Annotated in this window: 56 protein-coding genes (1 of these 56 only partly in view); 28 read left to right on the top strand and 28 right to left on the bottom strand. The window is 69.7% G+C overall.

Annotated features, from left to right (window positions below; genetic code table 11):
* The 3 genes from glcF to MKL20_RS27900 form a co-directional block, all read left to right on the top strand.
* Positions 1 to 519 carry the final stretch of a glycolate oxidase subunit GlcF gene (gene glcF / locus MKL20_RS27910; protein WP_244039401.1) on the top strand. The gene continues 810 nt to the left of window position 1, outside the view, so 519 of the gene's 1,329 nt are visible here — the last part of the coding sequence; the start codon falls outside the window, past its left edge; its stop codon occupies positions 517 to 519.
* An 863-nt stretch (positions 520 to 1,382) separates the two neighbouring features.
* Complete coding sequence (locus tag MKL20_RS27905) at positions 1,383 to 4,499, top strand: ribonuclease E/G (protein ID WP_244039400.1); 3,117 nt, start codon at positions 1,383 to 1,385, stop codon at positions 4,497 to 4,499.
* A gap of 155 nt (positions 4,500 to 4,654) precedes the next feature.
* Complete coding sequence (locus MKL20_RS27900; protein ID WP_244039399.1) at positions 4,655 to 5,893, top strand: methyl-accepting chemotaxis protein; 1,239 nt, start codon at positions 4,655 to 4,657, stop codon at positions 5,891 to 5,893.
* A gap of 3 nt (positions 5,894 to 5,896) precedes the next feature.
* On the opposite strand, the gene uraD is transcribed toward MKL20_RS27900, so the two are convergent.
* From uraD to MKL20_RS27865, 7 genes are all read right to left on the bottom strand, one after another.
* On the bottom strand, positions 5,897 to 6,406 hold the full coding sequence (gene uraD / locus MKL20_RS27895; RefSeq protein ID WP_244039398.1) for a 2-oxo-4-hydroxy-4-carboxy-5-ureidoimidazoline decarboxylase: 510 nt from the start codon (positions 6,404 to 6,406) through the stop codon (positions 5,897 to 5,899).
* A 4-nt stretch (positions 6,407 to 6,410) separates the two neighbouring features.
* Complete coding sequence (gene uraH / locus MKL20_RS27890; protein ID WP_244039397.1) at positions 6,411 to 6,764, bottom strand: hydroxyisourate hydrolase; 354 nt, start codon at positions 6,762 to 6,764, stop codon at positions 6,411 to 6,413.
* Between the two features lie 27 nt (positions 6,765 to 6,791).
* Complete coding sequence (gene uraH / locus MKL20_RS27885; protein WP_244039396.1) at positions 6,792 to 7,307, bottom strand: hydroxyisourate hydrolase; 516 nt, start codon at positions 7,305 to 7,307, stop codon at positions 6,792 to 6,794.
* A 198-nt stretch (positions 7,308 to 7,505) separates the two neighbouring features.
* Positions 7,506 to 7,763: a DUF2934 domain-containing protein gene (locus MKL20_RS27880; protein WP_244039395.1), complete on the bottom strand. Its 258-nt coding sequence runs from the start codon at positions 7,761 to 7,763 to the stop codon at positions 7,506 to 7,508.
* Positions 7,763 to 7,933, bottom strand: coding sequence for a DUF3606 domain-containing protein (locus tag MKL20_RS27875; RefSeq protein ID WP_147857855.1), 171 nt, complete (start codon positions 7,931 to 7,933; stop codon positions 7,763 to 7,765). Before MKL20_RS27875 ends, MKL20_RS27880 begins: the two co-directional genes overlap by 1 nt.
* Before the next feature lie 212 nt (positions 7,934 to 8,145).
* The gene (gene yidD, locus MKL20_RS27870) at positions 8,146 to 8,517 is read right to left on the bottom strand and encodes a membrane protein insertion efficiency factor YidD (RefSeq protein WP_244039394.1); all 372 of its coding nucleotides are present in this window, start codon (positions 8,515 to 8,517) and stop codon (positions 8,146 to 8,148) included.
* Positions 8,518 to 8,523: 6 nt separating this feature from the next.
* Positions 8,524 to 8,985: an iron-sulfur cluster assembly scaffold protein gene (locus tag MKL20_RS27865; protein ID WP_244039446.1), complete on the bottom strand. Its 462-nt coding sequence runs from the start codon at positions 8,983 to 8,985 to the stop codon at positions 8,524 to 8,526.
* A 251-nt stretch (positions 8,986 to 9,236) separates the two neighbouring features.
* On the opposite strand from MKL20_RS27865, the gene folE reads away from it, so the two are divergent.
* From folE to MKL20_RS27845, 4 genes are all read left to right on the top strand, one after another.
* The gene (folE, locus tag MKL20_RS27860; protein ID WP_409568208.1) at positions 9,237 to 10,073 is read left to right on the top strand and encodes a GTP cyclohydrolase I FolE; all 837 of its coding nucleotides are present in this window, start codon (positions 9,237 to 9,239) and stop codon (positions 10,071 to 10,073) included.
* A gap of 106 nt (positions 10,074 to 10,179) precedes the next feature.
* Positions 10,180 to 10,602: a phosphoribosyl-AMP cyclohydrolase gene (hisI, locus tag MKL20_RS27855; protein WP_243972205.1), complete on the top strand. Its 423-nt coding sequence runs from the start codon at positions 10,180 to 10,182 to the stop codon at positions 10,600 to 10,602.
* Positions 10,599 to 11,582: a patatin-like phospholipase family protein gene (locus tag MKL20_RS27850; protein WP_243972207.1), complete on the top strand. Its 984-nt coding sequence runs from the start codon at positions 10,599 to 10,601 to the stop codon at positions 11,580 to 11,582. Before hisI ends, MKL20_RS27850 begins: the two co-directional genes overlap by 4 nt.
* Before the next feature lie 89 nt (positions 11,583 to 11,671).
* Positions 11,672 to 13,243 (top strand): alkaline phosphatase D family protein, encoded by a 1,572-nt coding sequence (locus MKL20_RS27845; protein WP_244039392.1) that lies wholly within the window; start codon positions 11,672 to 11,674, stop codon positions 13,241 to 13,243.
* A gap of 40 nt (positions 13,244 to 13,283) precedes the next feature.
* Here the strand turns inward: MKL20_RS27845 and MKL20_RS27840 are convergent, their stop codons facing one another.
* Positions 13,284 to 13,715: a CBS domain-containing protein gene (locus MKL20_RS27840; RefSeq protein ID WP_244019220.1), complete on the bottom strand. Its 432-nt coding sequence runs from the start codon at positions 13,713 to 13,715 to the stop codon at positions 13,284 to 13,286.
* 229 nt (positions 13,716 to 13,944) lie between these two features.
* A complete protein-coding gene (locus MKL20_RS27835; RefSeq protein WP_244039391.1) occupies positions 13,945 to 14,766 on the bottom strand; it encodes a rhomboid family intramembrane serine protease in 822 nt (273 codons plus the stop codon).
* 294 nt (positions 14,767 to 15,060) lie between these two features.
* Here MKL20_RS27835 and MKL20_RS27830 point away from each other — a divergent pair, with 294 nt between their 5' ends.
* Positions 15,061 to 15,660: a PAS domain-containing protein gene (locus MKL20_RS27830; RefSeq protein WP_244039390.1), complete on the top strand. Its 600-nt coding sequence runs from the start codon at positions 15,061 to 15,063 to the stop codon at positions 15,658 to 15,660.
* Between the two features lie 229 nt (positions 15,661 to 15,889).
* Positions 15,890 to 16,528: a PilZ domain-containing protein gene (locus MKL20_RS27825; protein ID WP_244039389.1), complete on the top strand. Its 639-nt coding sequence runs from the start codon at positions 15,890 to 15,892 to the stop codon at positions 16,526 to 16,528.
* A gap of 18 nt (positions 16,529 to 16,546) precedes the next feature.
* On the opposite strand, the gene MKL20_RS27820 is transcribed toward MKL20_RS27825, so the two are convergent.
* From MKL20_RS27820 to MKL20_RS27810, 3 genes are all read right to left on the bottom strand, one after another.
* Positions 16,547 to 17,128: an SCO family protein gene (locus tag MKL20_RS27820; protein WP_244039388.1), complete on the bottom strand. Its 582-nt coding sequence runs from the start codon at positions 17,126 to 17,128 to the stop codon at positions 16,547 to 16,549.
* 85 nt (positions 17,129 to 17,213) lie between these two features.
* A complete protein-coding gene (locus MKL20_RS27815; RefSeq protein ID WP_244039387.1) occupies positions 17,214 to 17,717 on the bottom strand; it encodes a PRC-barrel domain-containing protein in 504 nt (167 codons plus the stop codon).
* Positions 17,718 to 17,800: 83 nt separating this feature from the next.
* A complete protein-coding gene (locus MKL20_RS27810) occupies positions 17,801 to 18,778 on the bottom strand; it encodes a LysR family transcriptional regulator (RefSeq protein ID WP_244039386.1) in 978 nt (325 codons plus the stop codon).
* A gap of 183 nt (positions 18,779 to 18,961) precedes the next feature.
* Here MKL20_RS27810 and MKL20_RS27805 point away from each other — a divergent pair, with 183 nt between their 5' ends.
* Positions 18,962 to 19,588 carry a LysE family translocator gene (locus tag MKL20_RS27805; RefSeq protein WP_244039385.1) on the top strand — a complete coding sequence of 209 codons (627 nt, stop codon included), beginning with the start codon at positions 18,962 to 18,964 and terminating at the stop codon, positions 19,586 to 19,588.
* Positions 19,589 to 19,648: 60 nt separating this feature from the next.
* On the top strand, positions 19,649 to 20,128 hold the full coding sequence (locus MKL20_RS27800) for a tRNA (cytidine(34)-2'-O)-methyltransferase (protein ID WP_244039384.1): 480 nt from the start codon (positions 19,649 to 19,651) through the stop codon (positions 20,126 to 20,128).
* Between the two features lie 45 nt (positions 20,129 to 20,173).
* On the opposite strand, the gene MKL20_RS27795 is transcribed toward MKL20_RS27800, so the two are convergent.
* Complete coding sequence (locus MKL20_RS27795) at positions 20,174 to 20,443, bottom strand: hypothetical protein (protein ID WP_244039383.1); 270 nt, start codon at positions 20,441 to 20,443, stop codon at positions 20,174 to 20,176.
* A gap of 153 nt (positions 20,444 to 20,596) precedes the next feature.
* On the opposite strand from MKL20_RS27795, the gene MKL20_RS27790 reads away from it, so the two are divergent.
* The 4 genes from MKL20_RS27790 to MKL20_RS27775 all read left to right on the top strand — a co-directional run bounded on the left by MKL20_RS27790 (position 20,597) and on the right by MKL20_RS27775 (position 21,929).
* A complete protein-coding gene (locus MKL20_RS27790) occupies positions 20,597 to 20,824 on the top strand; it encodes a hypothetical protein (RefSeq protein WP_244039445.1) in 228 nt (75 codons plus the stop codon).
* Between the two features lie 5 nt (positions 20,825 to 20,829).
* On the top strand, positions 20,830 to 21,186 hold the full coding sequence (locus MKL20_RS27785; protein ID WP_244039382.1) for a hypothetical protein: 357 nt from the start codon (positions 20,830 to 20,832) through the stop codon (positions 21,184 to 21,186).
* A 111-nt stretch (positions 21,187 to 21,297) separates the two neighbouring features.
* Positions 21,298 to 21,579 carry a BrnT family toxin gene (locus MKL20_RS27780; RefSeq protein ID WP_244039381.1) on the top strand — a complete coding sequence of 94 codons (282 nt, stop codon included), beginning with the start codon at positions 21,298 to 21,300 and terminating at the stop codon, positions 21,577 to 21,579.
* Positions 21,580 to 21,587: 8 nt separating this feature from the next.
* The gene (locus tag MKL20_RS27775) at positions 21,588 to 21,929 is read left to right on the top strand and encodes a helix-turn-helix domain-containing protein (RefSeq protein WP_244039380.1); all 342 of its coding nucleotides are present in this window, start codon (positions 21,588 to 21,590) and stop codon (positions 21,927 to 21,929) included.
* Between the two features lie 362 nt (positions 21,930 to 22,291).
* Here MKL20_RS27775 and MKL20_RS27770 read toward each other — a convergent pair whose 3' ends face one another.
* From MKL20_RS27770 to MKL20_RS27755, 4 genes are all read right to left on the bottom strand, one after another.
* Positions 22,292 to 23,446, bottom strand: a complete 1,155-nt coding sequence (locus tag MKL20_RS27770) for a GNAT family N-acetyltransferase (RefSeq protein WP_244039379.1) — start codon at positions 23,444 to 23,446, stop codon at positions 22,292 to 22,294.
* Between the two features lie 10 nt (positions 23,447 to 23,456).
* Positions 23,457 to 24,872 carry a lipopolysaccharide biosynthesis protein gene (locus MKL20_RS27765; protein ID WP_244039378.1) on the bottom strand — a complete coding sequence of 472 codons (1,416 nt, stop codon included), beginning with the start codon at positions 24,870 to 24,872 and terminating at the stop codon, positions 23,457 to 23,459.
* Positions 24,873 to 25,044: 172 nt separating this feature from the next.
* Positions 25,045 to 26,544, bottom strand: a complete 1,500-nt coding sequence (gene gpmI, locus MKL20_RS27760; RefSeq protein WP_244039444.1) for a 2,3-bisphosphoglycerate-independent phosphoglycerate mutase — start codon at positions 26,542 to 26,544, stop codon at positions 25,045 to 25,047.
* A 214-nt stretch (positions 26,545 to 26,758) separates the two neighbouring features.
* Positions 26,759 to 27,838, bottom strand: a complete 1,080-nt coding sequence (locus MKL20_RS27755; RefSeq protein WP_244039377.1) for a glycosyltransferase family 2 protein — start codon at positions 27,836 to 27,838, stop codon at positions 26,759 to 26,761.
* A gap of 356 nt (positions 27,839 to 28,194) precedes the next feature.
* Here MKL20_RS27755 and MKL20_RS27750 point away from each other — a divergent pair, with 356 nt between their 5' ends.
* Genes MKL20_RS27750 through MKL20_RS27740 form a run of 3 tightly spaced genes read left to right on the top strand, consistent with a single transcriptional unit; the run spans position 28,195 to position 31,323 of the window.
* Entirely contained in the window at positions 28,195 to 29,091 is an 897-nt protein-coding gene (locus MKL20_RS27750; RefSeq protein WP_243968392.1) for an ABC transporter permease, read from the top strand.
* Positions 29,091 to 30,329, top strand: a complete 1,239-nt coding sequence (locus MKL20_RS27745; RefSeq protein ID WP_244039376.1) for an ABC transporter ATP-binding protein — start codon at positions 29,091 to 29,093, stop codon at positions 30,327 to 30,329. The genes MKL20_RS27750 and MKL20_RS27745 overlap by 1 nt, the downstream gene beginning before the upstream one ends.
* Positions 30,330 to 30,339: 10 nt before the next feature.
* A complete protein-coding gene (locus tag MKL20_RS27740) occupies positions 30,340 to 31,323 on the top strand; it encodes a glycosyltransferase family 2 protein (RefSeq protein ID WP_244039375.1) in 984 nt (327 codons plus the stop codon).
* Between the two features lie 25 nt (positions 31,324 to 31,348).
* Here the strand turns inward: MKL20_RS27740 and MKL20_RS27735 are convergent, their stop codons facing one another.
* From MKL20_RS27735 to MKL20_RS27705, 7 genes are read right to left on the bottom strand one after another with little or no spacing between them, the layout of a single operon-like run.
* A complete protein-coding gene (locus tag MKL20_RS27735) occupies positions 31,349 to 32,431 on the bottom strand; it encodes a glycosyltransferase family 2 protein (protein ID WP_244039374.1) in 1,083 nt (360 codons plus the stop codon).
* Between the two features lie 55 nt (positions 32,432 to 32,486).
* Positions 32,487 to 33,323: a polysaccharide deacetylase family protein gene (locus tag MKL20_RS27730; protein ID WP_244039373.1), complete on the bottom strand. Its 837-nt coding sequence runs from the start codon at positions 33,321 to 33,323 to the stop codon at positions 32,487 to 32,489.
* Between the two features lie 11 nt (positions 33,324 to 33,334).
* Positions 33,335 to 34,471, bottom strand: a complete 1,137-nt coding sequence (locus MKL20_RS27725) for a DegT/DnrJ/EryC1/StrS family aminotransferase (RefSeq protein ID WP_244039372.1) — start codon at positions 34,469 to 34,471, stop codon at positions 33,335 to 33,337.
* The gene (locus MKL20_RS27720) at positions 34,468 to 35,499 is read right to left on the bottom strand and encodes an SDR family NAD(P)-dependent oxidoreductase (RefSeq protein ID WP_244039371.1); all 1,032 of its coding nucleotides are present in this window, start codon (positions 35,497 to 35,499) and stop codon (positions 34,468 to 34,470) included. The genes MKL20_RS27725 and MKL20_RS27720 overlap by 4 nt, the downstream gene beginning before the upstream one ends.
* Positions 35,483 to 36,598: a DegT/DnrJ/EryC1/StrS family aminotransferase gene (locus MKL20_RS27715; protein ID WP_244039370.1), complete on the bottom strand. Its 1,116-nt coding sequence runs from the start codon at positions 36,596 to 36,598 to the stop codon at positions 35,483 to 35,485. The genes MKL20_RS27720 and MKL20_RS27715 overlap by 17 nt, the downstream gene beginning before the upstream one ends.
* Positions 36,595 to 37,623 (bottom strand): Gfo/Idh/MocA family protein, encoded by a 1,029-nt coding sequence (locus MKL20_RS27710; RefSeq protein ID WP_244039369.1) that lies wholly within the window; start codon positions 37,621 to 37,623, stop codon positions 36,595 to 36,597. Before MKL20_RS27710 ends, MKL20_RS27715 begins: the two co-directional genes overlap by 4 nt.
* 14 nt (positions 37,624 to 37,637) lie before the next feature.
* A complete protein-coding gene (locus MKL20_RS27705) occupies positions 37,638 to 38,159 on the bottom strand; it encodes an acyltransferase (RefSeq protein ID WP_244039368.1) in 522 nt (173 codons plus the stop codon).
* A gap of 264 nt (positions 38,160 to 38,423) precedes the next feature.
* On the opposite strand from MKL20_RS27705, the gene MKL20_RS27700 reads away from it, so the two are divergent.
* The 4 genes from MKL20_RS27700 to MKL20_RS27685 all read left to right on the top strand — a co-directional run bounded on the left by MKL20_RS27700 (position 38,424) and on the right by MKL20_RS27685 (position 45,345).
* Entirely contained in the window at positions 38,424 to 39,770 is a 1,347-nt protein-coding gene (locus MKL20_RS27700; RefSeq protein ID WP_244039367.1) for a polysaccharide biosynthesis/export family protein, read from the top strand.
* A gap of 40 nt (positions 39,771 to 39,810) precedes the next feature.
* Positions 39,811 to 42,207, top strand: coding sequence for a GumC family protein (locus MKL20_RS27695; protein WP_244039366.1), 2,397 nt, complete (start codon positions 39,811 to 39,813; stop codon positions 42,205 to 42,207).
* 460 nt (positions 42,208 to 42,667) lie between these two features.
* Positions 42,668 to 43,831, top strand: coding sequence for a glucosyl transferase (locus MKL20_RS27690; RefSeq protein WP_244039365.1), 1,164 nt, complete (start codon positions 42,668 to 42,670; stop codon positions 43,829 to 43,831).
* Between the two features lie 686 nt (positions 43,832 to 44,517).
* Positions 44,518 to 45,345 carry a LuxR C-terminal-related transcriptional regulator gene (locus tag MKL20_RS27685; protein WP_244039364.1) on the top strand — a complete coding sequence of 276 codons (828 nt, stop codon included), beginning with the start codon at positions 44,518 to 44,520 and terminating at the stop codon, positions 45,343 to 45,345.
* Between the two features lie 143 nt (positions 45,346 to 45,488).
* On the opposite strand, the gene MKL20_RS27680 is transcribed toward MKL20_RS27685, so the two are convergent.
* Positions 45,489 to 46,871 carry a UDP-glucose dehydrogenase family protein gene (locus MKL20_RS27680; RefSeq protein ID WP_244039363.1) on the bottom strand — a complete coding sequence of 461 codons (1,383 nt, stop codon included), beginning with the start codon at positions 46,869 to 46,871 and terminating at the stop codon, positions 45,489 to 45,491.
* Between the two features lie 344 nt (positions 46,872 to 47,215).
* Between MKL20_RS27680 and MKL20_RS27675 the strand changes: the two genes are divergently transcribed.
* Both MKL20_RS27675 and MKL20_RS27670 read left to right on the top strand, forming a co-directional pair.
* Positions 47,216 to 47,437: a DUF6894 family protein gene (locus MKL20_RS27675; protein ID WP_243968426.1), complete on the top strand. Its 222-nt coding sequence runs from the start codon at positions 47,216 to 47,218 to the stop codon at positions 47,435 to 47,437.
* Between the two features lie 70 nt (positions 47,438 to 47,507).
* Entirely contained in the window at positions 47,508 to 47,735 is a 228-nt protein-coding gene (locus tag MKL20_RS27670; protein WP_244039362.1) for a hypothetical protein, read from the top strand.
* A gap of 59 nt (positions 47,736 to 47,794) precedes the next feature.
* Here MKL20_RS27670 and MKL20_RS27665 read toward each other — a convergent pair whose 3' ends face one another.
* Positions 47,795 to 49,492 carry a methyl-accepting chemotaxis protein gene (locus MKL20_RS27665; RefSeq protein WP_244039361.1) on the bottom strand — a complete coding sequence of 566 codons (1,698 nt, stop codon included), beginning with the start codon at positions 49,490 to 49,492 and terminating at the stop codon, positions 47,795 to 47,797.
* 450 nt (positions 49,493 to 49,942) lie between these two features.
* On the opposite strand from MKL20_RS27665, the gene MKL20_RS27660 reads away from it, so the two are divergent.
* Entirely contained in the window at positions 49,943 to 50,248 is a 306-nt protein-coding gene (locus tag MKL20_RS27660) for a hypothetical protein (RefSeq protein ID WP_244039360.1), read from the top strand.
* 241 nt (positions 50,249 to 50,489) lie between these two features.
* Positions 50,490 to 50,798, top strand: a complete 309-nt coding sequence (locus MKL20_RS27655; RefSeq protein ID WP_244039359.1) for a hypothetical protein — start codon at positions 50,490 to 50,492, stop codon at positions 50,796 to 50,798.
* A gap of 21 nt (positions 50,799 to 50,819) precedes the next feature.
* Here the strand turns inward: MKL20_RS27655 and MKL20_RS27650 are convergent, their stop codons facing one another.
* Entirely contained in the window at positions 50,820 to 51,845 is a 1,026-nt protein-coding gene (locus MKL20_RS27650; protein WP_244039358.1) for a glycosyltransferase family 2 protein, read from the bottom strand.
* Positions 51,846 to 52,045: 200 nt separating this feature from the next.
* Here MKL20_RS27650 and MKL20_RS27645 point away from each other — a divergent pair, with 200 nt between their 5' ends.
* Complete coding sequence (locus MKL20_RS27645; RefSeq protein WP_244039357.1) at positions 52,046 to 52,891, top strand: glycoside hydrolase family 16 protein; 846 nt, start codon at positions 52,046 to 52,048, stop codon at positions 52,889 to 52,891.
* Positions 52,892 to 53,493: 602 nt separating this feature from the next.
* Here the strand turns inward: MKL20_RS27645 and MKL20_RS27640 are convergent.
* Positions 53,494 to 54,231, bottom strand: coding sequence for a sugar transferase (locus MKL20_RS27640; protein ID WP_244039356.1), 738 nt, complete (start codon positions 54,229 to 54,231; stop codon positions 53,494 to 53,496).
* 202 nt (positions 54,232 to 54,433) lie between these two features.
* Between MKL20_RS27640 and MKL20_RS27635 the strand changes: the two genes are divergently transcribed.
* A complete protein-coding gene (locus MKL20_RS27635; RefSeq protein ID WP_244039355.1) occupies positions 54,434 to 54,586 on the top strand; it encodes a hypothetical protein in 153 nt (50 codons plus the stop codon).
* Positions 54,587 to 54,630 lie beyond the last annotated feature (44 nt).

Below are 54,630 nucleotides of genomic sequence, written 5' to 3'. Positions count from 1 at the left end.
TGCGGCACGACCATCAAGGATTACGGCTTTATGTTCCGCGACGACCCGGCCTATGCCGAGAAGGCGCAGCGGGTCTCGAGCCTCGCCAAGGACGTGACCGAGTACGTGGCCCAGCTCGACCTGGCGGCGACCGTGGAAAGCGACCTCGTGGTGGCCTATCACTCCGCCTGCTCGATGCAGCACGGCCAGGGCATCCGGACCGAGCCGAAGACGCTGCTCAAGCGCGCCGGCTTCACTGTCAAGGACGTGCCGGAGGGCCATATCTGCTGCGGCTCGGCCGGGACCTACAACATCCTGCAGCCCGAGCTCGCCGCGAAGCTGCGCGCCCGCAAGGTCGCCAACATCGAGCGCATCCGCCCCGACGTGATCGCCACCGGCAATATCGGCTGCGCCACGCAGATCGGGAAGGGCACCGGCATCCCGATCGTGCACACGGTGGAGCTGCTCGACTGGGCCACCGGCGGCCCGAAGCCGGCGGCGCTCCATGGCGTCGCGCCGCGGTTGGAGGCTGCGGAGTAGGGCTGAGGGCGGATACCGGCGCCCGCCCTCCCCTGCTGCGGGGTACGGGGCTCATACGCTTCCGGATGAAGCGCGGGTCCCCTCTCCCGTGCGGGAGAGGGACAGGGTGAGGGATGCGACCTCTCCGGAAAGACCTGATCCCTCACCCCAACCCTCTCCCGCACGGGAGAGGGGGCCTGTCGCGGCCTGCACAAGCCGAGGGGTGAATACCTTCGCTGTGCGGGAGAGGCGCAGCGCTTCGAGCGTCCGCTGCCGGACCCAACGAAAAATCGCCCCGACAGGACCACGGCACCGCGCCCGCCCGCCATGACGATACCGTGACATCGTCCCGCGCTTGACCCTTGCCAAATCCCCGTGGCCGTCTGTAATGATACTGACCCTTCTCCGGTCCCGCCGGCCGTCGTAACGGCTTGCGGACGCGGCCGAATTCCTTCGAGAAAACGGACGCGGCGTCGCGGCGGGCTTTTTCGGCTCGCTTGGCGGCGACGGGTGTTTTCCCGATCGGGCAGGTGTCGCACGACGCGGTGGAGCCGTTCCGCCGCATCCAGATTTCACGGCCGGTCTCACCCGGTCGAGATTGTTTCGCGAGGTCGGAACCAGGATGGACGGATGCACGGCCCAGCATGGCGCTGCGCGTGCCCCGGAGGCGCAGACCCTGCGTCGCACCGGCCCGTTCCCCCTACCGGCCAAGTTCAACCCCAGGCGCCCAGGGCGCCGAACGGCGGTTGACGGCAATTTCCCCTCGAACCCAGCCGCCTCGGCGGCGAGGCCGGCACCCTGTCAGACCATATTGAGGTCGGGCGAGGCGCCGCCGGGACCACGGGCACGGAGAACGACGTCGGCCGCCATGCCGAGAGTCCGACATGGCCAACAAAATGCTGATCGACGCGATGCACCCGGAGGAGACCCGGGTCGTCACGGTCCACGGGTCTAGGGTCGAGGAGTTCGACTTCGAAGCCGCTAACCGGCGCCAGCTGCGCGGCAACATCTACCTCGCCAAGGTCACCCGGGTGGAGCCGTCGCTCCAGGCGGCCTTCGTCGAGTACGGCGGCAACCGCCACGGCTTCCTCGCCTTCAACGAGATCCACCCCGACTATTACCAGATCCCGCTCGCCGACCGGCAGGCGCTGCTCGAGGACGAGGCCCGCGACGCCGAGGAGCATCGCGAGCGCGAGGAGCGCCGCCGCCGGTCGCCCCGCCGCTCCCGCGGCCGCCGCGCCGAGGCCCGCTCCCGCACCGACGAGACGGTGAGCGCCGAGGACGCGTCCGAAGCCCCGCGGGATCTGGAGACCCAGCACGATTCGGAATTCGCATCGGGTTCGGAGTTGCCGCAGGCCGTCGAGTCTTCGGACGTCGAGACCGTGCCGGCCGAGGATCGCGCGGAGGGGCATGAGTCCCAGGCTGCCCAGACCGGGCTGCCCGACACCCTCGCCGAGAACCCGGACGCCGTGCAGGAGGCCATCGCCTCCGAAACCGCCGCCGGGGATATTCCTGCGCAGGCCGCCGAGGCCGTGCCGGCGACCGAGCCCAACGCTGAGACCGAGGCGCAGCCCGAGCAGCCGGCAGCCGATCGGCACGAGGCGGTCGAGCCCGAGACCGTGGTCGCCGTGGCCGAGGCCCTGACCGTCGCCGACGCGCCGGCCGAGACGATCGCCGAGGATGCCGCCGAGGCCTCCTCCGTCCGGAGTTCGTCCGCGATCGGCGAGGCCGACGACGAGGCCGATCTGGAAGACGAGGAGTCCGACGAGGACGAGGACGAAGACGATTCGGACGAGGATGACGAGGACGAGTCCGACGAGGAGTCGGACGAGGATTCCGACGATCCCGATGCCGAGCCCCGGATCGCCCAGGTCGGCGGCAACGGCGACGCGCTGGCCGAGATTCCCGAGCGGCCGCGCCACTATCGCCGCCACTACAAGATCCAGGAGGTGATCAAGCGCCGCCAGATCATCCTGGTGCAGGTGGTCAAGGAGGAGCGCGGCACCAAGGGCGCGGCGCTCACCACCTACCTGTCGCTCGCCGGCCGCTACTCGGTGCTGATGCCCAATACCGGCCGCGGCGGCGGCATCTCCCGGAAGATCACCTCGGCGGCCGACCGCAAGCGCCTCAAGGAGGTCGTGGCCGACCTGGAGGTGCCGGACGGGATGGGCGTGATCCTGCGCACCGCCGGCGCCTCGCGCTCCAAGCCCGAGATCGCCCGGGACTTCGAGTACCTGATGCGGCTGTGGGAATCGGTCCGCGAGCTGACCCTGACCTCGATGGCGCCGGCGCTCGTCTACGAGGAGGGCTCGCTGATCAAGCGGGCGATCCGCGACCTGTACAACAAGGACCTGGACGAGGTGCTGGTCTCCGGCGAGGAGGCCTATGCCGAGGCCAAGGACTTCATGCGGATGCTGATGCCCGGCCAGTCCAAGGTCGTGAAGCCCTATCGCGACCCGACGCCGATCTTCGCCCGCTACGGCGTCGAGCAGCAGCTCGACGCGATGTTCTCGACCCACGTCTCGCTGAAATCCGGCGGCTACCTCGTCATCAACCCGACCGAGGCGCTGGTCTCGATCGACGTGAACTCGGGCCGCTCGACCCGCGAGCACGACATCGAGGACACCGCGCTGCGGACGAACCTCGAGGCGGCCGAGGAGGTCGCCCGCCAGCTGCGCCTGCGCGACCTCGCGGGCCTGATCGTCATCGACTTCATCGACATGGAGGAGAAGCGCAACAACCGCGCGGTCGAGAAGAAGCTCAACGACTGCCTGAAGAACGACCGCGCCCGCATCCAGGTCGGCCGGATCTCGCCCTTCGGCCTGATGGAGATGAGCCGCCAGCGCATCCGCACCGGCGTGCTCGAATCGTCCTCGATCCCGTGCGTGCATTGCGGCGGCTCGGGCTACGTGCGGGCCACCGCCTCGGTGGCTCTGCACATCCTGCGCTCGATCGAGGAGGCGCTGCTCAAGTCGGCCTCCCACAACCTGATCCTGCGCACCCGGACCGAGGTGGCGCTGTACATCCTCAACCAGAAGCGTGGGCACCTGCGCGAGCTGGAAGTCCGCTTCGGCGTCACGATCACGATCGCGGCCGACGAGCGGCTGGCGGTGACCACGGCGTTCCAGCTCGACCGCGGCGAGCCGGCCCAGCGGGCCGAGGGCCCGGTGACGGGGGTGCGCGCGCAGGCGATCTCGCCCGCCATGGAGTTCGACGACGAGGACGAGGTCGACGAGGGCGACGACACCGAGGCGGACGCCGAGGGCGAGGCCGAGGAGGGTCGGGCCGAGGCCCGCGAGGACGGATCGCGCGAAGATGGGACACGCGACGAGGGCACGCGCGAAGACGGGACGCGCGATGAGGGCGACGGCCGTCGCCGCCGCCGTCGGCGTCGCCGGCGGGGCGGTCGCCAGGACGGCCGGTCGGAAGAGGGCCAGGCCGAGGGCGAGCGTCAGGACGAGGACGACCAGGACGAGGAGCGCGGCACCGAGGAGACGCCCGACTTCGCCGAGGCCGCAATCGCGGCCGTGGCGCCCGAGGGTGGCGAAGCCGACGAGGCCGTCGCCGGCTCGGACGAGGGTGCCCGGACCGAGGAGGATGGCACGCGCCGCCGCCGTCGCGGCCGCCGGGGCGGTCGCGGCCGCGCCGAGGGCCGCACCCGCGAGGGCGGCGAGTCCGACGGGTCCGGCGAGACGGATTCCGATGCGTTCGCCCTGTCGGCCGAGGAGCCGGTGAGCGCGGAGGCCGTGGCCGAGGCGGTCGAGGCCGCACCGTCCCCCGTCCATGACGAGGTCGCCATCGACCTGCCGGTCGCGGCCGCTCCGGAGCCCGCGGAGCGGGCCGAGACGCCGACCGCGGAGCCTCAGCCCGAGGCCGCGCCGGCCGAGGTCGCGCCGCCCCGCGAGCCGGTGGCGGTGGTGCTGACCCAGCCCACCGATCCGGACCGGCCCAAGCGCGCCGGCTGGTGGTCCCGCACCAAGGCCGCGCTGACCGGCGAGTGAGCGACGACGGCGCCCCTCGGACGGTTTCGTCCGGGGGCGCCGGCCGGGAAACGGACGCCTTCGTCCAATTCCAATAAGAGACGGTTATCCTTCATCTTCGGTTGAAGGTTCCGTGCGAATATGGCCCTCGAATCGACCTTCGCAGGAGCCTCCGCATGTTGAGTTTGCGCCGCAAGCGCCCGGCTCAGGACCCGGCCGAGACCGCGGCAGCGGCCGACGCCCGGACCGTCTCGCCCGTCGCGCACCCCGCGGACGTGGTCCTGCCGGCGGCCGCCGCTCCCGATCGCGAATTGATGGCGCTCCTGGCGCGCCTGTCGGCCGCGGCCTCCGATGCCGGGACCTCGATCGGCTGGATGACGCACGACGCCTCCGGCACCGCCGAGCAGGCCCGGCTGATCGCCGCCGCCAGCGAGGAACTCGCCGCCAGCACCAGCGAGATCGCGGCCCGCTCCTCCTCGGCCGCCGAGACCGCCGAGACCGCCCGCGCCGGCATCGCCACCTGCGTCGACGACCTCCAGCGCGCCAGCGACGGCATGCGCGGGATCGAGCAGGGCACCGACGAGATCGGCAGCCGGCTCGACAGTTTCTCGGCCGCCGCCCTGCGGATCGAGGAGATGGCCGGAACCATCGCGGCGATCTCGGCCCAGACCAACCTGCTGGCGCTCAACGCCACGATCGAGGCCGCCCGGGCCGGCGAAGCGGGCCGCGGCTTCGCGGTCGTCGCGGCGGAAGTGAAGATGCTCTCCGCACAGACTGCGAAGGCGACGGACGAAATCCGCGCCCGTCTCGGCGGATTACGCGAAGAGATGGCGGCGATGCAGGCGGCGGTCACGCGCAGCCGCAGCGCCGTCGAGACCGGTGCCGCCGCCATGGTGCGGGCCAATGTCCGGGTCGAGGCGGAGAGCGGCGCCGTCGCCACCGTGGCGGCGCAGATGCGCGAGGCCTCCGAGATCATGGGCCAGCAGATCCAGGCCACCGGCGAGATCGCCCGGAGCGTCGGCCGGATCGCCGAGGGCACCGACAAGGGCCGCCGGGAGATCGGCGACGCGCTCGGCCAGCTCGACCGGATCGAAGATCTCGGCCGCACCCTGCTCGACCGGCAGGCTGGGAGCGACGCGGCGATGCGGCTCGCCCGCATCCCGGCCGATTGCGCCGCCTGGCGCCGCGCCATGGCGGCGACCCTGGTGGGGATGCGCGCGGCGGACACGCCGCCGGTGGGCATCCCGGCCGATCCGAGCCGTCCGGCCGCGGTGGAATCGGCCCTGACGCGGGCCCGGGAGCTTGCCGCTGCCTTGGCCCGTCATGTCCGCGCCCAGGCCTGGGCCGAGGCGACCACGGCGTTCACCAGCTTCGAGGCAGCCTTGGTCGAGGCCAAGGCGGCGGCCGGAGCCTGAGGCTCAGTCCGCGACCAGCCCGTCCAGGCGCAGGCGGGTGATCTGGGCGACCTCCTCTAGGGCGGTCGCCTCCTCGACGGCCGGGTCCCGGGCGAGCCGCGCCGCGATGGCGGCCAGGATCTCGGCCCGGCCGCGCCGGCGCACCGCGATGATGAACGGGAAGCCGAACCGCGCCCGATAGGCCGCGTTTAGGCGGTCGAAGGCCGCGGCCTCGTCCGCCGTGATGCGGTCGAGGCCGGCGCTGCCCTGCTCGCTCGCCGAATCCGCCGTCAGGCTGCGCGCCCGCGCCTCCGGGCCGGCGAGTTCCGGGTGGTTGTTGAGGAAGGTGCGGCGGCGTTCCGCCGGGGCGGCGCGCACGGTCTGCATCATCGCGTCGTGCAGGGCCTCGAGGTTGGCGAAGGGCCGGTGCGGCCAGGTGGCCTCCGCCACCCAGGGCGCGTGCTCGAACACGCCGCCCAGCAGCGCCACGAAGGCTTTTTCGTCCAACTGGTTGATCGTCGCCAGATCGAGCATGGCCTCAGCTGCCGCGATAGGTGGTGAAGCTCGCGGGTGTGCATAGCATCGGCACGTGGTAGTGCTGCTTGGCGTCGAAGATCGCGAAGCGGACGACCGGGTCGTCGATGAAGATGTCGGCCTCGGCGGTGTCAGGCCGCTGCCGGAAATAGTCGCCGACGTGGAACACCAGCTCGTACTGGCCGGTCCTGGCCTCGTCGGCCGGCAGGATCGGCGCATCGGTGCGCCCGTCCGCGTTGGTGACCACGCTCTTCACCAGCTGCCACCTCTCGCCATCCAGGAACGAGACGTCGATCCGCACCCCGGCGGCAGGGCGGCCGCGATCGGTGTCGAGGACATGGGTCGAGATGCCGGCCATGGATGAGTCGTCCTGGAAGGGTCGGGCTCAGCTGCCGCGATAGTAGGAATAGCCCCAGGGCGTGAACAGCACCGGCAGATGATAGCGCTGGCGCGCATCGCGGATCTGGAAGCGGATCGGCACGAGGCCCAAAAAGTTCGGGCTCGGAAGCGTCACGTTGAGCGCCGCAAAATACGCCTCGACATGCAGCAGCAGCTCGTAGCGGCCGGGCTTCAGCGCATCGTCGACCAGGAGCGGTTCGTCCGGGCGGCCATTGGCCTGGGTGGTGACCGTCTTGATCGGCCGGTAGACGTCGCCGGCGCGGATCGACAGGTCGCAGACCAGACCGGCGCCCGGAGTGCCGTGGGCATTGTCGATCGCGTGCAGGGTCAGACGAGGCCCGAGCCCGGCGTGCGAGGTCGGAGTGACGGCGAGGGCTCCGGGCTGAGCGCCGGCGCCGCTCGGCCCCGCCTGAGCCAACATGCCGCTCGCGCTCGCTGCGGCAGCCGCGCCGCCGAGGCCGAGCCCGGCGAGGCTCCGGCGGGTCAGAGCAAGAGGATCCACGCTGGGCTCCCGTTCATTCGGGAGCCTGGAGCGCGCTTCGGCCCCGTAGGACGGTGAAGCCGGTGTGAAACGAATCTGGGCCTCATTCCGCCCTGCTCTCGCCTGTCGACACCCGTGTGCCGCAGGGTCTTGCAAAGGCCGAGCCAGCCGTTGAGGGCCTTGATGCGCCTCGGGATCGGCGGCCGGGGGAAGCTGGGCCTAATCAGCCTTCCTGCGGTTGCGCTCCTTGCGCAGTTCCCGCTCGGCCAGCAGCCAGAACTCGATCTCGAACCCTTCGGGCCGGTGATTGCGCTCCCACAATTCGTAGGCGCGCTCCCGGATCTCCTCGAACGGGATCGCATCCGGCGCGGTCCTGTCCTCGGACCGGTTCGAGGGCGGACGTGGACCGCTCCCCGGAGCGGCGGGCTCCGGGGAGGATCGTAGGTCGGGTTCGGATTCCGACGCCGTCGTCTTCATCAGGAGGCCGGCTTGTCGAGATAGGCGGCGACGCTGGTGATCCGGCTCCCCACCATGGTCACGGCCTTGCGAAGCCGCTCTTCGCTGACGCCGAAGCGTTGGGCCCATTCCTCGCGCATGACCCGGTCGAAGATGTCGATATGCGTCTTGCCTCTGAACTCGGTGGACATGGTTCGCACACTCTGAATTGGCGCTCAGCCGCAGTCGGGCCGGGCTGTCTGGAGGGACAACCGGAATGGGCGTGATCGGTTGCCAGGGCTCGTCCGATCGGGGGAAGCTGTGCAGCCCCGAATGACACGGTGATTGACGGGGCCGCCGCCTGCATCGCGGACGTTATGAGAAAGACTTTGGGAAGGCGTCGTAGTTTTTGGAAAATCTTTCTTCAATCTTGTAACCCGGCCCTGTCCTGAAACCGGCGGCGCTCGGCCGGCGCCTCTCCCGCCTCCACCGCCTCGCAGGCAAACGGCGACGGCGGGGCCTCGACGCCGCGCCAGCGGGCATAGGCCCAGGGGCGGTACCAGGCGGCGGCCGGCGGCAGCCGGTCCGGCACCAGATCGATGCCGTGGGTGCCGAACGGGCCGCAGCGGCAGATCCGCGAGAAGCCCATCCAGGCCCCCGGCCAGAGCCCGTGCCGGGCGATGGCCTGGTCGGTGTATTCGGAACAGCTCGGCCAGTGGCGGCACTGGCGGCCGATCAGGCCCGACAGGGTGAGCTGGTAGGCGCGAATCGCCCAATGCGCCGCGCGCCGGACCATCGGGCTCTACGCAGCCGCAGTCTTCGCGGGGACTTGGCGCTTGGCGGCGATCTGGTCGAGGGCGTCGACCACCGCATCGAAGGTCAGCAGGGTCGAGGCGTGGCGCGCCTTGAAATCCCGCACCGGCTCCAGAACGGCGAGGTCCGCCCAGGAGCCATCAGGGGCCGGGCCGTTCTCTTTCAGCATCGCCCGCATGGTCTCGCGGACGCCGCGCAGCTCGTCCTCGGTGGCGCCGACCACGTGGCGGCCCATCAGCGACGAGGAAGCCTGGCCGAGGGCGCAGGCCCGGACCTCCTGGGCGAAATCGGCCACCCTCCCGTCCTCGCCGAGCACGAGGTCGACGGTCACGGTGGAGCCGCACAGGCGGGAATGCGCGGTGGCGCTGGCGTCAGGCCGTTCCAGGCGCCCCAGCCGCGGGATGTCGGCGGCCAGTTCGAGGATACGGCGGTTGTAGATGTCGTCGAGCATCGGGGCCTCGGCCGGGTGCGTCATCCGATCGGGCTTTTGCCCATCGGGAGTCTGCCGCGCGACGCGTGCATTGCGTGTTGCCGCGCGAACAATGATATAGGCCGCATACGGTCGCTTCGCGAGGAGGCGGCCCGTCGACCAGGGTCGCGCCCACGGCCAGGGTAGTTCCCAACGGCTCTAGTCCAACCGGGACGCCGGCTCGAACCTGTTTCGAGCCCGGGATCTCCCTCACAGCCCGACGCGATCCGACGATGTATGCCAAGCCTGACAGCACCACGATGAAGTCCCGTGTGGCGCGGGCCGGAGATGCCATGGATGCCGCGCTTAAATCATTGTCCTACCGGGGCGAGGGAAACGGCCTGGACCGTGGCGGCGTCGATGGGCAGGATCCGGGACAGAGTCTGACGGGTATGCGCAACGACAACCGACCGGTCGATGACGGCCGCCCCGCTGCGGTCGAGGTCGCGCCGGAGCCCGCCTCCGCCACCCGCGTGCCCGAGGGCATCGAGACCGGCCGCCCGAGCCGCGCCGAGGCCGAAGCCGCCGTGCGTACGCTCCTGCGCTGGGCCGGCGACGACCCGAACCGCGAGGGCCTACGCGATACCCCGGCTCGGGTCACCAAGGCGTTCGGGCAGCTGTTCGGCGGCTACGAGATGGATGCCGAGGCCCTGCTGGCGCGCGTCTTCGAGGAGGTCGAGGGCTACTCCGACATCGTGCTGGTGCGCGACATCCCGTTCTACTCCCATTGCGAGCACCACATGGTGCCGTTCATGGGCCTCGCCCACATCGCCTATTATCCGACCCGCGGCGTCGTCGGGCTCTCGAAGCTCGCCCGCGTGGTCGATACCTTCGCGCGCCGCCTGCAGACGCAGGAGACCATGACCGCCCAGGTTGCCGACGTGATCGAGAGCATCCTCAAGCCCCGCGGCGTCGCTGTGATGGTGGAGGCCGAGCATCTCTGCATGGCGATGCGCGGCGTGCAGAAGGCCGGCGTCTCGACCATCACCAGCCAGTTCCGCGGCGTGTTCAAGGACGACGCCAGCGAGCAGGTGCGCTTCCTCACCCTGGTGCGCGGCGGGACCAAGTAACCGCAGGCGGGATGGCCCGACCAGGCCACACCGTCACGCGGCTTTCATCGATCAGCCTGCACCCAATAGCCTCGGCTCAAGCTTCACCGGACCAGCGTCTGCCGCCATGACCGCAAGCGATAGCGCTTTCGCTCCCCCCGGCACCCGGGCCGAGGTCGAGGAGGGTAAGGCCTTCACCCCGCGCTTCGACCGGGACGGCCTGGTCGCCTGCATCGCGGTCGACGCCCATGACGGGCGCGTGCTGATGCTCGCCCACATGAACGCCGAATCGCTGGCCCGGACCATCGCCACCGGGGAGGCCTGGTACTGGTCGCGGTCCCGGCAGGAACTCTGGCACAAGGGCGCGACCAGCGGGCAGATCCAGCGCGTCGTCGAGATGCGGGTCGATTGCGACCAGGACGCGCTGCTGATCCGCGTCGAGGTCGGCGGCGATGGCGGCTGCTGCCACACCGGCCGCCGGGCCTGCTTCTACCGCCGCGTCGTCCGCGGGGCCGATGGCGCCATCACCCTGGAGGCCGCCGGGGCATGAGCGCGTCCCTTGCCTTGCAATGGCAAGCGTGTCCGGCCGTCCCGTATTTCCTCCCCGGCACCGTCGAGCCGATCCGGCCCCTGCCCAGTGCCGGCCCCCGGATCGGGCTGGCGCTGGGCGGCGGCTCGGCCCGGGGCTGGGCCCATATCGGGGTGATCCGCGCCCTCGAGGAAGGCGGCATCCATCCCACCGTGGTGGCGGGCTGCTCGATCGGAGCCGTGGTCGGCGCCTGCTACGCCGCGGGGCGCCTCGACCGCCTGGAGACCTTCGCGCGGGAACTCACCCGGCGCCGGGTGGTCCGGCTGATCGATCCGCGCTTTCCGGGCTCCGGGCTGATCGCCGGCAACCGCCTACGTCGGCGGCTGTTCGCCGATCTCGGCACGCGCCGGATCGAGAGCTTGCCGATCCGCTTCGGCTGCGTCGCCACCGAGTTCGGCAGCGGCCTGGAGGTGAGCCTGACCGAGGGCCCGACCGTGGAGGCCGTGCGCGCCTCCTACGCGATCCCCGGCCTGTTCCCGCCGGTGACCCACGAGGGCCGCGTGCTGATGGACGGGACCCTGGTCAACCCGGTGCCGGTGGCGCTGGCCCGTTCGCTCGGGGCCGATCTGGTGATCTGCGTGAACTTGAACGGCGATACCGGCGGCCCGGTGGTGCACGAGGTGCCGACCCCGGCCCCGCGCCGTAGCTTCCTCCAGGTGATCCGCGAGCGCCTGCCGGGCTTCGAGCCCCAGGAGCCCGAGATCCCGGTTCCCGGCATCGCCCGGGTGGTGCTCGGCGCCTTCAACATCACCCAGGACCGGATCTCCCGGGCGCGGCTGGAGCGCGACCCGCCGGACATCGCCATCGGCCCGGATGTCGCCGGCTTCGGCCTGTTCGACTTCCACAAGGCTGCCGAGGGGATCGATATCGGCTACCGGGCAGCCCGGGCGGCCCTGCCCCGGATCCGAGCCGTCGTGAACGGGGCGGCCGCGCGGGCTTAGAAATCCTCTCGGGCGGCTTCGCGCCAAAAATCGTCATCCGGTTGTCGCGGCCGGTTGCGATGGGCCCTCACCGACCTAGAGGGCTTCCAATGTATACGAGCCGCCGCCAGATCCTCCTGTCCGGAGGCGCCAGCCTCGTCGGGATGGCAACCGGCTTGGCCCGTCCCGGCCTGAGCCGGGCCGCCGACCGGCCGCTCCTCAGCCACGGCCTCCAGTCCGGCGATGTCGGCACCGATTCGGCGGTGGTCTGGGCCCGCTCCGACCGGCCGGCCCGGGCGATCATCGAGTGGGCGACCACCGAGAGCTTCTCCGAGATCCGCGGCGGCGTCTTCGCGGACGCGCTGCCCGAGAGCGACGGCACCGTGAAGGTGGCGCTGACCGGCCTGCCGCCGGGGCAGGACGTGTTCTACCGGGTCCGGCTCCAAGATGTCGCCGCGCCGACCATCGTCGGCCCCGCGCAGGTCGGGCGGTTCCGCACCGCGCCGGCGGACAAGCGCTCGGTCTCGTTCTGCTGGTCGGGCGACACGGTCGGCCAGGGCTGGGGCATCGACGAGGCCCGCGGCGGCATGACGATCTACTCCGCGATCCTCAAGAACCGGCCGGACTTCTTCATCCATTCCGGCGACACGATCTATGCCGACGGGCCGATCCAGGCCGAGGTGAAGCTCCCGGACGGCAGCCTCTGGCGCAACCGCGTCACCGAGGAGGTGTCGAAGCCCGCCGAATCGCTCGCCGAGTTCCGCGGCCGCCACAAGTACAACCTGACCGACCGGAACGTGCTGGCGATGAACGCCTCGGTGCCGATCCTGGCGCAATGGGACGACCACGAGGTCACCAACAACTGGTGGCCGGGCGAGCCGCTCACCCGGGCCGAGCACCTGAAGAAGAAATACGCCGACCCGAACGTGCTCTCGATGCAGCTGCGCGCGGCCCGCGCCTTCCACGAATACATGCCGATGCGCTTCGAGCCGGCCGAGCCCGGCCGGGTCTACCGCAAGATCGCCTACGGCCCCCTGGTCGACGTGTTCATGCTCGACATGCGCTCCTACCGGGGCCCGAACGGCGAGAACCGGCAGAAAGACTACGGCCCCGACGCGTATTTCCTCGGGCCGCAGCAGATCGCCTGGCTGAAGCGGGCGCTCACCGAATCGCGCGCGACCTGGAAGGTGATCGCCGCCGACATGCCGCTCGGCCTCGTGGTGACCTACGACGTCGACCGCGATTTCGGCTCGGAGGCGGTGGCGCAGGGCGACGGGCCGCCGCTCGGGCGCGAGCTGGAGATCGCCGACCTGCTGCGCTTCATCAAGCAGGCCAAGATCCGCAACACGGTCTGGCTGACGGCGGACGTGCACTACACGGCCGCGCATTACTACGCCCCCAACAAGGCGCAGTTCCAGGATTTCGACCCGTTCTGGGAGTTCGTCTCCGGGCCGCTGCACGCCGGCACCTACGGCCCCAACGCGCTCGACAACACGTTCGGGCCGCAGCTGCGCTACGTGAAGGCGCCCGACAAGGGCCAGGTGAACCTGTCCCCGGCCGCCGGCTACCAGTTCTTCGGCCATGTCGCGGTGGACGGCGCCACCGAGCAGATGACCGTGACCCTCAAGGACGCGGCCGATACCGACCTCTGGCACGTCACCCTCGACCCCGCGAAGGCGTGAGGGTGACGCGCGCCGGCCGGGCTCCCGGCCGGCCCTTGGCCTACGCCATGGTGATGTAGTCGCGCAGGGCCTGGTGCTCGGCCACCACGGTGGCGATGCGGCGCGCCACCACGTCGCCGATCGAGATCAGGCCGATGAGGCGGCCGTCCTCGCAGACCGGGACGTGGCGGAAGCGCCCTTCGGTCATCAGGCCCATCACCTCCTCGATGGTGCTGCTGCGGCCGCAGGTCGTGACCTGGGTGGTCATGTGGTCCGAGACCGGGGCGTCGAAGGTCGCGCCCCCGTGGCGGGCCAGCGCCCGCATGATGTCGCGCTCGGAAATGATCCCGGCCACCGACCCGTCGGGATGGGCGACCACGAGCGCACCGATCCGCTTCTCGGCCAGGATCTGGATCACCTCTTCGAGGGTCTTGTCGGGGCTCACGGTGACGACGGAGCTCCCCTTCTCGGCGAGGATGCGGGCGACGGTCATGACTCTCTCCCTGTGACGCGGTGCGTGCGCCGTCAGCCGCGGCGCCTTCGTTACGCTGTCGTCCGGGTAGGCCCCGGCTCGTTCACATTATGGCGAGTGTGTGACCGAACCGCCGCGTTGGCAAGGTGCACGCGCATCGTGCCGGGTATCAGAACCGACGCGATGCACGTGCTTCCTGGTTCGCATCGTCTGCGTCCGAAAACCGGCAGCCAGCTTTCGGGACGATGCGTCAGCTCCGCACCGTCTCGCGCCGATCCAGGAGCGGGAACAACAGGAAGCCCGCGATGAAACCGCCGAGATGCGCATCCCAGGCGATGGCGGCGTTCTCACCCACCAGCGGCACGCTCACGAGGCCGAACAGCAGGTTGGTGGCGAGCCAGATCGCCAGGAAGGCCACCGCCGTGCGGTTGCGCAGGAGCTCGGGGATCGTCTCGGCCGGCCGGTGCGGCGGCACTTGCCAGGGCGCTCCGGAATACCCGGAGGCGGGCGGCTGGAACACGAAGCGGGCGGCCGCCGCCATCAGGGCCGAGATCCCCGCCGAGGCGCCGACCAGCGGCCCCGCGCTCAAGGGGTCGATCAGCACGTGCAGCGCGCCGCCGGCCACCGTTCCGGCCAGCCCGATCAGGACGTAGCGCCCAGCGCCGCAGCGCCGGGCCACCGGTGACCCGAAGGCGGCCAGCCAGACGCTGTTGAAGATCACGTGCATCCAGGAGCCGTGCAGCAGGGCGTAGGTCGCCAGCGTCCAGGGCTGCAGCGCGTGCTCGGAGGTGATGTAGCGGGCAAACGCCTCGCGGGCGGCCTCCATGTCCGGGTCGCCGATTCCGGCCGCCGCCTGGATCACCTCGGCGGCCTTCCCCGGATCGAACCACACCGTCCAGCGGGCGGGCACCAGGGCGAGGTCGAGGACGACCCGGATGTCGAGGGTGTCCGGCAGCAGGAACTCGCGCACCGCCTGGATCGCCATCAGCAATCCGATCGAGAGCGTCACCACCCCCGGCATGTTGAACACGGGCACGCGGCTCTGGCGCGGAAATTCGGGGGAGGCATCCATCCCGGCACCATGTCGGGGCTAAGGGGGATCGGGCAAGTCCCGGCGACGTATTGAAGCCTTTTCGGGTGGTGTTCCGGTGCAGCGGCGCTGTCGAGAGCGTCCGAACATCGCTCCGGTCCCCGCACCGCCACGCATCCGAAATCGCGCCAGTCTCAATCCCAAAAAAATCCCGGGTTGGGCGGCACGGCGCATGCGCCCTGAATCCGAGATCGCCCCGGATCGCCGGCCCCTCCCCCGCGGATGTGCCAGATTGACCCGGGGACGGACAACAGGCGTATCGATCCGGGACGACCGATGAAACATCCCACGAGCCGCATGCTCCATGCCTATTGGGAGCGCCTGCGCGGTGAGCGCGCCGCGCCCGAGCGCGCCGAGATCGAGCCGGGCGAGATACGGCATCTGCTGGCCGACAGCCTGATCCTGGAACTCGACATGGCCGAGCGCTCGGCCACCGTCCGGCTCGCCGGCACCCGGGTCTGCGCCCTCTACGGCCGGGAGCTGAAGGGCGCGACCTTCGCCAGCCTGTGGGGCTCGGAGGCGCCCGATCCCTGGCGCATCGTCGACATCGTCGCCAGCGACACCCTGGGCGTGGTGGCGGGCCTGCGCGGCCAGAACACGGCCGGCGAGGCGGTGGATCTCGAATTGCTGCTCCTGCCGCTGCGCCATCGCGGGCGCATGCAGGTCCGGGCGCTCGGGACCCTGAGCCTCGAGACCACGCCGCATTGGATCGGCCTGCGCCCGCTCGTGGAGGCGGAAACCACCTCCCTGCGCATCCTGCCCGGCCGCCGGGTGGAGGCTGCCCCGCCGGCACGAGCGGCGATCCGGGGCCCGGCCGGCTTCCCCGGCCCGGTGCGCCGGGGGCACCTGCTGGTCCATGCCGGCGGGCGGGCCTGATACCGTGAGACAAATTCTGAATTCGATATATTAAACAGCAATTTTTCGGCGAGATATCGAATGCGCTCGGCACAAATAGGAGCCTGTACAGGCCAAGCCGAATCGCACGACCGCGCAGGACAGAAAAATCCACCCTGCGGCGGATATTGCTGAATCGGAGAAAAGACTTTCGTAACAGTCCGCGTCTAGCCTGCGATAACGATTGTCGCGGCGGGGAGCCCATCTCGGTATGATCGCGGTCGACGCCACCGCCGGAACGGATGCGGGCCGCGCGGCCAGCCGCGGGCGCGACGCCGCCGACCAGCGCCGCCACCAGCGCGTGCGGGTCTCCGTGCTCGGCCGCTACATGCTGGCCGACCGGCGGGAATATCCCTGCCAAACCGTGGACATGTCGCCGGGCGGCGTCCGGTTGACTTGCGCGGTGGTGGGCGAGATCGGCGAGCGCGTGGTGCTCTACCTCGAGCATATCGGGCGGATCGAGGGCGTCATCGCGCGCTACAGCGAGGGCGGCTTCGCCGTCCAGCTCAACGCCACGCCGCGCAAGCGCGACAAGATCGCGTCCCAGCTGACTTGGCTCGCCAACCGGGAGATCCTGGGCCTGCCCGAGGGGCGCTCCCACGAGCGTCTGGTGCCGACCCAGACGGCGGTGACCCTGCGGGTCGAGAGCGGGCGGGAGATCCAGGCCCGGCTGATCGATATCTCGATGTCGGGCGTGGCGATCGCCAGCTCGGCGACGCTGCATCTTGGGGCGTCCGTGACGGTGGGCAGCACCCCTGGACGGCTGGTCCGCTACTTCGAGGGCGGCTTTGGCGTGCAGTTCCTGCTGCCGCTCTCCCCCGACCGCTTCCATGCCGGGATGACGCTGTAGGGGCTTTTCCGGGGCGTCTCAGATCTTCTTCGCCAGCTGCGCCGCGGTCTCCTCGGCCGGGCGCGAGATGTCCAGGGCGCCGAGGAAGCGGTTCTGCGCGTCCATCACGTAGACGATGGCTGTGTGCTCCATCGTGTAGTCCCCGTCCTTGCCGGGCACCTTGCGGGCATAGGCGCGATACGCCTTCTCGGTGGCGACGATCTGCTCGGGGCTGCCGGTGAGGCCGGTGATACGCGGATCGAAGCTCGACAGGTAGGTCTTCAGGCTCGCCGGGTCGTCGCGCTCGGGATCGACGGTGACGAAGGCGACGCGCATGCGCGCGGCCTTGGGCCCCAGGGCGGCGAGCACGTCCGAGACCTGCTGCAGCGTCGTCGGGCACACGTCCGGGCAATGGGTGAAGCCGAAGAACACCAGGTGCGGCGCGCCGGCGAAATCGCGCTCGGTGACGGTGCGCCCGTCCTGGTCGATCAGCGTGAACGGGCCGCCGACACCGGGCACGCCTACGGGCGCCCGGTCCGGCATGAACGCGAACACCGCCGCCCCGGTCAGGCCGACGAGGCCGAGGCAGAAAGCCAGGAGCGGGATCAGGGCGCGGCGCATCTTTTTTCGACTCCGACCTCCGTGCAGCGGCTGGCACAGCACGGAACGGCGCGCGAAGGCAAGCCGGCTCGCCTGGGACCCGATGTCAGGGCTTGGCGGCGGGCTCCCCGGCGGGCGGGGCGGCGGCTGCGCCCTTCGGCGGCTCCTTGCCGAGGTAGATATATTCCGGCGCGGCCTTCAGCTGATCCTTGGTCGTGTCGATTCGGGCCTGGAGCGTCTTGTCGTCGCTCCGGTCGAGCTTCATCACGGACGGGTCGACCGCCACGTACTTCGAGCCGATACCGAGGAAGCCGCCGACGCCGATGATCCAGGCCTTCACGCTGCCCTTCTGGTCGAGGACGAAATCCGCGATCTGACCGATCGTGTCGTTGGCCGCGTTGGTGACGTTGGCGCCGATCAGCTTGCTGGCGACCATGTCGTCGGGGGTCTGAGCCACGAAGGTCGGGCGCAGGTTATCGGCCATGGTGGCCGGCTGACCGGGGGCCGGCGCCGCGGGCGCGCCGGCATTCGGGGTCGGGCTGGCAGTCTGCGCCGCGGCGGTTGCGAGGCCGGCCAGCAGGAGGGCCGAGGCGAGGAGCGGAGTGCGCATCGGGTCAGGACTTTCGGACGGAGGGCCGCGAACGAGGGTGGCGCCGCCTTAAGGCTTTGGCGCAGCGTAAGTTCCGCCGATTCTCACCGCGTACCGTGGATTGCCCGCCCCTTTGCCGGCTGAGCGACCGCGGCCCGGGACTCGCCGAGTGACGGCATCGCCGCCGCGAGGGTCGCGTTCATGCGCGCGGAGAGCCAGTCCACGAAGCGGCTCGCCCGCGCGTCATCCTCGATCGGATGTGCCGAGAGGGCGACGTACTGGGTCCCGTCCGGCCAGAAGCCGTGCAGACTGCACAGGCGCCGGGCCGCCACGTCCCGCTCGACCATGTGGATCGACGCGAGGGCGACCCCCTGCCCGGCCAGGGCGGCCTCGATGGCGAGGTAGAAGTGCTCGTAGGTCCGGTCCGAGGTGCAGGCGATCGCCGGACGGTTCAGGCGCTTCCAGGTCGCCCAGCCATCGGGCCGGCTGCGGGTGTGGAGCGCCGGAAGCGGGAACCGACCCGTCTCCGCCTCGAACCCGGCGAGTGCCTCCGGCGCGCAGACCGGCCCCATCGCCTCGTCGCAGATCACCCGGGCATGGAGCGCGCCGTCGATCGGAAAGTCGTTCCGGCGAATCGCGAGATCGACATGATCGCGCCGGAAATCGATGCGTCCGCCGGCCGCCAGCACCCGCACCTCGATCCCGGTGGCCTGCTGGAACGCGCCGAGGCTCGGGATCAGGAATTTCAGGCACAGGGTCGGCTCGCAGGACACGACGAGGGGCTGCTCCGAGCCCCTGGTGCGGAAGTCGGAGAGCGCGTCTTCCAGATCGCCAAATATGCTCCGGAGCCGGGCGGCCAGAGCACGCCCGCGCTCCGTCAGGAACACCCCCCGGTTCCTGCGCACGAACAGCGCCTCGCCGAGATCCGCCTCGAGGTTCTTGATCTGCTTGCTGACGGCGCCGTGGGTGACGTGCAGTTCCTCCGCGGCCCGGGTCAGGCTTCCATGCCGGGCGGCCGATTCGAACACCCGCAGCGCGCCGAGTTGCGGCAGGCGTTCGCGCATGGGGTCCGGGGCGTTCATCCGGTGAGTTTTCCTCACGCATCCCGGTGAGAGCAACTCGATTTTTTCGGTCCGGGGCCTGTGCTTCCATGCGCTGGACCGCGGCGCCCCGAAGCCGCGGCCCTACCCCGACACCAGCGACACCGCGCACCGGCGCGTCGGCGACGACGCGCGGCCGGATTCGCGAGCCTTGAGGAATCCGCGATGGAGCAGGCCGCCCTGATCGTTCCCGTCGTCTGGCTGGCCGTGCTGAGCCCCGGCGCCGATTTCGCCATGGTGTCGCGCAACAGCTGCCTCTACGGCCGGCAGGCGGGTTTTGCCGTCAGCACCGGGATCGCACTCGCGTGCTGGTTCCACGTCGCCTACGCGATCGTCGGGATCGCGCTCATCGAGCGCACGATCCCCCACGCCTTCGGCCTCATCCGGATCCTGGGTGCCGCATACCTCATCGTCATGGGCGTCTCGATGGTGCTGCGCCGCCCGGCGGCCGAGCCGGAGGCGGCCGGACCGGCCGCCGCCTTCAGCGCGCGCGGCGTCGTCACCGGACTCCTCACGAACGGGCTCAATCCCAAGACCTCGATCTTCGTGATCAGCATCTACAGCCAGGCGCTGGGTCCGGACGCCGCGTTGCAGCAGCAGGTTGCCTGGGGCCTGTTCATATCGCTGTCCCACCTGGCGTGGTTCGCCCTGGTCTCGTCGTATCTCTCGAAGCCGGGCGTGCGTGACTTTGTCCTGCGCCGCCAGAGCCTGTTCAACCGCGTGATCGGCCTCATCCTGATGCTGTTCGGAACGATGCTCCTGGCCGTCAACCAGCCGGGCGGCCTGCCGTAGCCCGGATCGCGAGCGCGGTGCTTTGACGACGGGGCGCCGGCCCATCACAAGCCTCACCCCATGCTCCGCCTCGTCCTCTACCAACCCGACATCCCCCAGAACACCGGCACGATGCTACGGATGGCCGCCTGCCTCGGGCTGGCGGTCGAGATCGTGGAGCCGGCGGGCTTCGACGTCTCGGACCGGCACCTGCGCCGCTCGGGCCTCGATTACCTCGACCACGTGGCGATCACCCGGCACCGCTCGTTTTCGGCCTTCGAGGCGTGGCGGGCCGGGGCCGGCCTGCGGCTGGTGCTCGCCACCACGGCGGGCGCCCTGCCCCACACGGCGTTCGGGTTCCGCCCGGACGATTGCATCATGGTCGGGCGCGAATCGGCCGGCGTGCCCGACGCCGTCCACGCGGTATCCGATGCCAGGGTGGTGGTGCCGATCCGCCCCGGCCTGCGCTCGCTCAACGTCGCGATGGCGGCAGCCATGATCACCGGCGAGGCCCTGCGGCAGACCGGCGGCTTTGAAGCGGATCCCGGCAAGCCGGCTTGATAAGGGCGGGTTGGCGCTATCGCCGGCTACGCGGCTCGACCATCCCTATTTCGCGGGCGCGCCCTGCACGATGCCGATCGCGGAGGCCGACGGTGGGTCGCCGTTCGCCCCCAAGCTCGCCGGGGTGGCACAGATGGCTGAGGCCTGCGGCACGGCGTCCAAGGCGGCCTGAGCCTCCTCTTCCGCCAGCCGCCGGCGCTCTTCCGCGTAGCCGCCGGCAATCGCCATATCGACGAGGCGCCGGGTCAGCCGGAAGGCCAGCCAGAACAGGACGAGGCAGACGGCAGTCGCGGCGGCAGCCTTCAGCGGGTCCACGGGACTCCTCGAACAATCTCCCCTATGTCGGGAGCGCCCCTCTTAGAGCCGCCCGCGATCGCGTTGCAATTGGACTTGGCTCCGAGGTCGCCATCCAACCCGGGCTCAGCCCCCATCCGCGCCGGACCGGCGTTCTTGATCAGGCAGGTGCCGTTGCGCGAGACCTTCCATATCGAAGTCCTCGGCCACGAGGCGGACGAGGTTCAGACGCGGATCTCGGTGCGCGTCGGCAGCCTGGAGACCGCCCAGGAGCGGGCCCTGCGCCTGTTCGCCCGCGCCCGGGTCCCCCAGCGCTCCGGCGAGCCGGCCCAGGCCGTGCGGGTGATCGACGGTGCCGGCCGCGAGGTGTTCTTTCGAAGCCGCTTCGATGAGGGCGATTGAGCCCGATGCGCGCCGCCCTGATCCTGCCCGGGCTCGTCCTGCTGACCTGCGGGCTATTCCTGCGCAGCTATACCCTGGCGCCGGCCCCGGACCGGCGCGGCGGCACGACCCTCCAGTTGACCTGGCCGAACCGTCCGCTGTTCGGCAGCCCGCGGGCCGACTGCCTCGGCACGCACGCGGACGAACCGGTCGTCGCCTGCCTGATCGCCTCGGTCGGCCGGGCACGGAGCGAGGGCGTTGCGGTGATCCAGCTGCCTTTCTGCGCGACCTGCTACGCCCTGTCCGAGCTGATCGCGCGCATCGGCCGTGACGAGGCGGCGACGCAGGCGCGTCTCACGCAGATCGCCCGCCTCGGCTGGTGAGGCGTGCCCTGTTCGTCCTTGCCGTGGAGGCGACAGCGGGCGCGGTTTTATCCTGGTCCGACCGCGGCGTGATCGCGTTGCGGGTCCTGCGCCCCGGGCGTACATTCCGGCATGGACTTCGACTGGTCGGATGCGAAGGAAGCGGAGGTCCGCGCCGAGCGCGGCCACGGCTTCCGCGTTCCGAGCCGGATCTTCGCAGGCCGAACCGTTGAGTGGGAGGATGACCGCGACGATTATGGAGAAATCCGCATGATTGCGGTCGGCCGCGTCGAACGCCGTTACTGGACGGTCGTCTACACGGACCGCGAGGACGCGACGGGACCTTACCGCTGGATCATCACTGCTTGCCCGTCCGAAAAATGGGAACAGCACAGATGGCGCGCAGGAGCCTAGAGGACATCATGGCCGGCGAGGCGGATCTCGATGTCGAGAAGCTCGCGGCCACCACCGACGATGCTATCCGCGGCTACAAGGCCCAGGATGGATTCGCCGATCTGCCCGCCGGGCCGGCGCGTCTCGTGCTCGCACCGGCCGAAGTGCGCACGCGGCTGGGCATGACGCAGGAGGCGTTCGCGCGCGCCCTGCAGATCCCGGTGGCGACCCTGCGGAACTGGGAGCAGAACAGGAAATTGCCCGACCCCGCGGCCCGCTCGCTGCTGAACGCGGTGGCCCGGGAACCGGAAGCTGTTCTGCGCGCCCTCGGCTCACCGGTCGCGGCACCTGCCAAGAGGCTGTCCCGATAAGATTACGCCAGCAAGGCGCAGTCCTCAGAAAGAAAGCCGCTTCTCAGAGCCTGTTTAACTGTGTGATCGCAGTCGCGTGACGGTTCCAACCGACGTGTATCCCTATCGTCCCCTCATCCTGAGGTGCTGCGCAGCAGCCTCGAAGGAGCCCTCCAGGGATCGCCCAGCCCGATGGAGGGCTCCTTCGAGGTCTCCGCTCCGCTACGCCACCTCAGGATGAGGTCGAGAAGGGGAAAGACCGGTCAAACAGGCTCTCAGCGATCTTCGTCGCCCCGCCGATTTTTGCGCCATTCGTGATGATGCTTGCAGTTGGCCACCCGCGCACCTCTTCCTCACACGATGACCCGCTGCTGCGGAACGACTCACGCAGATCGCCCGGCTCTGTTGGTGAGGCGTGCCCGCGCCACACGCTCGCGGGCGCGCTCCAGGGTTCGGGCCAGCGGGAACAGCGGGTCGCGCCCGGCCTCGACCAAGAGGTGAGCGATCGGCCGTCGTTCCGTCCAGAAGGTGGAGCCGAGGGCGAAATCCGGCGGGGCGCAGGAGTCGATCCGGTCGATCCCCTCCCCGGCCAGCACCGCCTCGGTCAGGCGGTGGACGAGCTGTACCCCGGGGGCGGCCTCCGAATCCGCCTCGTCGTGGGCGATCTTGAGCACCCAGGCCTCGGGGCCGGTGAGCGGCAGGATTGCGGAGGCCAGGATTCGGTCGTCCCTGCGCAACCGGGCAACGCGCACGCGCCCCTCGGCTCCGAGATCGGCCAGCACGGCGCGCAGGAACGCGACCTCGTCGGGCCGCTGCCCCAGGCCGGTGCCGGCCCGGCCCTTCCAGCCCGCCGCCTCCAGGGCGACGTGGTCGTCCAGGGCGCCATCGAGCGCCGCCGGCGCGTCCAGGATCTCGAGTGCGACCGGTCCCGCGGCCTCCAGGCGCTGGCGGGCGAGGCGCAGCTTGCGCCGCCGCTTGCCGGAGAGATGGTCGAGATAGGTCTTTCGCGCCTGCACCGACCGGTCGGTCACGTCGAGCAGGCCGCGCGCGTGCGGCCAGTAGGCCGCCTGCCGCACCCCGTGCGCGGCCAATAGGTCGGCAAAAGCACCGTCCGCGGGCGCGTTCGGTAGGAGCAGCCGCGGCGGCAGGCCGAGCGCCCGCGGCGCGGCGAGCAGGGCGGCGAGCGCGGCCTCCGGGTCGGCGCCGCCGAGGAGCGGCGCCCCGAACGGGCAGTAGCCATGGGTCCAGCCCATCAGCAAAGGCAGCGGCAGGCCCCAGCGGCGCCAGGACAGCCGGAACGGCCAGGCGGCCAGGAGCCGCGCGCCCGGCGCCTCGGGGGGCCGGTCGGCGATGATCAGCAGCCGCACGCCCGCGCCAAAAGCCTTTGTGGCCGCGAGTGCGTAGCCGGCTTCGTAGAACGGGTTGCGGCTATGGGCGTCCGCGCCGAGCGCCCGCCAGGCCGGGATCCAGGATGCATCCGGGTCGAGGGGCCGAACCGCCGCCGTCGATCCGTTAGGGAGGGTAACGGCATCTCGCATGGCGCGACCGTCAGGCCGCCAGCCGGTGGCGGATCGCCCCGGCGAAGCCGAGCACGTCGTAGTGCCATGCGGTCGCCCCCGCCCCGGCCACCAGCAGGACCAGCCGCAAGACCTGACCGGGGGGCATCAGCCCCCCCGGCACCAAGCCGATCCCGGCGGTCACCGCGCCGCAGACCAGGGCGGCGCCGGCGATCCCGACCATGTCGGCGAGCGGCACCGGCATCGTGGTGCCGGCCCGGTAGGCGCCGAGCACCAGCACCAGGCAGGCCGCCGCCTGCCCGCCCGCGAAGGCGAGCGCCGCCCCGGAGGCGCCGAGCCTCGGGATCAGCAGCAGGGACAGCGCCGCCACCGCCGCCAGGGTGGCGAAGGCCGCCGCCGCTTCCAGCCCGCTGGAGCGGGTGAAGTAGATCACCTGCCCGAAATAATAGGCCCGGAACATCATCAGGATGCTGGCCAGGATCAGCACCGGGGCGAGCGCCCGCGCCTCCGCCCGGTAATCCGGCCCGAGCAGCACCGCGACCACGAGGTCGTCGAAGCACAGGAAGAACACGGCTCCGAAGGCGGCGATCAGGGTCATGGCCCGGGCGGCGTCGCTCAGCACCCCGGAGGCGGCCGCGATGCCGCCGACCCGCGCCTCGCGCTTGGCGATGGAGATCAGCGACAGGGCGATCGCCTCCCCGAACACGATGAAGCTCTGCTTCAGGAAGTCGGCGAGCGCCCCGTAGGCGCCGAGCCCCGCGGGCCCCACCGTCTTGGCGATGATCAGCCGGTCGAGACTCTGGGCGAGCGCCGCCGTCCCGAAGGAGAGCACCAGCGGCCAGCCATAGGCGAACAGCCGCAGCGCCTCGGCCCGGCTGCCGCGGCCGGGCATCATCGGGGCGATGGTGATCGCGGCCGGCAGCGCCGCCAGGGCGTTGGCGGCGGCCACGGCAAAAGCGAGGTGCAGCGGATCGGCCGACAGGTGCAGCGCCAGGCTGCCCAGGCCGAGGATCAGCACGGCCCGGCTCATCACCGAGGCCGCCACCGCCCCGGCCTTGAGGCGCGTGCGGGCGATCTCGGTGGAGCCCTCGAACAGGGTCGTGCCGAAGGCCAACGCCAGGATCGCCGCCGCCATAGGGCCCGAGACCAGCCCGAGCCCGGCCGCCAGCGCGCTGCCGAGGCCGGCGAGCAGCAGCGTGCCGGCGAGGATCCGCACCACGGTGCCGACCTGCGCCGGCTCGCGCGCCTCGTCGTAGAGGGCGAAGAACGCGAATTTCGGCCACTGGCAGGTGGCCCCGTAGAGCACCAGCGCCCAGGACAGGACGTACAGGTATAGGCCGTAGCTCTCCACCGGCGCGAGCCGGGTGAACACCGCCACGGAGGCCATGTTCAGGGCGGCGGCAAAGCCGCGCGAGCCGACATAGATCAGGCTGTGCCGGGCAATCATGTCCTACGCATCATGCGCCATAACGGTCGCCGCTTCGGCGATAACCCTTATGCGGGCGCAAGCGTTAGAGCATCGTCTCTTTCCGAATGCCCGAAGCCACCTTTCGGGACGATGCTTTCAGACGACGTTGCTTCGATCCCGCATCCGGACAGGCGCTGTGTCGTGGCCCCCCTCAGCGCCTGATCAGCGACTTGCCGGTCATCTCGGCCGGCTGGTCGAGGCCCATCAAGTCGAGGAGGGTCGGCGCGACGTCGGCCAGCCGGCCGTCGGCGAGCGTCACGCCGTCGACGCCGACCAGCGTCACCGGAACCGGGTTGAGCGTGTGGGCGGTGTGCGGCTCGCCGGTCTCCGGGTCGCGCATCATCTCGCAATTGCCGTGGTCGGCGGTGACGAGGAGCGCCCCACCGCTCGCCGTGATCGCGTCGACCACCCAGCCGAGGCAGGCATCGACCGTCTCCACCGCCTTCACGGCGGCGGCAAGGCTGCCGGTATGGCCGACCATGTCGGGGTTGGCAAAGTTCAGGAGGATCATATCGTAGCGTCCGGAGCCGATCGCCTCGACGGCGCGGTCGGTCAGCTCGGCGGCCGACATCTCCGGCTGCAGGTCATAGGTTGCCACCTTCGGCGAGGGCACCAGGATCGCGTCCTGGCCCTCGAACGGCGCCTCGCGGCCGCCGTTCATGAAGTAGGTGACGTGGGGATATTTCTCAGTCTCGGCCATGCGCAGCTGGGTGCGGCCGGCCCGGGCCACGGTCTCGCCGAGGCCGTTCGGCAGGTCGAGGGGGCCGAACAGGGTGTCGGCGAAGGCATCGATCTCGACGCTGTACTGGACGATCCCGAGGGCGGCGGCGAACCGGACCGTCCGCGCGCGGGGAAAGCCCGCGAAGTCCGGATCGAGCAGGGCTTCGAGGATCTGCCGGGTCCGGTCGGCGCGGAAGTTGAAGCTCAGCACGCCGTCGCCGTCCTTCATGCCGGCATAGTCGCCGATGATGGCCGGCCGCAGGAACTCGTCCGACAGGTCGACCACATAGGAGGCGGCGATCGCCTCCAGGGCGCTCGGGAACGGGGCGCCGCGCGCCGCAATCATCGCGTCGTAGGCGATCGAGACCCGCTCCCAGCGCCGGTCGCGGTCCATCGCGTAGTAGCGGCCGCACACGGTGGCGATGCGGGCGCCTTCGGGGAGCGCGGCCTCGACGGTCTCCAAGCAGCCGGCTGCGGAGCGCGGCGGCATATCGCGCCCGTCCGTGAAGGCGTGGAGGCGAACCGGCACGCCAGCCTCGACCAGCACCCGCGCCAGCGCCACCGCGTGGTCCTGGTGCGCGTGGACGCCACCGGGCGACAGCAGGCCGACAAGGTGGCAGGTCCCGCCGCTCGCCCGCAATGCATCGATGAACCGGACGAGCGCCGGGTTGGTGGCGAGCGAGCCGTCCGCGACCGCGGTATCGATGCGCGGCAGGTCCTGCATGACCACCCGGCCGGCACCGATATTCAGATGGCCGACCTCGGAATTGCCCATCTGCCCCTCGGGCAGGCCGACATCGGCCCCGAAGGTCATCAGGCGCGCCCGGGGACGCTCCGCCATCAGCGCGTCGAAGACGGGGGTCCGCGCCTGGAGGACGGCGTTGTCGGCGACCGTGTCCCGGAGTCCCCAGCCGTCGAGGATCACGAGCATCACGGGGCGCGGGGTCCTGTCGGGCACGGTCACAACACTCCAAAGCCGTCACGGCACGATGCGGGGTCCGGGCCCCACGGAGCCCGGAAACATGCGCGTGTCGATAATCGGCTTGGCCGCGCGAGACTACAGCCCTGGATAGGAATCGGCGACGGATGCGGAACGGCGCCCGGGTTCTGACACCGGATCCACAGGTCCGATCACGGACGTCCCGTCAATTGACGCTCGCCGGGTCCGATCCGGACGGGACGCCCAGCAGGGGCGGTTTCCGGCGCAGGGCGGTCCGCAGCAGCGTCCGGCGATAGCCCCGATGCGACAGGAAGCCGACCGCCCAGGACAGGTGCATGGCGATCGCCGCCGGGCCGCTCATGACCAGCACCGGTTCCCGCGCCTTCACCGCCAGAGCGAGGCCGCTCAGGCCGCAGCCGCCCGCGTAGAGTGCCAGCAGGAGCAGCAGCATCGGCGCGACCGTCACGAGCGCCAGCGCGGCGATGCCGTAGAGCAGGACCAGGGGCGGCAGCATCTGGCGCATCCGCGGCAGGCAGGCGTGCTTCTCCAGGGTCCGGGCGCAGCCGCGGCCATAGAGGAAGTATTGCCGCGTCAGGCTGAACAGGGTCGCGCGGGGAAAGTAGGTCACGGCGAGATCGGCCGCGAGATAGATCTTGCCGCCGGCCGCGCAGAACCGGCGGTCGAGCTCGGCGTCCTCGTTGTGCGAAAAGCTCTCGTCGTAGCCGCCGACCCGCAGGAACTCGCGCCGGTCGAAGATGGCGTGGTGGCCGTGGGAGACGTAGCCCGAGATCCCGCCCAGGCGGTGCGCCGACCCGCCATTGCCGAGCCGGCTGTTCTGGGCGGCCGCGATGGCCCGCTGCAGCGGCGTCACCCCGACGGTCCGCAGGGGCACGACCACGGAGACCGCCTCCCGCAACCGGATCGCCTGAACCAGGTCCCGCACCCAGTGCTCGGGATAGGCGGCGTGGCAATCGGCGCGCACGAGATAGGCGGAGCCCGGATGCGCGAGCCGCGCCGCGAGGTTGAGGCCCGAGGCCTGGATGCGCCGGGCGTTGTGGATCAGCTGGATCCGCGGGTCCTCGGCACTCAGCGCCCGGACGATCGCGCAGGTGGCGTCGCTGCTGCCGCCGTCCATCACCAGCAATTCGCAGGCGAGCGACCCTGAGGCCGGCATCACCGAGCGGATCGCCTCGGCGATGTGGTGGGCCTCGTTCAAGGCCGGCATGGCGATCGTCACGAGCGGGATGCTCGCGCCGTCCGAGCCATCGACCGAAGCGTCCTTCATGGCGGTTCTCCTGAGACCCGAGCCCGATCTTTCGCCGGACCAGCGGTGGCCCCGTTCCGGAGGACTCTCAGCGCCTCGGTGAGGACGGCTCGTACGCCCGGCACGCGTGTCCGGGCCGGCCGAGCCGGTCTCGACAGAGACGATGTCCCGCGCCCGGGGTCTCTTCTGTGCTCATAAGCAATCAATACCGTGCTTAACGACAACCACCTCTTCAGTCGGGAGGCGCGGTACGACGAAAGATGTAATTCGTGCCGGCCGACCGCGGTGATAGCCCAGCTCGGTGGGGTCCCCGATCCGGCAGCCTGATGCCGCGAGCGGATCCCGCAAGCACCGATCGTCGTGCGGGATCGCCTCGAATGATGGACTCTTTGGACGCGTTTGCGCTCGATGCGCCGAAACACGGGCTCACCGGGCCGAGATCAGAACCGACCGCGATGCCGGTCACCGAGATTGTTCCGGATCATAAGCTCGTCGCCTTCGATGCCGCGAGCGTCTGGCAGTATCGTGGGTTGTTGTGGGTCCTGATCCTGCGCGACCTGAAGGTGCTCTATCGCCAGACCGCGCTGGGCGCCTGCTGGGCCATCGCCCAGCCGCTGTTCACGGTGGCGATCTTCACGGTCATCTTCGGCCATTTCGCCAAGATCCCCACCGACGGGGCGCCCTACGCACTGTTTGCCGGCAGCGCCATCATCCTGTGGACCTACTTCGCCGAGTCGGTGCGCCGGAGCGCCACCGGCCTCGTCACCGAGGCGGAGCTCATCCGCAAGATCTACTTCCCGCGCCTGGTGATCCCGCTTGCCACCGTGGTGTCGCCGATGGTCGACTTCGCCATCGCTCTCGGGGTGATGCTGGTGCTGATGCTCTGGTACGGCGTGGTGCCGAGCTGGCACATCGTCTTCGCGATCCCGACGCTCGCCGTCACCGCGATGCTGGCGCTCGGGGTCAGCCTCTGGCTCGGGCCGGTCAACGTCCGCTTCCGGGACGTCAAGCACACGCTGCCGTTCCTCATCCAGATCTGGATGTACGCCTCGCCGATCGTCTACGCGGCGAGCATCGTCCCCGACTCGGTGCGCTGGGTCTACGCGCTCAACCCGATGGTCGGGCTGATCGAGGCGTTCCGGTTCGCGATCCTCGGCGGAACCGGCCCCGACGTTTTCGCGCTCGCCGTCTCGGTCACGGTCGCATCCCTGCTGCTGGTCACCGGACTGATCTTCTTTCAGCGCATGGAGCGCTCTTTCGCGGATATAATCTGATGTCGATGGCGATCAGCGTACAAGATATCGGCAAGCAATACTGGCGCGCCCCGCGGGCCACGCACGAGAACTCCCTGCGCGAGGCGCTCGTCGAGGGCGCGCGGGGGCTGCTGACGCGGAAGTCCGAGGCGCGCCCGTCCAAGGAGGGCTTCTGGGCCCTCAAGGATGTCAGCTTCGGCATCAAGCACGGCGAGAATGTCGGCATCATCGGGATGAACGGGGCGGGCAAGAGCACCCTGCTCAAGCTGATCTCCCGGATCGCCGCCCCGACCACCGGCAGCATCAAGCTGGTCGGCCGGGTCGGCGCCCTGCTCGAAGTCGGCACCGGCTTCCACCGGGAGCTCACCGGGCGCGAGAACATCTTTCTCTACGGCTCGATCCTGGGCATGCACCGCCACGAGATCGCGGAGAAGTTCGACGCGATCGTCGAGTTCTCGGAGATCGGCGACTTCATCGACATGCCGGTGAAGCGCTATTCCAGCGGCATGTATGTCCGGCTGGCCTTCTCGGTCGCCGCCCATCTCGAGCCCGACATCCTGCTCCTCGACGAGGTCCTGGCGGTCGGCGACTACACCTTCCAGAAGAAGTGCATCGACTTCGCCCGGCGCCTCCAGACCAAGGGCTCGACGATCCTGCTCGTCTCGCACAACATGTTCAGCGTGAAGACCATGTGCGAGCGGGTCATCTACATCAAGAACGGCCGCGTCGCCTTCGACGGCCCCACCGACGAGGGCCTGCACCACTACGAGCGGGACAGCTACCTGGCCGATGCCCCGTGGTTCAAGCCGGAGGGCGGCCACCACCCGGTGGAGATCCGCGAGGTGACGATCGCCGACGAATCCGGGGCGCCGAAGACGCTGTTCCGGCACGGCGAGCGGATGCGGATCACCGCGCGCTACAACGCCGCGGAGCCGATCGCCGACCCGCATGTCCTGTTCTCGGTCACGCGGTCGGACGAGCTGCTCTGCTGCAACTTCAGCACGATGACGGACCGCGCCAAGCTGCAGACCCTGTCGGGCGACGGCACGATCGAGCTGCTGACGCCGCCGCTGACCCTGAACGCCGACACCTACACGGTCTCGGTGGTGGTCCGGCAGCGGGGCTTCGAGCGCCTGCTCGCCGCAAAGGTCGGCGCCCGCTTCCACATCGAGCACCCGGTCTTCGCCCCCGACGTGTTCGGCGTGTTCCACATGCCCGGCACCTGGTCGGCGGACGCGGCCGGCGGCGGCACGAACTAGGGTTGGGACCATGAGCAAGCCGTCGATGCCTCAGCCGCGCCGCGTCTCCGTCGTCGTCCCGACCGCGGACCGGCCCGCCCTCCTCGAGGACGCGCTCGCGAGCATCCGGGCCCTGGAGGGCCCGGAGATGACGTTCGAGATCCTGGTCGGCGACAACGGTACGGACCCGGAGACCCGGGCGGTCGCGGCGCGGTTCGGGGCGCGCTACCTGCCGGCCGACCGGCCGGGGGCCGGGGCGGCGCGCAATGTCGGGCTCGCGGCCGCCACCGGCGAGTTCGTGGCCTTCCTCGACGACGACGACATCTGGCGGCCGGGGCACATCGCGCCCCTGATCGCCGCGCTCGACAGCCATCCCGAATGGGACGCGCTCATCAGCCAGGCGATCTACACGGATACCGAGCGGCGGGTGATCGGCGATCCGTGGCCGGCCGAGCCGCCGGCGGGAGCCGTCCCGTTGCTGCGCGCGATGCTGAGCGGCCTGTTCCCGCAGATCGGGACGGTGCTGGTGCGCCGGGACGCGCTGGCCGGATACGGCACCTTCGACGAGGCGCTGATCGCCGGCCAGGACCTCGACTGGCTCCTCCGCTTCGCGCGCCGGCGCCGCCTCGGCCATGTCCACGTCCTCGGCACCTTCGTGCGGACGCGGCCCCAGGGCAGCTTCGACGCGCTCCAGCGCATGCGCGTGCGCTACGACCGAAAGGTCTTCTACCGGCACGCGATCCCGGAATGGCGGGTGTGGCGGTCACCGGGCGACTTCTACCGCGCCCAGTCGATGATGCTCTGGCACTTCTTCAGCTATTTCGAGACCGCCGCCGCGACGCGGGCCGTCAACGGCGATCGGTCCGGCGCGTGGGGCGCGATCCGCGCGATGTTCGGCGTCTTCCCGGTGCGCTCCCTGGTCCATGTCGTCGCGGACCGGCCCCTGAGACGGACCGTCCTGCAGCTCCTGCGCCGGTCCGGCCGGGCGACGCTCTCGGCCCCGCCGTCCCGCTGACGCCGCGCCGGCGGCCCGTCACGCCTCAGCGTGAGGCCGCCGGCTCGAACGGCCGCGAGTGATCCGCCCCGGCCTCGCGTCCAGGCCAGCGCCCGAACAGGCTGCCGTGCACGAACGGCGTGAACGGCCGGCGGCCCAGGCGTGTGCCGGCCCGGCCGCGCAGGCGGTCCAGGGCCGCCAGGACGCGCCGCGCCTGACAGCCCCACCAGGCCTTGCTGGTCCAGATCGTCGGCTCGATCGCGGTCGCGAAGGCGAGGCATTGCCGCATCGCCGCATCGTTCCCGCTCTCGCAGGCGAGCCCGGCGAGCCAGCAGGCCTCCCGGGCGAAGCGCGTCCGCATGTCCGCGACCCAGCCGCCGAAGCCCGGCAGATGCGCGCCGGCCGTCCGCTGGAGATGCTCGCAGGTCTCCAGCTGCTCGCGCAGATCGCTCAGCGGCCGGTCGATATAGGCCGACGACATGTTGCCGCCGTGCCAGCGGTAATAGGCCTGCGGCGCCTCGATCGCCGCGATGTCGTACCGGGTGGCGATGCGCATCCACATCTCGACGTCGCAGGTATGGGGGAATTGCGCGTCGTAGCCGCCGACATCCTTCTGCACGCGGGTCCGCACGAGCGCGGTCGGCGAGGCGACACCGTTCTTCCTCCGGCAGAAATCCTCGATGTATTGGGCGCCGGAGAAGGTCGCGTAGTCGAAGATCGTGGTGTCGGCGACGGCGAACTCGTCGTTGCGCTCGCCGAACACGACCGCGAGGCCGTAGGTCATCCCGACCTCGGGATGGCGCTCCATGACTGCGACCGCCCGGGCGAGCGCGCCCGGCGTCAGCGCGTCGTCGGCGGAGAGGACGAGGGTGTAATCCGCGCTCGCCCAGTCCATCACGCCGCGGTTGATGCTGCCGACCAGCCCGAGATTGCGTGGGTTGCGCGTGTACTGGATGCGCGGATCGGCGGCTGCGAGGCGCTGTGCGACCGCCGGCGTGTCGTCCGGCGAATGGTCATCGACGATCAGGATGCGAATCGCGACATCCCGCTGGCCGGTGACCGTCGCGACGCAATGTTCGAGATAGTGTCCGTAGTTGTAGCAGGGAATGACGACGTCGACGCCGGGCATGGCGTGGTTCTCCCGATGCTGCGAGCATGCTTCCCGAAGCGGACGCCGCGGCGCCTCACTCCTCCCAGGCGTCGAAGGCACCGTCCAGCAAGGCGCGGAACACCAGGGCGTCGTCGAATTGCGTGACGAAGGTCCGCGCGACGGTGCCCCGGGGCCGGGTCTTCTCGGCCTGGGCGTAGACGGTGCCGTAGCCGGCCTCCGAGGCGGCGCGGCCAGAAAACGCCGTCCAGTTCCGCGACTGTCCGAACGGGATCGCGAAGCTGTCGGGCGCGACCCCGAGCCGTGCCTGGATCAGCCGACGGGATTCCCCGAGCTCGGCCATCGCGGCGGCCTCGTCGAGACGGCCGAAATCCGGATGCGTCATCGAATGGCTGCCGAGATCGGCACCGGCGGCGACGAGCCGCTCGATATCGCGCCAGTTCAGGATCTGGTCGGTGCCGTCCCGCGTGGCCTCGTCGCACCACAGCGGAACCACGAAGAACGACCACGGGATGCCCCGCTCGGACAGGACCGGGAAGGCCCGGGTCAGGACGGACTTGAACCCGTCGTCGAAGGTGATGGCGAGGTCGGTGCGAGCCCCGCCGCCCCGGGCGATCTCGGCGGCGGGAACGAACCGGTAGCCGAGACGGAGGGCCTGATCGATCTGGAGCGCGAAGCGGTTCGGATCGACATCGTTGATCCCGCATTCGGGCTGCCCGAACGAGTGGTAGCAGAGGATCCGTCCGCCGGTCCGCGCGTGACGCCGGCCGCCGACGGCGAGCGCCTTGCGCTCGCAGGCGATCCGCACGGCGTTCACGCGCTGGCGATTCACCCCGCAGGCGCGGGCGAGGCGCCGCAGGACTTTGACGCCGGCAAAGCCGTGTCCGCGACCGAGGGAGAGGGACGAATCCATCGCGTTCGGCATCATCGCAGGGCGGCGCGCAGGCCGGCGACGACTTGGTCCTGCATCGCGTCGTCCATGCCGGCATAGAGCGGCAGCAGGAGCGCGTGGTCGCGCGCCCGCTCCGATTCCGGCAGGGCGAAGCGCCGGGGCGCCTCGGCGTAGGGCGGCTCCAGATGGGCGCACATGATGCCCCGGCGGGTGGCGATGCCCTGGTCGAGCATCGCCTGCATCACGGCGCCCTGGTCGGCCGTCTCCGGCAGGCGCACGCAGAAGCTCTGCCAGTTGCTGCGCGAGCCGATCGGCTCGGGCGGCGGCGTCACCTCCGGAAGGTCGGCGAGCCGCGCCTTGTAGCCGTCAGCCAGAGCACGCCGCCGGGCGATCAGTCCGGGCAGCCGGGTGAGCTGCGCGCGGCCGATGGCGGCCTGCACGTCGGTCATCCGGTAATTGTAGCCCGCGACCGTGTACGCCTCGGCGACCACCTTGGCGCTGCCGTGGCGCGCCACGTCGGACACGCTCATCCCGTGCTGGCGCCACAGCCTGAACTTGCGGTCCCAGTCGGGATTGGCCGTGGTGATCATGCCGCCGTCGCCGGTGGTCAGGACCTTGCGCGGATGGAACGAGAAGCAGGCGATGTCGCCGGCGGGCCCGCCGATCGGCCGCCAGACATCGCCCTGGAGCCGCTCGGAGCCGATCGCGCAGGCCGCGTCCTCGATGACCGGGATGCCGGAGCGGCGCCCGATCGCCACGATGGCCTCGAGGTCGCAGGGCATGCCCATCTGGTGGACGCAGACGATCGCCTTCGTCCGCTCGGTCACCGCCGCGGCGGCGGCCTCCGGGGCCATGTTGAAGGTCGCCGGGTCGATATCGACGAAGATCGGCGTGGCCCCGCACTGGGCGATGGCGTTGGCGGTGGCGATGAAGCTGTGGCTCACCGTCACCACCTCGTCGCCGGGTCCGACCCCGGCGGCCAGCAGCGCGAGATGCAGCGCGGTGGTGCAGTTCGAGACCGCGCAGGCATGGGGAGCGCCGACGAGCGCGGCGAATTCGGCCTCGAAGGCCGCGACCTGCGGCCCCTGGGTCAGCCAGCCGGAGCGAACCACGGCGGCGGCGGCCTCCGCCTCCGGCTCGCCGACATCGGGTTTCGCGATCGGGATCATGCGAGCGCCCGCCTCAGGTGATCCGAACCGGCCTCGTCGCTCCACCAGGCCACCAGGTCGGCGAGGCCCTCGGCCGCCCCGATCTCGGCCTCGAAACCGATCAGCTCCCGGGCGAGGCTGGTGTCGCACAGGCGCCGGGGCACCGGGTTCACGGCGCGCTCGGCCTCGTGGATGAGCGGGGTGCCGTCCCGGCCCATGATCCGGGTGAGATGGCCGGCGAGATCGACCAGGGAGGTCTCCACGCCGGTGCCGACATTGAGCACCACGTCGGTGGCCGGGGCGGTCGCCGACAGGATGTTGGCCCGGGCGATGTCGCGGACATGGACGAGGTCCATGGTCTGCAGGCCGTCGCCGAACACGATCGGGGACTGGCCCTCGGCCAGGCGCTGCATCCAGCGCACCATCACCTCGGTGTAGCGGCCGGTCAGGTCCATGCGCGGCCCGTAGGCGTTGAAGTAGCGCAGGGCGACGTAATCCAGCCCGTACATGTCGTTGAACGAGCGCAGCAGGCCCTCGCCGAAGGACTTGGCAGCCCCGTACAGTGTGCGGTTGTCGTAGGGGTGATTCTTCTCCGTGGTCGGGAAGCTCTCGGCCATGCCGTAGACCGAGGCCGAGGAGGCCATCACCACCTTGGCGACGCCGGCCTCGACGCAGCGCTCCAGCAGGTCGAAGGTCGCGGTCGCCATCACCTCGAAGGCCTGGCGGGGCTCGGCGGCGCATTGCGTAATCCGCAGGGCCGCCTGGTGGAACACCACGTCGGTGCCCTTGACCAGGCTGTCCATCAGGGCGCGGTCGCGGATATCGCCCTGCACCAGCCGGACACGGCCCGAGCCGAGGGCGTCCTTCAGGTTCTCGGGGCGCCCGCGCACCATGTTGTCGACGGCCACGATCTCGTCGCAGCCGGCCTCGACCAGCAGGTCGATGATGTGGGATCCGATGAAGCCGGATCCGCCGGTGACGAGGATCCGGGTCCCGCGCAGGTCGCCGCCGAAGCGGCTTCCCTTGGTAACCTCACGCAGCTTGGGCATCGGCGACCTCGCAGTAGCTCGAGACGGCCCGGCAGACGCTGTCGATCTGGCTGGTCGTCAGTTCCGGGAACATCGGCAGGGACAGGGTCCGGGCGGCCAGGCGCTCGGTGACCGGCAGGCGGCCGGTGCCGTCGTCGAGATGGCGGTAGGCGGGCTGCCTATGGACCGGGACGGGGTAGTGGATGCCGGTACTGATCCCGGCCTCGGTCAGGTGCTGGCGCAGGCCCTCGCGGTCGGGGGTGCTGACCGCGTAGACGTGGAAGGCGTGGTCGCGTCCGGCCGGACCCGGCAGGTCGAGACCGAGGCCCGCGAGCCGCGCGCCGTACTCGGCCGCCACCGCCTGCCGGGCCCGGGTCCAGCCCTCCAGATAGGGGAGCTTGGTGCCGAGCACCGCGCCCTGGACCCCATCCATGCGCAGGTTGAAACCGTGCCGGACGTGGTTGTACTTGCCCTGCTGGCCCCAGTCGCGCAGGCACCGCGCCGCCTCGGCGAGGTCGTCCCGGTCGGTGACGATGGCACCGCCCTCGCCGTAGGCGCCGAGATTCTTGCCGGGATAGAAGCTGAAGCAGCCGATATCTCCGATCGTGCCGGCCTTCCTGCCGCCGCGCTCGGCGAGATGCGCCTGGGCGGCGTCCTCGATCAGGGCGAGCCCGTGGCGCCGGGCGATGGCGCCGAGCGCGTCGAGATCCGCCATCCGGCCGTGCAGGTGCACCGGCAGGATCGCCTTGGTGCGGGGCGTGATCGCCGCCTCGACCAGGGCCGGATCCATGGTCCAGTTCACCGGGTCGATGTCGACGAGCACGGGCGTCGCGCCGGCGTAGAGCACGGCCGCGACCGTCGCCACAAAGGTCGCCGAGACCGTGATGACCTCGTCGCCCGGGCCGATATCCAGGGCCAGCAGCGCGAGGTGGAGCGCCGCGGTGCCGCTGCTGACGGCCACCGCGTGCTTGGCGCCGCAGGCCTTGGCGAAGGCCGCCTCGAAGGCGGTGACTGCCGGTCCGAGGACGAAGTCGCCGCTGCGCAGGACGTTGATGACGGCGGTTTCGACGTCGCCGCCGATGGCGGCATACTGCGCCTTAAGGTCGAGAAACGGGATCACGAGGCCCTCGCAAGTGGCATGAGGTCGATCGGGTGGCCGTTCTGGCGCAGGGAGCGCATCGCGGCCTCGAGCAGCTCGACCACGCGCAAGCCGCTGTGGCCGTCGGTCTTCGGCGCCTTGCCGGTGGCGATGCAGTCGACGAAATGCTCGATCTCGACGACGAGCGCCTCGCGGAAGGAGAGGTGCGGCGACCACATGTCCCCGGTCCGGTACGAGACCATCAGCTCGGTGATGTCCCCGGAGCCGTCGCCGACGGTGACGCCGCGGTCGTAGACCTTGATCTTCTCGATCGGGTCCAGGTCGTTGTAGACGATCATCTTCTTGCTGCCGCCGATCAGAGTCTGCCGGACCTTCACGGGGGCCAGCCAGTTGACGTTGATCTGCGCGACGACGCCGCGCGGGTAGAAGATCGTCAGGTGGGCCATGTTCTCGGGGCGGCCGCTGAAATGGCCGGTGCCGCTCGCCGAGATCGCCACCGGGGCGAGGTCCAGCACGTGGTCGAGGATCGCGAGATCGTGGACCGCGAGGTCCCAGATCACGTTCACGTCGCGCTGGAACAGGCCGAGATTCACCCGGGTCGAGTCGTAGTAGAACATGTCGCCGATGGCGTCGCTCGAGATGAGCTCATGGATCTTCTCGACCGCGCCCGTGTAGACGAAGGTGTGATCGACCATGAGGGTCAGGTTGCGCTTGGCCGCCTCCGCGATCAGCAGCCGGGCCTCGACGGCCGAGGACGTGATCGGCTTCTCGATGAAGACGTGCTTGCCGGCCCGGAGCGCGTTGATGGCGATCTCGAAATGCGAGCTCACCGGGGTCGCCACCATGACGGCGTCGATCTGCGGATCCGCGATGAGGTCGCGCCAATCCTGGTGAAGCTCCGCGGCGGGATAGCGCTTGCCCGCCCGGGCCAAAGCCGCGGGCGACTGGTCGGCGATGGCGGCGAGCCGGCACTGCTCGGTCTCCGACGTGCAGCGGGCCAGATTGGGCCCCCAATAGCCGTAGCCGACGATTCCGATGGCGATCATGTGCGTGTGTCCCCTCAAGCGATCTGCAGAGGCTTGGCCGCGGACGGCCGGCGGGATCGCGCGCGCTTCTGGCGCGTGTCGCCGATGACCCGGGCGGGGCATCCGGCCACGATGGCGTAGGGCGGGACGTCGCGGGTCACGACCGCGCCGGCGCCGACCAGGGCGCCCTCCCCGATGGTGATGCCGGCCACGATGGTGGCGTTGGAGCCGAGCGACGCACGGTCGCCGACGACGGTCTCGACCAGCTCCCAGTCGCCGTCGCGCTTCAGGCTGCCGTCTTCGTTGGTCGCCTCGGGGTAGCGCTCGTTGGTGAAGACCACGCCGTGGCCGACGAACACTTCCGCGCCGATGGAAACGCCCTCGCAGATGAAGGTGTGGGAGGAGATCTTGCAGCGGGGGCCGATGGTGCTGCCCCGCTGGATCTCGACGAACGGGCCGATGCGCGATCCGGTCTTTATTTCACATCCGTAAATATTAACGAGATCCGGGTAGAAAATACCCACATCCTGCTCAATATCCGCATCGGTAATCGGCATCCCCGTCGCTCCTTCTGCCGAACTTCTGTGCGGCAAAACTGCGCGGAGCTGTGGACGATCGGGAACCCAGGCTTTCGATATTGATGATCCCCCGAAAGGCGCACCGCCTTCGTCCCGGGCGGCCGAGCCCCGGGGGGCCTACCTCGAAAGAGGCAGAGACCGGCGCCGGGCGGTGCGGCCGGTGTCCTTTTGTACGAGTCCCGGCGAGCTCGGCCGCCGCGCATCATGCGGGATGACCTGCACCCGAGCATGAAGGGACGACGCGTGAAGACCTGGTCCCGTCCGGCCCGTTCCGAATTCTTCGCCGAAAATCCCGCCCGACGCGCGCCCTCGCTGCGACGGGTCTGCGCCGCGAGCGCGGCACTGCTGCTCGTCCTCGGCGCCCGCCCGGCTTTCGCCGAATACCGGATCGCGGCGGGCGACACCCTGGAGGTGACGGCGCTCAGCATTCCCGGATTCAAGCAGGAGGCGACGGTCGGGGTCGACGGCACCGTCATGGTGCCGCTGCTCGGCGACGTGCCGGCGGCCGGGCTGACCGTCGCGGAGCTGCGCAAGACCCTCCAGAAGTCGCTGCCGGCCAAGGCGGTGCGGCAGCGCAATACGGACGGGCGCGAATCGATCGCCGTGATCGAACCCGACGAGATCGGGGTGCGGATCGCGAAGTACCAGCCGGTCTACCTGAGCGGCGACGTGACCAAGCAGGGCGAGCACCCGTTCCACCCGGGCATGACTGTCCGGCAGGCGGTGGCGCTGGCCGGCGGCTACAACCTCCTGCGCTTCCGGATGGAGAACCCGGTGGTCGAGAGCGCCAACCTGCGCGCCGAATACGATGCGGTCTGGGGCAGCATCGCCCGGGAGAGCGCCAATGTCTGGCGGCTGAAGGCGATCATCGCGGGGGCGCGTCCCGACAAGGCGGCCCAGGCATCGCCGTCCGGCACGGAGGCGCCCCTGAACGTGCCGCCGTCCCGGGCCACCGTCGCGCAGAAGCTCGCCGAGCAGCAGCTGCGCGTGCAGATGACCGACATCGGCAAGGAGAAAGACCATCTGCAGCGCGCCCTCGTCCGCGCCCAGGGCCAGCTGGTCAGCCTGACCGAGCAGCAGGCCAAGGAGAAGGAGGGCGTCACCGCCGACGCCGACGAGTACGACGCGGTGCGCGCCCTGTTCCAGCGCGGCGCCGTGGTCACGACGCGCCTGACCGATGCCCGCCGGGCTGTGCTGCTGTCCTCGACCCGGGCACTTCAGACCACCGTCCAGGTGTCCCAGCTGGAGCGGGACAAGGGCGAGCTGACCCGCAAGCTCGAACGGGTTGACGACCAGCAGGCCCTGGACGCCATGGAGAAGCTGCAGGTCTCGGAAGACAACCTGACCGCGCTCCGCTCGCGCCTGAACAGCATCAACGACAAGCTGGTCTATACCGGCGCCCTGCGGACCCAGCTCCTGTCCGGCAACCGCGTGCGGGCGTCGATCGCCGTCTTCCGCCCCAACAAGACCACCCTGAACCTGACCGACGCGGCCGAGGATACGGAGCTTCAGCCGGGCGACGTCGTGGAGGTGGTGCTCAAGCCGGACCCCGCCCTGCGGGGGATCGGCGACGGCGCCGGCCAGAACTGACGCCGCCAGAATCGTGCTTCCGCCGCGTGAGGGAAGAGCCATGAACAGACACTCGACCAGCGCGTCCTTCCTGCGGGCCGATCCCATCGGCCCGGCGCGATCGTGGCGGGACGGGCCGCGCGCACCCGACGCCGAAGCCCAGGTCGCGATCCTGACGATCATACGGCGGAACTGGCGGTCGATCCTGGCGCTCAGCGGCGTCGGGCTCGTCGCGGCGATCATCTACGTCGCCACCGCGCCGTCGATCTACACCGCCAAGGCGCGGGTCTATATCGAGAGCCGCCCGAGTCCGGTCACCGCCCGCGACACCCCGGGCGGGGCGTCCCCCCTGGAGATCGCCGAGGTCGAGAGCCAGGTCGAGTATATCCGCTCGGAGAAGATCGCCCTGGCCGCCGTGCACCGGCTCGACCTGCCGCCAGCGCAGGAGCTGTCGGTGCCGCCGCATCCGCTGGTGGCGAAGGTCCGCGATGCGCTGGGTGCGGTCAAGCTGTTCGTCGGCCGCCTGATCGGCCTCTCGCCCGCCGCCAAGCCGCCTGTCGCGGCGAGCCCGGAGGAGCGCCAGGCCGGCATGGTGCGCGAGAACCTCGAAGCCTCCCGCATCGGCGCGGCCTACGTCATCGAGGTCGGCTACAGCCTCGACAATCCCGCGGCCGCCGCCGCCGTCGCGAACGCGGTGGCGGATGCCTACGTCGCCACCCAGCTGGAGAACCGGTCGCAGATCTGGAAGGTCGCCGGCGACTGGATCCTGCCGCGTCTAAAGGAACTCCAGCAGCGCGCCAGCGAGGCCTCCCGGGAGGCCCAGACCTACAAGGCCGAGCACGCGATCATCGATCTCGGCAAGCGCGGCCTGGTGGGCGAGCAGCAGCTCGAGGAGCTCAACACCGCGGTCGCCTCCGCCCGGTCCAAGACCGTGGACGCCCGCGCCACCCGCGACCAGATCCACCTGCTGCTCGCCTCCGACATCGCCGATCCGGGCATGACGGAGGCCTTCAAGGACACGGTGATCATCCAGCTGCGCAAGCAGTATGTCGACCTGGTGCAGCGCTCCGACGACCTGAAGCGCCGCCTCGGCCCCGATCATGCGGCGGTCCTGGCGATCCAGAAGGACGTGCTGGCGGCCAAGCAATCCCTGCGCGCCGAGCTGGAGCGCCTCGCCGCCTCGCTGGACCGCGACTATGAGGTCGCCAAGGCGCGCGAAGACAGCATGACGGCGTCCTTCGACGCGATGATCTCGAAGACGCTGGTGACCAGCAACGCCCGCGTGAAGGCCAAGGAGCTCGACCGGGCCGCCGAGACCTACGACCAGATCTACACGAACCTGCTCAGCCGCTACATCGACGCGGTCAACCAGCAATCCTACCCGCAGGCCTCCGCCCACGTGATCACCCCGGCGAGCGTCCCGGAGCGCCCGAGCGCGCCGCGCGGCGGCCTGATCGTGATGCTCGGGATGCTGGTCGGGGCCGGGATCGGGGTGAGCGGCGCCTTCGCGCGACACTGGTTCGACCGGACCCTGCGGGCGCCCGGGCAGCTCACCGGACAGGGCCTGTCCTGCCTGGCCGCGCTGCCCGAGCTGCGGCGCGAGCCCGGCTACCGGGCCGCCCTGTCACTGGCGCAGAACCATGCCAGCGAAGCCCTGCGCCCGGCGAGCGTCGAGGCGTTCAAGGCGAGCGCCGTGCGGTTCATGCCGCAATCGGTCTTCGTCGAGCGCCTGCACAGCCTGAAGACGCATCTGCTCGGCAACGACCGCCGCGGCCCGGTCTTCGCCATCGGGGTGACCTCGGTCGGCGCCGGCACCGGCAAGACCACCTTCGCGAGCAACTTCGCCCAGCTTCTGGGCCGGTCGCGCTCGGCCACGGCCAGCCGGATCCTGCTGATCGACGCCGACGTGCGGCAGGCGACCCTGTCGCAGATCAACCAGGCCGCCGGCCAGCCCGGGCTGCTCGACGTGCTCGCCGGCCGCTGCGGCACCGAGGAGGCGGTGCGGCACCCGCTCGGGGATGTCCGCCTGCTCACCTGCGGCAGCCTCCTCCCGGGCGATCCGCATTTCAGCGACCTGATGACCCCGGAGGCCATCGCCGGCCTAGTCCAGGACGAGCGCACCCATCTCGACCGGATCGTCGTCGACCTGCCGGCGGTGGACGAGCTCCCGACGCTCCGGCCGCTCCTCGACATGCTGGACGGGATGATCCTCGTGGCCGAGGCCGGCAAGACCAACATCGACGACGTGGTCGCCGCCGTCCAGGACCTCGAATCCGCCGGCTGCACCGTGTTGGGCGTCGTGCTCAACAAGACCAACACCACGCCGGCGGTCCGGCGCGGCACGATCGTGAACGCCCTGGTCCAGAGGGCCGCGGCCGCAGCGGCCCCGGCCCGGCTCGCCCGGTCCTGGCGGCGCCGGCCGGCCGCCGACGTCACGGATTCCGGGGCCTCCGCGTGACGGGGGTTCGCCGGTCGGATCGCCCAGGCGGACGGAAGAACCCGGCCGCCCCCACTCACGCCCCTCATCCTGAGGTGCTGCACAGCAGCCTCGAAGGAGGGCTCCAGAAGCCGCTGCGATCCCTGGAGGGCTCCTTCGAGGGCTCCGCTGCGCTCCGCCACCTCAGGATGAGGGGGATGGGTGGGAGACGCGTCGGCAGCTGCGGAGCGCGACAGGCCCCCTCTCCCGTGCGGGAGAGGGTTGGGGTGAGGGACCAGGTTTTTCCGGACAGGTCGCACCCCTCACCCTGTCCCTCTCCCGCACGGGAGAGGGGACCCGCCCCTTGTCGTGGAGCGCGAGCCCGTCCGTGGCCGCTCCAGCGTTCGTCTCATCGCCGTTCGAAGGGCGGCCGACCGACAGCCTCACACCCTCTCACGATCAGGGGGATGGCTGCGAGACCCGGCAGCGGGTGCGCCAAGCCATGATGCAGACCCACCCCGAAACCGCAGTGCTCGGCCGGGTCGCCTTCTTCGGCCATGACCGGATCGAGCCGACCATCCGGAAACGCGTCGGCGCCATCCGGGAATCCGGCTGGTCGGTGGTCGAATACATGTTCGTGCGCGCCAGGACCGGCCTCGCCGATCCCGCGCGCACCAGCGACACCGTTTCCCTCGGGCAGACCGTGGACCGGCATTACGGCCGGCGGCTGCCGGTGCTCGCGCTCGGGATCGTCCGGGCGCTGACGCGCTGGCGCGACCTGCGCGCCGCCGACGTGGTCTATGTCCGCAACCTCGACATGGCCCTGGTCGCCTGGGCCTCGGCCCGTCTCGCGGGCAGCCGCGCGCCGCTGGTCTACGAGGTGCTCGACATCCAGCGGCTGATGGTGCGCCGAGACAGGGTCGGGCGGATCGCCCGGGCGGTCGAGCGCTGGATCCTGCGCCGCAGCGCGCTCCTCGTCGTCAGCGCGCCGGATTTCGTGACCCGCTATTTCGAGCCGGTCCAGGGTTTTTCCGGCCCGTGGCACCTACTCGAGAACAAGGTGATGGCCCACCGCCTCGCCGAGGTGGCGCACCGGCTCGATCGCGGCCGCGTCGCCGGACCGCCCTGGGTGATCGGCTGGTTCGGCACGCTGCGCTGCCGCCGGAGCCTGACGATGCTCGCGGCGATCGCGCGGGCGCTCGACAATTCGGTGCGGATCGTCATCGCGGGCCGGCTCTCGGAGGAGGATATCGACCCGGAGGTTTTCGCCGCGACGCTGAGCCGGCATCCGAACATGACGTTTCGCGGCCCCTACGCCAATCCCGGTGAGCTGCCCGACATCTATGGCGGCGTCCACTTCAGTTGGGCGGTCGATTACTTGGATGACGGCCTGAATTCGGACTGGCTGCTGCCGAACCGGCTCTACGAGGGCGGGTTGTGCGGGGCTCTGACGCTGGCGCGCGCCGAGACCGCCACCGGCCGCTACGCCGAGGCCGAGGGGGTCGGCTGGGCCTTCCCGGAACCGCTGGAGGACTCGGTGATCGCGTTCCTGCGCACTCTCGACGGCGCGACCTACGCGCAGAGGCAGAACGGCCTCCTCGCCTGCGAGACCTCGAAATTCGTGGACGACCACGGCATGCGGGACCTGCTGGCGCGGATCGCGTGATCGGCTGGTCGGCAGGCGGCGAATCAGTTGCCCGCGGATCCGTCCGGCGCGCCCGCCGGACCGCGATTCGCCGACGATTCGCCCCGCTCGGGCCGTCACGAAGCCCGGGACCGTCGAGGCGTCCGAAAAATCAGTCCCTATAGACCCTCTATTTTGCCAAAACTGTTTTTCAGGCGGCTGATCGCTCACGTGCGTGACGCGCGTGCGAATCGAATTTGAACCGGCAAACTAGACCGACGAATACCGGTTTCAATAACTGAATTCGACCCTGGGAACGTCCGCTCGCACGGATGAAAACACCGGGGCCGCAGGTTTCATATTACGGGCCACTAAAACTTCAGCTCGATCGCTCCGATACCGGCGCAATGGCCTGGCGAACAGTCGCACACATGAAAAGACCTGGCGAATGCCGGCAAGATCTTTCAGTGACGCCGGCGCCGATTGGACGACACGCTACGTACGTAGTTCGTAACTGAATTAACCTGCGTAGAAATTTAATCAAACAGACGCCGATAGGGTATTTACAGCGGATTTTACGAAAGTTAGCATTATATCCGCGGTCATCGAGAGCCATCCAATAAGGCTCCGGACGGACCGCAATCCGCCAGTGTCACGCCGATGGCGAGTTCATTGGGTTCCTACGCCCTCGTCTGACAATGGGCTCCTGCGAAAGGGGGTAACTTCTTATGGCCAGTCTTGGTACTCGAGACGAACGCGTCATCGTTGAGCGGGATAGTCTCCAAAGCCGCAACGGCTTTTCGGGCGCCCATGGCGGTGACGGTCCGGCCGTCATCGAGCAGCGGGACCCGACCCTGGCCCGCACGAACCGCATCGTGATCATCGATCGGCGGCAGCTGGTCGGTCGATGCCTGGCGGCGTCCCTCCGGGAAGCCGACAAGGATACGGTGTTCGAGGTCTTCCCGGACATCGAGAGCTGGAAGCGTCAGACACCGTTCGCGGCCGCCAACGTGGTGGTGCTGTGCCGGCCGGACGGCAACCTCTCGGAGACCGAGTGGGCCGAGATCACCCGGGAGCTGGCGCTGCTGCAGGGCGAGGCCGACGCCCCGCCGGTGGCGGTCATCTCGGACGGGGAGAACCTCGACCAGATCGTGCGGACCATCAAGCTCGGGGTGAAGGGCTACATCCCGACCACGACCTCCGTCGACATCGCGCTGCAGGCGCTCCAGCTCGTCCAGGCGGGCGGCGTCTACATCCCGGCGGAATGCCTGTTCCCGCTCCTCGCCAGCATCAAGGTCGAGGAGCCGGTCGAAGCCTGCGAGGACGAGATCTTCTCCCCCCGCCAGCTCTGCGTCGCCCGGGCTTTGCGCAAGGGCACGCCGAACAAGATCATCGCCTACGAACTCAACATGTGCGAGAGCACCGTGAAGGTTCACGTCCGCAACATCATGAAGAAGTTGAAGGCGAAGAACCGCACCGAGGTCGCGTACCTGACCAACAAGTACTTCCTGCGCGAGGATTCGAGCCTGGCCAGCGTGAAGGCCCCGGCGGCCTGAGCGTCGTCCGACCAAGACCCGTACGACACAAAGCCGTGCCCGATCCGCTGTGATCGGGCACGGCTTTGTCGTTGTGTGCTGCATGGACACCCGCTGCCGGGGCCTCGCCCCGATCGCCCGATCCGGCGACCAGGGCGGGCGTTTCAGCCGGCGGCGAGGAGCGACCGGACCGTCGCTTCGGACGACGTCGCCGGCCGGGCGGACTCCCGATCGAAAGCCGGCTCCTCGGGGCGGCCGACGCTGCTGTAGGAAAACCCGTGGAGCCGGGCCTCCTCGGGCCGGTAGACGTTGCGCAGGTCCACCAGGATCGGCGCCCGCATCGTGGCGCGCAGCCGCGCCAGGTCCAGCGCCCGGAAGGCGTTCCACTCGGTGACGATCACCAGGGCATCCGCGCCCTCCGCGCAACCGTAGGGATCCTGCGCGAAATCGACCCCGGGCAGGAGCGGCCGGGCCTGGTCCATCCCCTCCGGGTCGTAGGCGCGGACCTGGGCGCCGGCATCCTGCAGGCCGGTCACGATCGCCAGCGACGGCGCGTCACGCATGTCGTCGGTGTTCGGCTTGAAGGTCAGGCCCAGCACCGCGATCGTCTTGCCGCGCACCCCGCCGCAGGCCCGGATCACCTTGCGGGCCATGCCGCGTTTGCGCTGGTCGTTGACCGCCACCACGGTCTCGACTAGCCGCAGGGGCGTCCCGGCGTCCTGGGCGGTCTTGACCAGGGCCAGCGTATCTTTCGGGAAGCACGAGCCACCATAGCCCGGCCCAGCGTGCAAGAACTTGCCGCCGATCCGGTTGTCGAGGCCGATGCCGCGGGCGACCTGCTGGACGTCGGCGCCGACCTGCTCGCACAGATCCGCGATCTCGTTGATGAAGGTGATCTTGGCGGCCAGGAACGCGTTGGCGGCGTACTTGGTCAGCTCCGCGGTGCGCCGTGAGGTGACCAGGATCGGCGCCTCGTTGAGGTAGAGCGGCCGGTAGACCTCGCGCATCACCGCCTCGGCGCGGGGGTCCTCGCTGCCGACCACGATCCGGTCCGGACGCTTGAAGTCGGCGATCGCGGCGCCCTCGCGTAAAAATTCCGGGTTCGACACCACGGCGAAGTCGGCATCGGGCCGCAATTCGCGGATGATGCGCTCGACCTCGTCGCCGGTGCCCACCGGCACGGTCGACTTGGTCACCACCACGGTGAAGCGGGTCAGCGCCCGGGCGATGCTGCGGGCCGCCTGATAGACGTAGGACAGGTCGGCGAAGCCGTCGCCCCGGCGGGACGGCGTGCCCACCGCGATGAACACCGCGTCGGCCTCCGCGACCGCCGCCTCCAGCTCGGCGACGAAGGACAGCCGGCCCTGGCGGACGTTCTCGGCCACCAGCGCGCCGAGTTCCGGCTCGAAGATCGGGATCTGCCCGGCATTCAGCGCGTCGATCCGGTCGCGATTGCTGTCGACGCACACGACGCTGTGGCCGAAATCGGCCAGGCACGCCCCGGAGACCAGCCCGACATAGCCCGACCCGACCATCGTGATGTTCATGCTCGCCTTGTCCTTGCCTCGTCGCACCGCGACCGCCTGGATGCCCCGCTCTACGGCGAGGCCATCGCGGCGGCACCTCAGGAACAAGGCGTAGGGGCGGTCGGCGGGACGGGGTAGGGCACTGGCGCGATCCGGCAGAGCGGCCCGGACGCCCCGAATACCGGCCGGATACCTCGCAGGGCTTAGGCCCCGGGAATCCCGCATTGTTCCTGACGCCTGCGTGAGATCAACCAGCCTAAAAGCTAAGTCTTTTTCTCTCCTTTTAGGGCTGGATGTCGGAGGGTTTAGGCGGGCAGGATCGTCAGGCCGAACTCGCTCGGGGACTTTGGCCAAGGAGAGTCCATTTGGCCGCGCGTTTCTACTTCGAGCTGGCGAACGCGGAGATCACGCTCCACGATACGACCGGCGTCGAGGCCGCTGACTTGGCGGAGGCCCTGTTCGAGGCGCGCAGCGTCATCGCCGAGATGGCCGACGAGATCGCCGAGGAGCCTGCGGGACCGCCCTGGACCCTGCTCGTGCGCGACGAGGCCGGATGGCTCGTCGGACGCCTCCCCGTCCGGAAATGAGCACCCCGCGGTTTACCAGTTGTTAACCCTTCGTTCGGAGGATCGGGCGAGCCTTCGATCGCGAGCAGCCATGGCCAGACCGACTTCGTCGTCCCCGCAGGATCTGCACGCCGCGGCGCTGGCGGATGCCACCGCCACCGACATGGCCGGCGCCGCCCAGGCCCTGGCCCGCGCCGGCGATTCCGAGACCGCCGAGGTGCTCCGCACGATGGCCCGGCACAACCGGATCGTGGCGCTCAAGCTCCGGGCGATGCAGGGCCTCACGCAGGACCGGATGGGCTTGGCGCGGATTTTCTGATTGCGGAAACCCGGGGTCTTCCGGGCCCGGACGACCGTCGCGATCGCACTCCAACCCCCTCACGCCGCACGCATCGTCGCCAGGAAGCGATCGACCTCGGCCGAGAGGCGCTCCGACTGGTGCGACAGGCCGGTGGCCGCCGAGAGGACGTTGCCGGCCGCTGCGCCGGTCTGCTCGGAGGCGTCCGCGACCCCGACGATGTTGCCCGTCACTTCCTTGGTCCCGGCAGTCGCCTGAGCGATGTTGCGCACGATCTCCTGCGTCGCCGCCCCCTGCTGCTCCACCGCCGCGGCGATCGAGCTGGCGACCCCGTTGATCTCGCGGATCCGGTTCGTGATCGTGCCGATCGCGCCCACCGCCTCGCCCGTCACCCCCTGGATGCGGCCGATCTGACCGGCGATTTCTTCGGTGGCCTTGGCGGTCTGGCCGGCCAGTTCCTTGACCTCGCTCGCCACCACGGCGAAGCCGCGCCCGGCATCGCCGGCGCGGGCCGCCTCGATCGTGGCGTTCAGCGCCAGCAGGTTGGTCTGCGCCGCGATGGCCGAGATCATCTGCACCACGTCGCCGATCCGGTTGGCCGCCGCGCTCAGCTCGGCCACCAGGGCGGCGGTCTGGTCGGCCTCGCCGACCGCTCGTTGGGCTAGGTCGGTCGAGCCCTGCACCTGCCGGCCGATTTCCTGGATGGAGCTGCCGAGTTCTTCGGTGGCGGCCGCGACCGTATTAACGTTGACCGCGGCCTCCTCGGCCGCCGTCGCCACCGCGCCGGATTGGGTGCCGGCCTCCTGGGCGATGTCCGTCATCACACGGGCGGTGGCCTGCAGCTCGGTCGCCGAAGACGCGACCTGCTCGACGATGCCGGCGACCGCCTGCTCGAAGCTCTGGGCCAGTTCCAGCCGGACGCGCCTGCGCTCGGCGGAGGCGGCGGCCTCGACGGCCCGCTTGCGCTCGGCCTCCTCGGCGGCGCTGCGGGCGACGCTCGCCTTGATGCCCTCGACCGCGCGCCCGACCGCGCCGATCTCGTCGCCACGCCGCGCCTCCGTGATGGTGGCATCGATCTCGCCCTTCGCCATGCGCTGCAGGACGGTGACGAGGCTGCCGAGCGGCCGCGTCACGCCGAACACGATGATGACGGCCGAGAGCGCGAGGGCGATGAGCAGGCCTGCCGCCGCGGAACCGATCAGGACCAGCCGGGCCTGCGCGGCCGCCGCTTCCGTCGCTTTCTTCCCGTCGGCGAGCCGCGCGTCGACCCGATCCTCGTAGATCCGCGCCGTCTGTTCAAAGCGCTTCGCGATCTCGCGGCTCGCTACCATGGCCAGTTGGGTCGCGGCGGCGCGATCCTTCCCAAGGGCGAGGGCATTGGATTTGTCGAGGACGCCGTAATAGTCACGCGTGATCTTGCCGATATCGATCAGCAGATCGCGGACCTCCTGCTTCAATGCACCGGCGGCGAGGCTCTCGATATTGTCGGCCGTGCGCTTCACCGAGTCACGAAAGGCTTTCTCGAACTCCGGGAGTTCGCTCTCCGGCTGACCGATGAGAATGTTGCGGTTCATCAGACCGGCCGTCTGGAAATCCTGGCGCACCTGCGCGAACGCCTCCAAGCGCGCGACGTAATAATCGACCAGGACGTGATTCCGTTCCGTAATGTCACCCAACATACTGAGTGTGTAATAGATCGTTCCTGCACTCACGAGTGCCATGATAAGAATCGGCAAGGACATCTTGTATGCAATTTTGCATTTTTCTAGGATCAACATAGAAGATTTCTTTTCCAGACACCGATGCCACTAGACTACAATCCCACCATAACGTTAATCAAGTGGCTTGACATGAGAATTTGTCTTAGCTAATGCTTTGTCGGCCCTACACTAGAACATGTTCTGGCTATTTGTCACAGTATAGAGATACCACTTATAGATGGATATTCGATCGCAGCCCAATTTATCGAAGAATCCTGATGACGGTTCACGCCTGGCAGGGCCGGAAATCTCATGTTCCAATGCTCGGCCGATCGACGCCCCTTGAGAGACGGGTCTCAAGTCTCGATCCGATACATTGCCGCGACTGGATCAATATCCGCCTCGCATGCGGCCGCTAAACAGCTGGAAACTCAATAAAAATATGGAGGCAATCGTTTTTCTTGATTGTCCGAGACCGAACAGACTGATAGATTTGCAACATAGCGCTTGACAGGGAATTCACCCGCCGTGCCCTCCACACAGAGCGAGACCAGCGAACTGAGCGCAAGTCTGGCGCTCGATATGGTCGGCCGCGCCTATCTCGCTCTGGCGCTCCTCTACGAGACCGCGCATCCGGGCGAGTTCGAGGGCGTCCAGCAGAAGATCCGCGCGTTCGTCGAGGACAATTTCCGCATCATCCAGGAGACCAGCGGCCGCGAAATGCTTGCCGCCGGGACGGTCGAGGGCGCGGCCCATCTTGTGAACAGCGTCCTGGTCGAGGTCGAGAACAAGATCGCCACCATGATCCGGCCAAGCCGATACATGCAGGGCTGAGGTCGGCGCGCGGAGTAGAGCCGTCCCCAATCGCGGTGCGCTCGCTGACGCCGAACCGGTCTCCACTTCGGCGGCGAGCGCTCTAACGCCGCCAAAGACCCGACTGTTGCCGTTGAGCCATGAGCCCGTGATAAATGTCGCGCCGCGCATCGGCGATGACAATTGCCATGACGGGAAGCGTCGACAGTGTTGATAAGGCATGTTACGCCCCAATAAGGGCGGAAACTAGTTTATCGACACGATGAAGAGCATCGAAGATTGCGACCGGGGCTCGCACAGCGCGGATGTTGCACTGGAGGTTTTGGTGCGCGCCTACCATGCCTTGGCCGTGGTCTATGAGCTTTCGAATCCCGGGGCCTACTTGGCGCTTCATGGGAAGATGATGCCGTATCTGTTGGACAGCTTCCGTGACCCGCAAGCCGCGCAGTCCGGCGATCCTCAGATCACCGACTTGTTCAGTGCCGCGCTGGAGCGGGTGCGCTGCGCACTCGACGACGTCCAATGCGACGTGTCTGCCGTCCGGACGCGGAACGGCGCGCGCGAGCTCTGACGAACCCGGCCGGCCGCGCGCTTATCGCGCCGGTCGCAAAAACTGGCCCGGCCCGAGCAGGAGACGCGGCGGCGCATCTCCCTCCGGAACGCGGGTCGGACCGAACCGCGCCAGCTTGGCATCCAGGGTCTCGGACAGGATATACTGCCACGCTCGGGGCGCTTGGAGCAATTCACGCACCGCCGCCGCGTAGCCGTGCGAGCGCCGGCGGTCGAGGACGCGCCGGTGCTGCCATTTCCGCATCGTGGCGTCGCGATGGGCCCGCAGGGCCTTACGGGCCGCCGGGGTGAGCCCCGACCGGGCGAGCATCGCGTCGTCGAAGGTGATGATCGCCCCCAGGTCGTCGGTCCGATGCTGCGCGCTCAGCGAATCCGCGCGCTCGATCGCCACATAGCCGCAAGGCGCCGTCACGGCGAACACGGCGCCCGCCGCCAGGGCCTCGACATAGAGGGCGTAATCCTCGCCGAGCCGCAGCCGCTCGTCGTAGCGCAGGCCGTGGCGCTGCAGGAACGACCGCCGCATGATCGGCTTCAGGAACCCGAGTTCCCGCCGGTGCTCGCCCGCGCGTCCGATGTTGCCGGAGACGAAGGCCTCCAGCGAGAGACGCTGCGGCTGGCCGGGCCCGGTCACCAGACCGGCGACGGTGGCGGCGGCGTTGCCCCGGACCAGGACGATGTCGTCGGCGATCAGGTCCCAGGTGCGGGGGGCGGCCAGGAGCCGGCCCAGGCGCCCGTCCAAGAAATAATCGTCGGCGTCGAGGACGCAGAGCAGCCGCGCGGTCGCGACCGTCAGCGCCGCGTTACGGGCCGCCGCTGGCCCGGCATTACGCGTCAGCCGCAGCAGCTTCAGCCGGCCGGAGCCGTCGCCGGCGGCTTCGGCCGCGGCGCTGGTCCGGTCCGTGGAGGCGTCGTCGACGACGATGACCTCCGCGACCTCCGGCTGCCGGAGTGCCGAGGCGACCGCGGTCGCGATGGTGGCCTCGGCGTTGCGCGCCGCGATGATGACGCAGACATCCGCTCCGTCGGTCTGGGCCTGGACGCTTCGCACCGGACGACTCCAAAACGCCTTCGGCCGGCGGGGCCGGACGACCATCCCGCACGCTAGGCGGCCTGCGCGCGGGACGCGAGATCGTCCAAAAGGAGGGCTCTGGCGCCGGATCCGTTCGTCCGAAAGATCACGGCCCGACCGGTCGATCGCGCCGATACTCCCCTCGGATGCCCTGCTTTGGCTCAGGCGAGGATGTGAGCATGACGAGACCGCGCCGCCCGATCCGCCGCGCCTGCCTGGCGACGGCCCTGCTGCTGCCGGTTGTGCCGGTCCTGCCGGCCGCAGCCGACGACAAGGCCGCCCAACCCGCCGGCGACGCGCCGGCCTTCCGGGGCGGCGGCTCCTTCGTGGAGACGTTTTCCACCCTCGGTGACCGGCGGTGGTACATCTCCGACGGCTGGGTCAACGGCGACTTCCAGAACTGCACGTGGTCGCGCCAGCGCGTCCAGATCCCGACCTCCGGGGAACTGACCCTCACCCTGGCCGACAGCCCCTACAAGGACCGCCCGTTCAGCTGCGCCGAGATCCAGACCAAGGAGCGCTACGGCTACGGCACCTATGAGGTCCGGATGCGGGCGGGCGCGGCCTCCGGGCTCGTCTCGGCGTTCTTCACCTATAACGGCCCGGAGGACGGCGACCGCCGGACGAACGACGAGATCGATTTCGAGTTCCTGGGCAAGGACACGAAGGGCGTCCAGCTCAACTACTTCACCGGCGGCACCGGCCAGCACGAGACCATCGAGAACCTCGGCTTCGACGCCGCGACGACCATGGCCGATTACGCGCTGGAATGGCTGCCCGACCGGATCCGCTGGTCCGTCAACGGCCGGCTGCTGCGCGAGGTGCGGGCCCTGCCCGACAAGCCGATCCCGTCGCATCCCGGCAAGATCATGCTCAGCCTGTGGATGGGCCAGGGCGCGGACTTCGTCTCCTGGCTCGGGCCGGCCAGCTACCCGGGCCGGCCGATCACCGCCACCTTCGAGCGCGTCGCCTTCACCAAGCTGGGCGATCCCTGCGGCTTCAAGGGCTCGATCGTCTGCCGGTAGGGCCGTTTCCGATCGCGTCGCGACACGGTTACACGACAGGGGCTGGCTTCGTCTTGATCGGCGCCCGTCCAATCCAACCCCCTCAGCCTGAAGCGGCGGCGCGCAACGGCGCCCTCGAAGGAGCCTTCCAGGGATCGCGAGCAGACTGGAGGGCTCCTTCGAGGCTCGCTGCGCTCGCGCCTCAGGATGAGGGGGGGGTGGTTGGATGATCGTCGATCAGGACCGGATCGACGGTTGTATCCGCTCAGCCGACCGCCCAAGGCAGCGTCGTGCACCGCGGCGTTGCGATGGGGAATGGCTCTGAGGCCTTCTGAACGCGCTCGCTGACGCCGAACCGGTATCCATTTCGGCGGCGCGCGCTTTTGGGCCGTCATCATGCGGGTGCCCAGGCTCCCGGTGCGTCCTGAGCCCGGGATTATCGAGACGGTAACGGTCCGTTAACCATTTCCCCGGCAGGCTAAGGCTCGCGGTCACTGCGGGGCCAAACGATGTCCGGGATCAGCCTTCTCGTCGCGCTGTATGCGGTCGGCTTCTTCGAGTTCTGGCGCCTGTGCCTCGTGGCGCCCTTGGAGAACGACGACCCGGCCTGACGGCCGCACGCGTCAGCGGCTGCCACGCTGGCGCAAGACAGCCGGCACCGTGCGCAGCATGATCGCGAGATCCCGGCGCAGGCTCCAGCGACTGGCATAGTCCAGGTCCAGCGCCACGCGCTCGGCATAGGTGGTGTCGCTGCGCCCCGAGACCTGCCACAGCCCGGTCAGGCCGGGCGGGACCGAGAAGCAGGCCGCGAACGCCGTGCCGTAGCGAGCGACCTCGCCCTGCACGATCGGGCGCGGCCCGACCAAGCTCATCTCGCCGCGCAACACGTTCCAGAGCTGCGGCAACTCGTCGAGCGAGGTCTTGCGCAGCACCTGACCGAGGGTCGTCACCCGGGGATCCCGGGTGAGCTTGTGCGTCGCCTCCCACTCGACCCGGGCCTGCGGGTGCGCTGCGAGATACCCGGCCAGGATCACGTCGGCGTCCGGGACCATCGAGCGGAACTTCAGGCACCCGAACGGACGTCCGTGCCGGCCGAGCCGCACGTGCCGGAAGATCGGCGCCCGGCCGTCGCTGGCCCAGATCAGCACGGCGATGAGCAGCAGCAGCGGCAGCAGCAGACACAGGGCCGTCAACGCCACCGCGGTATCGAGCCCCCGCTTCGTCGTCCAGCCGAGCCGGAGCCCGATTCGCGCGGGAGAGGCGGTCGGCAATGTCTTGACCAACGCTTCGTTGATCGTCTCGACCATATGGTGCGGCGACGACGGGGTGATGGAGGTGGGGGTTCCAACCGGACGCAGCATGGCGGCGGCTCCTCACTCGGTGCGAAAGGTGCAAGAGACGGTGCGAGATGTGATCAAAACCCGGGGCTCCGCGCGGCCGGACAGGACGCCGCCCGAATCAGGAAAATATTTATCGCCCGAATGCTTGGAGATGTTGGCGCACCTGCAAACATGCGAGATACAGAAACGACGAGACGGCCGAATCATCAGTGGAGGTAAGTAATTGCTGGTCCTACTGGTCTTCGCCGCTCTGATCGGGGGCGCGATCGGCTTTGCCGTGGGCCTGCTGCAGGGTTGGCTGGCCGCGCTGCTGGCGGCCCAGGCCGGCGCCGCATTCGCCGTGGGATTGGTCGTCTTGCTCGGGATGCGGCGGTGAGCGTCTCGAAGCGGCCGGACCGTGCGTCCGCGTATCGTGCAGAG

The organism is Methylobacterium sp. E-066 (assembly GCF_022829635.1).
Classification (GTDB): domain Bacteria; phylum Pseudomonadota; class Alphaproteobacteria; order Rhizobiales; family Beijerinckiaceae; genus Methylobacterium.
Note: the sequence above shows the minus strand (reverse complement) of the source record. Positions and strands in the feature narration are given on the sequence as shown.

What these genes read in the sequence shown, in the direction of transcription:
- MKL20_RS27905 (WP_244039400.1), top strand. Translation starts at nt 1,383, where the DNA reads ATGGCCAACAAAATGCTGATCGACGCGATGCACCCGGAGGAGACCCGG.
- MKL20_RS27900 (WP_244039399.1), top strand. Translation starts at nt 4,655, where the DNA reads ATGTTGAGTTTGCGCCGCAAGCGCCCGGCTCAGGACCCGGCCGAGACC.
- uraD (WP_244039398.1), bottom strand. Translation starts at nt 6,406, where the DNA reads ATGCTCGATCTGGCGACGATCAACCAGTTGGACGAAAAAGCCTTCGTG.
- uraH (WP_244039397.1), bottom strand. Translation starts at nt 6,764, where the DNA reads ATGGCCGGCATCTCGACCCATGTCCTCGACACCGATCGCGGCCGCCCT.
- MKL20_RS27880 (WP_244039395.1), bottom strand. Translation starts at nt 7,763, where the DNA reads ATGAAGACGACGGCGTCGGAATCCGAACCCGACCTACGATCCTCCCCG.
- MKL20_RS27875 (WP_147857855.1), bottom strand. Translation starts at nt 7,933, where the DNA reads ATGTCCACCGAGTTCAGAGGCAAGACGCATATCGACATCTTCGACCGG.
- yidD (WP_244039394.1), bottom strand. Translation starts at nt 8,517, where the DNA reads ATGGTCCGGCGCGCGGCGCATTGGGCGATTCGCGCCTACCAGCTCACC.
- MKL20_RS27865 (WP_244039446.1), bottom strand. Translation starts at nt 8,985, where the DNA reads ATGCTCGACGACATCTACAACCGCCGTATCCTCGAACTGGCCGCCGAC.
- folE (WP_409568208.1), top strand. Translation starts at nt 9,237, where the DNA reads ATGTATGCCAAGCCTGACAGCACCACGATGAAGTCCCGTGTGGCGCGG.
- hisI (WP_243972205.1), top strand. Translation starts at nt 10,180, where the DNA reads ATGACCGCAAGCGATAGCGCTTTCGCTCCCCCCGGCACCCGGGCCGAG.
- MKL20_RS27850 (WP_243972207.1), top strand. Translation starts at nt 10,599, where the DNA reads ATGAGCGCGTCCCTTGCCTTGCAATGGCAAGCGTGTCCGGCCGTCCCG.
- MKL20_RS27845 (WP_244039392.1), top strand. Translation starts at nt 11,672, where the DNA reads ATGTATACGAGCCGCCGCCAGATCCTCCTGTCCGGAGGCGCCAGCCTC.
- MKL20_RS27840 (WP_244019220.1), bottom strand. Translation starts at nt 13,715, where the DNA reads ATGACCGTCGCCCGCATCCTCGCCGAGAAGGGGAGCTCCGTCGTCACC.
- MKL20_RS27835 (WP_244039391.1), bottom strand. Translation starts at nt 14,766, where the DNA reads ATGGATGCCTCCCCCGAATTTCCGCGCCAGAGCCGCGTGCCCGTGTTC.
- MKL20_RS27830 (WP_244039390.1), top strand. Translation starts at nt 15,061, where the DNA reads ATGAAACATCCCACGAGCCGCATGCTCCATGCCTATTGGGAGCGCCTG.
- MKL20_RS27825 (WP_244039389.1), top strand. Translation starts at nt 15,890, where the DNA reads ATGATCGCGGTCGACGCCACCGCCGGAACGGATGCGGGCCGCGCGGCC.
- MKL20_RS27820 (WP_244039388.1), bottom strand. Translation starts at nt 17,128, where the DNA reads ATGCGCCGCGCCCTGATCCCGCTCCTGGCTTTCTGCCTCGGCCTCGTC.
- MKL20_RS27815 (WP_244039387.1), bottom strand. Translation starts at nt 17,717, where the DNA reads ATGCGCACTCCGCTCCTCGCCTCGGCCCTCCTGCTGGCCGGCCTCGCA.
- MKL20_RS27810 (WP_244039386.1), bottom strand. Translation starts at nt 18,778, where the DNA reads ATGAACGCCCCGGACCCCATGCGCGAACGCCTGCCGCAACTCGGCGCG.
- MKL20_RS27805 (WP_244039385.1), top strand. Translation starts at nt 18,962, where the DNA reads ATGGAGCAGGCCGCCCTGATCGTTCCCGTCGTCTGGCTGGCCGTGCTG.
- MKL20_RS27800 (WP_244039384.1), top strand. Translation starts at nt 19,649, where the DNA reads ATGCTCCGCCTCGTCCTCTACCAACCCGACATCCCCCAGAACACCGGC.
- MKL20_RS27785 (WP_244039382.1), top strand. Translation starts at nt 20,830, where the DNA reads ATGCGCGCCGCCCTGATCCTGCCCGGGCTCGTCCTGCTGACCTGCGGG.
- MKL20_RS27780 (WP_244039381.1), top strand. Translation starts at nt 21,298, where the DNA reads ATGGACTTCGACTGGTCGGATGCGAAGGAAGCGGAGGTCCGCGCCGAG.
- MKL20_RS27775 (WP_244039380.1), top strand. Translation starts at nt 21,588, where the DNA reads ATGGCCGGCGAGGCGGATCTCGATGTCGAGAAGCTCGCGGCCACCACC.
- MKL20_RS27770 (WP_244039379.1), bottom strand. Translation starts at nt 23,446, where the DNA reads ATGCGAGATGCCGTTACCCTCCCTAACGGATCGACGGCGGCGGTTCGG.
- MKL20_RS27765 (WP_244039378.1), bottom strand. Translation starts at nt 24,872, where the DNA reads ATGATTGCCCGGCACAGCCTGATCTATGTCGGCTCGCGCGGCTTTGCC.
- gpmI (WP_244039444.1), bottom strand. Translation starts at nt 26,544, where the DNA reads ATGCTCGTGATCCTCGACGGCTGGGGACTCCGGGACACGGTCGCCGAC.
- MKL20_RS27755 (WP_244039377.1), bottom strand. Translation starts at nt 27,838, where the DNA reads ATGAAGGACGCTTCGGTCGATGGCTCGGACGGCGCGAGCATCCCGCTC.
- MKL20_RS27750 (WP_243968392.1), top strand. Translation starts at nt 28,195, where the DNA reads ATGATGGACTCTTTGGACGCGTTTGCGCTCGATGCGCCGAAACACGGG.
- MKL20_RS27745 (WP_244039376.1), top strand. Translation starts at nt 29,091, where the DNA reads ATGTCGATGGCGATCAGCGTACAAGATATCGGCAAGCAATACTGGCGC.
- MKL20_RS27740 (WP_244039375.1), top strand. Translation starts at nt 30,340, where the DNA reads ATGAGCAAGCCGTCGATGCCTCAGCCGCGCCGCGTCTCCGTCGTCGTC.
- MKL20_RS27735 (WP_244039374.1), bottom strand. Translation starts at nt 32,431, where the DNA reads ATGCCCGGCGTCGACGTCGTCATTCCCTGCTACAACTACGGACACTAT.
- MKL20_RS27730 (WP_244039373.1), bottom strand. Translation starts at nt 33,323, where the DNA reads ATGGATTCGTCCCTCTCCCTCGGTCGCGGACACGGCTTTGCCGGCGTC.
- MKL20_RS27725 (WP_244039372.1), bottom strand. Translation starts at nt 34,471, where the DNA reads ATGATCCCGATCGCGAAACCCGATGTCGGCGAGCCGGAGGCGGAGGCC.
- MKL20_RS27720 (WP_244039371.1), bottom strand. Translation starts at nt 35,499, where the DNA reads ATGCCCAAGCTGCGTGAGGTTACCAAGGGAAGCCGCTTCGGCGGCGAC.
- MKL20_RS27710 (WP_244039369.1), bottom strand. Translation starts at nt 37,623, where the DNA reads ATGATCGCCATCGGAATCGTCGGCTACGGCTATTGGGGGCCCAATCTG.
- MKL20_RS27705 (WP_244039368.1), bottom strand. Translation starts at nt 38,159, where the DNA reads ATGCCGATTACCGATGCGGATATTGAGCAGGATGTGGGTATTTTCTAC.
- MKL20_RS27695 (WP_244039366.1), top strand. Translation starts at nt 39,811, where the DNA reads ATGAACAGACACTCGACCAGCGCGTCCTTCCTGCGGGCCGATCCCATC.
- MKL20_RS27690 (WP_244039365.1), top strand. Translation starts at nt 42,668, where the DNA reads ATGATGCAGACCCACCCCGAAACCGCAGTGCTCGGCCGGGTCGCCTTC.
- MKL20_RS27685 (WP_244039364.1), top strand. Translation starts at nt 44,518, where the DNA reads ATGGCCAGTCTTGGTACTCGAGACGAACGCGTCATCGTTGAGCGGGAT.
- MKL20_RS27680 (WP_244039363.1), bottom strand. Translation starts at nt 46,871, where the DNA reads ATGAACATCACGATGGTCGGGTCGGGCTATGTCGGGCTGGTCTCCGGG.
- MKL20_RS27670 (WP_244039362.1), top strand. Translation starts at nt 47,508, where the DNA reads ATGGCCAGACCGACTTCGTCGTCCCCGCAGGATCTGCACGCCGCGGCG.
- MKL20_RS27665 (WP_244039361.1), bottom strand. Translation starts at nt 49,492, where the DNA reads ATGTTGATCCTAGAAAAATGCAAAATTGCATACAAGATGTCCTTGCCG.
- MKL20_RS27655 (WP_244039359.1), top strand. Translation starts at nt 50,490, where the DNA reads ATGAAGAGCATCGAAGATTGCGACCGGGGCTCGCACAGCGCGGATGTT.
- MKL20_RS27645 (WP_244039357.1), top strand. Translation starts at nt 52,046, where the DNA reads ATGACGAGACCGCGCCGCCCGATCCGCCGCGCCTGCCTGGCGACGGCC.
- MKL20_RS27640 (WP_244039356.1), bottom strand. Translation starts at nt 54,231, where the DNA reads ATGCTGCGTCCGGTTGGAACCCCCACCTCCATCACCCCGTCGTCGCCG.